53 protein-coding genes and 1 riboswitch (2 of these 54 cut by a window edge) are annotated in these 57,671 nt (G+C 43.7%); of the genes, 10 read left to right on the plus strand and 43 right to left on the minus strand.

The features are described 5' to 3' along the window. From A7K50_RS06610 to motA, 3 genes are all read right to left on the minus strand, one after another. Positions 1–417: the 5' end (the start) of a diguanylate cyclase gene (locus tag A7K50_RS06610; RefSeq protein WP_119775105.1), read on the minus strand. Its footprint begins 1,134 nt before the window's first position; only the first 417 of its 1,551 coding nucleotides appear in the window; its start codon is at positions 415–417; its stop codon lies off the left edge, out of view. A gap of 176 nt (positions 418–593) precedes the next feature. Continuing rightward, on the minus strand, positions 594–1,322 hold the full coding sequence (locus A7K50_RS06615) for a flagellar motor protein MotB (protein ID WP_119775106.1): 729 nt from the start codon (positions 1,320–1,322) through the stop codon (positions 594–596). 2 nt (positions 1,323–1,324) lie between these two features. After that, complete coding sequence (motA, locus tag A7K50_RS06620; protein ID WP_119775107.1) at positions 1,325–2,125, minus strand: flagellar motor stator protein MotA; 801 nt, start codon at positions 2,123–2,125, stop codon at positions 1,325–1,327. A 364-nt stretch (positions 2,126–2,489) separates the two neighbouring features. Here motA and A7K50_RS06625 point away from each other — a divergent pair, with 364 nt between their 5' ends. Next, positions 2,490–2,984, plus strand: coding sequence for a hypothetical protein (locus tag A7K50_RS06625; RefSeq protein ID WP_165904936.1), 495 nt, complete (start codon positions 2,490–2,492; stop codon positions 2,982–2,984). 63 nt (positions 2,985–3,047) lie between these two features. Here A7K50_RS06625 and cobT read toward each other — a convergent pair whose 3' ends face one another. Next, the gene (gene cobT / locus A7K50_RS06630) at positions 3,048–4,166 is read right to left on the minus strand and encodes a nicotinate-nucleotide--dimethylbenzimidazole phosphoribosyltransferase (RefSeq protein ID WP_119775108.1); all 1,119 of its coding nucleotides are present in this window, start codon (positions 4,164–4,166) and stop codon (positions 3,048–3,050) included. 128 nt (positions 4,167–4,294) lie between these two features. After that, positions 4,295–4,471: riboswitch (cobalamin riboswitch) on the minus strand. Between the two features lie 159 nt (positions 4,472–4,630). On the opposite strand from cobT, the gene A7K50_RS06635 reads away from it, so the two are divergent. The 3 genes from A7K50_RS06635 (at position 4,631) to A7K50_RS14165 (ending at position 6,912) form a co-directional block, all read left to right on the plus strand. Then, the gene (locus A7K50_RS06635) at positions 4,631–5,584 is read left to right on the plus strand and encodes a tetrahydromethanopterin S-methyltransferase subunit H (RefSeq protein WP_119775109.1); all 954 of its coding nucleotides are present in this window, start codon (positions 4,631–4,633) and stop codon (positions 5,582–5,584) included. A gap of 208 nt (positions 5,585–5,792) precedes the next feature. Continuing rightward, the gene (locus A7K50_RS06640; RefSeq protein ID WP_243103669.1) at positions 5,793–6,722 is read left to right on the plus strand and encodes a hypothetical protein; all 930 of its coding nucleotides are present in this window, start codon (positions 5,793–5,795) and stop codon (positions 6,720–6,722) included. Positions 6,723–6,738: 16 nt separating this feature from the next. After that, complete coding sequence (locus tag A7K50_RS14165) at positions 6,739–6,912, plus strand: hypothetical protein (RefSeq protein WP_165904935.1); 174 nt, start codon at positions 6,739–6,741, stop codon at positions 6,910–6,912. Positions 6,913–6,917: 5 nt separating this feature from the next. On the opposite strand, the gene A7K50_RS06645 is transcribed toward A7K50_RS14165, so the two are convergent. Then, a complete protein-coding gene (locus tag A7K50_RS06645) occupies positions 6,918–8,408 on the minus strand; it encodes an FMN-binding glutamate synthase family protein (RefSeq protein ID WP_119775110.1) in 1,491 nt (496 codons plus the stop codon). A 340-nt stretch (positions 8,409–8,748) separates the two neighbouring features. Next, the gene (locus A7K50_RS06650) at positions 8,749–9,717 is read right to left on the minus strand and encodes an arginine deiminase family protein (protein WP_119775111.1); all 969 of its coding nucleotides are present in this window, start codon (positions 9,715–9,717) and stop codon (positions 8,749–8,751) included. Positions 9,718–9,898: 181 nt separating this feature from the next. On the opposite strand from A7K50_RS06650, the gene A7K50_RS06655 reads away from it, so the two are divergent. The 3 genes from A7K50_RS06655 (at position 9,899) to A7K50_RS06665 (ending at position 12,544) form a co-directional block, all read left to right on the plus strand. Further along, positions 9,899–10,759: a DegV family protein gene (locus tag A7K50_RS06655; protein WP_119775112.1), complete on the plus strand. Its 861-nt coding sequence runs from the start codon at positions 9,899–9,901 to the stop codon at positions 10,757–10,759. 299 nt (positions 10,760–11,058) lie between these two features. Beyond that, positions 11,059–11,817: a hypothetical protein gene (locus tag A7K50_RS06660; protein WP_119775113.1), complete on the plus strand. Its 759-nt coding sequence runs from the start codon at positions 11,059–11,061 to the stop codon at positions 11,815–11,817. A 391-nt stretch (positions 11,818–12,208) separates the two neighbouring features. Further along, a complete protein-coding gene (locus tag A7K50_RS06665) occupies positions 12,209–12,544 on the plus strand; it encodes a hypothetical protein (protein WP_119775114.1) in 336 nt (111 codons plus the stop codon). Here the strand turns inward: A7K50_RS06665 and A7K50_RS14525 are convergent. The 3 genes from A7K50_RS14525 to A7K50_RS06680 form a co-directional block, all read right to left on the minus strand. Then, positions 12,506–12,730 (minus strand): transposase, encoded by a 225-nt coding sequence (locus A7K50_RS14525; protein ID WP_119775115.1) that lies wholly within the window; start codon positions 12,728–12,730, stop codon positions 12,506–12,508. The genes A7K50_RS06665 and A7K50_RS14525 overlap by 39 nt on opposite strands. An 883-nt stretch (positions 12,731–13,613) precedes the next feature. Then, entirely contained in the window at positions 13,614–14,453 is an 840-nt protein-coding gene (locus tag A7K50_RS06675) for a M23 family metallopeptidase (RefSeq protein ID WP_119775116.1), read from the minus strand. Between the two features lie 102 nt (positions 14,454–14,555). Further along, positions 14,556–14,873 (minus strand): LysM peptidoglycan-binding domain-containing protein, encoded by a 318-nt coding sequence (locus A7K50_RS06680; RefSeq protein ID WP_158582041.1) that lies wholly within the window; start codon positions 14,871–14,873, stop codon positions 14,556–14,558. A gap of 172 nt (positions 14,874–15,045) precedes the next feature. On the opposite strand from A7K50_RS06680, the gene lexA reads away from it, so the two are divergent. Next, positions 15,046–15,672, plus strand: a complete 627-nt coding sequence (gene lexA, locus A7K50_RS06685) for a transcriptional repressor LexA (protein WP_020492519.1) — start codon at positions 15,046–15,048, stop codon at positions 15,670–15,672. A 182-nt stretch (positions 15,673–15,854) separates the two neighbouring features. Here the strand turns inward: lexA and A7K50_RS06690 are convergent, their stop codons facing one another. The 31 genes from A7K50_RS06690 to trxB form a co-directional block, all read right to left on the minus strand. Further along, positions 15,855–16,949: a D-alanine--D-alanine ligase family protein gene (locus tag A7K50_RS06690; protein ID WP_119775118.1), complete on the minus strand. Its 1,095-nt coding sequence runs from the start codon at positions 16,947–16,949 to the stop codon at positions 15,855–15,857. Positions 16,950–17,118: 169 nt separating this feature from the next. Next, positions 17,119–17,652, minus strand: coding sequence for a signal peptidase I (gene lepB, locus A7K50_RS06695; protein WP_119775119.1), 534 nt, complete (start codon positions 17,650–17,652; stop codon positions 17,119–17,121). A gap of 41 nt (positions 17,653–17,693) precedes the next feature. After that, positions 17,694–18,968 (minus strand): methionine gamma-lyase family protein, encoded by a 1,275-nt coding sequence (locus tag A7K50_RS06700; protein ID WP_119775120.1) that lies wholly within the window; start codon positions 18,966–18,968, stop codon positions 17,694–17,696. A 139-nt stretch (positions 18,969–19,107) separates the two neighbouring features. After that, positions 19,108–20,157, minus strand: a complete 1,050-nt coding sequence (gene arsB / locus A7K50_RS06705) for an ACR3 family arsenite efflux transporter (RefSeq protein ID WP_119775121.1) — start codon at positions 20,155–20,157, stop codon at positions 19,108–19,110. Positions 20,158–20,237: 80 nt separating this feature from the next. Then, complete coding sequence (locus tag A7K50_RS06710; RefSeq protein WP_119775122.1) at positions 20,238–21,140, minus strand: AAA family ATPase; 903 nt, start codon at positions 21,138–21,140, stop codon at positions 20,238–20,240. A gap of 243 nt (positions 21,141–21,383) precedes the next feature. After that, complete coding sequence (gene hfq, locus A7K50_RS06715) at positions 21,384–21,629, minus strand: RNA chaperone Hfq (protein WP_119775123.1); 246 nt, start codon at positions 21,627–21,629, stop codon at positions 21,384–21,386. Positions 21,630–21,675: 46 nt separating this feature from the next. Next, the gene (miaA, locus tag A7K50_RS06720; RefSeq protein WP_119775124.1) at positions 21,676–22,617 is read right to left on the minus strand and encodes a tRNA (adenosine(37)-N6)-dimethylallyltransferase MiaA; all 942 of its coding nucleotides are present in this window, start codon (positions 22,615–22,617) and stop codon (positions 21,676–21,678) included. After that, the gene (locus A7K50_RS06725; protein WP_119775125.1) at positions 22,614–23,444 is read right to left on the minus strand and encodes a class I SAM-dependent methyltransferase; all 831 of its coding nucleotides are present in this window, start codon (positions 23,442–23,444) and stop codon (positions 22,614–22,616) included. The genes miaA and A7K50_RS06725 overlap by 4 nt, the downstream gene beginning before the upstream one ends. 93 nt (positions 23,445–23,537) lie before the next feature. Then, positions 23,538–25,583: a DNA mismatch repair endonuclease MutL gene (gene mutL, locus A7K50_RS06730; RefSeq protein WP_119775126.1), complete on the minus strand. Its 2,046-nt coding sequence runs from the start codon at positions 25,581–25,583 to the stop codon at positions 23,538–23,540. Next, a complete protein-coding gene (locus A7K50_RS06735) occupies positions 25,573–26,904 on the minus strand; it encodes a histone deacetylase (protein WP_119775127.1) in 1,332 nt (443 codons plus the stop codon). The genes mutL and A7K50_RS06735 overlap by 11 nt, the downstream gene beginning before the upstream one ends. After that, positions 26,901–28,571 (minus strand): hydantoinase/oxoprolinase family protein, encoded by a 1,671-nt coding sequence (locus tag A7K50_RS06740; protein ID WP_119775128.1) that lies wholly within the window; start codon positions 28,569–28,571, stop codon positions 26,901–26,903. Before A7K50_RS06740 ends, A7K50_RS06735 begins: the two co-directional genes overlap by 4 nt. Before the next feature lie 248 nt (positions 28,572–28,819). Further along, positions 28,820–29,110: a hypothetical protein gene (locus A7K50_RS06745; protein WP_132102130.1), complete on the minus strand. Its 291-nt coding sequence runs from the start codon at positions 29,108–29,110 to the stop codon at positions 28,820–28,822. A 376-nt stretch (positions 29,111–29,486) separates the two neighbouring features. Next, on the minus strand, positions 29,487–32,039 hold the full coding sequence (mutS, locus tag A7K50_RS06750) for a DNA mismatch repair protein MutS (RefSeq protein WP_119775130.1): 2,553 nt from the start codon (positions 32,037–32,039) through the stop codon (positions 29,487–29,489). After that, on the minus strand, positions 32,036–33,370 hold the full coding sequence (miaB, locus tag A7K50_RS06755; RefSeq protein ID WP_119775131.1) for a tRNA (N6-isopentenyl adenosine(37)-C2)-methylthiotransferase MiaB: 1,335 nt from the start codon (positions 33,368–33,370) through the stop codon (positions 32,036–32,038). Before miaB ends, mutS begins: the two co-directional genes overlap by 4 nt. 142 nt (positions 33,371–33,512) lie before the next feature. Next, positions 33,513–34,370, minus strand: a complete 858-nt coding sequence (locus tag A7K50_RS06760; protein WP_119775132.1) for a DegV family protein — start codon at positions 34,368–34,370, stop codon at positions 33,513–33,515. A gap of 185 nt (positions 34,371–34,555) precedes the next feature. Then, positions 34,556–36,091, minus strand: a complete 1,536-nt coding sequence (locus A7K50_RS06765) for a peptidoglycan DD-metalloendopeptidase family protein (protein ID WP_119775133.1) — start codon at positions 36,089–36,091, stop codon at positions 34,556–34,558. Positions 36,092–36,216: 125 nt separating this feature from the next. Beyond that, complete coding sequence (locus tag A7K50_RS06770; RefSeq protein WP_020492535.1) at positions 36,217–37,302, minus strand: MinD/ParA family protein; 1,086 nt, start codon at positions 37,300–37,302, stop codon at positions 36,217–36,219. Positions 37,303–37,514: 212 nt separating this feature from the next. Next, positions 37,515–38,276 carry a DeoR/GlpR family DNA-binding transcription regulator gene (locus A7K50_RS06775; RefSeq protein ID WP_119775135.1) on the minus strand — a complete coding sequence of 254 codons (762 nt, stop codon included), beginning with the start codon at positions 38,274–38,276 and terminating at the stop codon, positions 37,515–37,517. 99 nt (positions 38,277–38,375) lie between these two features. Beyond that, on the minus strand, positions 38,376–40,103 hold the full coding sequence (gene pyk / locus A7K50_RS06780) for a pyruvate kinase (protein ID WP_119775136.1): 1,728 nt from the start codon (positions 40,101–40,103) through the stop codon (positions 38,376–38,378). 261 nt (positions 40,104–40,364) lie between these two features. Further along, the gene (gap, locus tag A7K50_RS06785; RefSeq protein ID WP_119775138.1) at positions 40,365–41,375 is read right to left on the minus strand and encodes a type I glyceraldehyde-3-phosphate dehydrogenase; all 1,011 of its coding nucleotides are present in this window, start codon (positions 41,373–41,375) and stop codon (positions 40,365–40,367) included. A gap of 151 nt (positions 41,376–41,526) precedes the next feature. After that, entirely contained in the window at positions 41,527–42,060 is a 534-nt protein-coding gene (locus A7K50_RS06790; protein WP_119775140.1) for an HD domain-containing protein, read from the minus strand. Further along, positions 42,005–42,676, minus strand: coding sequence for a hypothetical protein (locus A7K50_RS06795; RefSeq protein WP_119775142.1), 672 nt, complete (start codon positions 42,674–42,676; stop codon positions 42,005–42,007). The genes A7K50_RS06790 and A7K50_RS06795 overlap by 56 nt, the downstream gene beginning before the upstream one ends. A 135-nt stretch (positions 42,677–42,811) precedes the next feature. Then, a complete protein-coding gene (gene larB, locus A7K50_RS06800) occupies positions 42,812–43,561 on the minus strand; it encodes a nickel pincer cofactor biosynthesis protein LarB (protein WP_119775144.1) in 750 nt (249 codons plus the stop codon). A gap of 17 nt (positions 43,562–43,578) precedes the next feature. Then, entirely contained in the window at positions 43,579–44,580 is a 1,002-nt protein-coding gene (locus A7K50_RS06805) for a M28 family peptidase (RefSeq protein ID WP_020492542.1), read from the minus strand. A gap of 173 nt (positions 44,581–44,753) precedes the next feature. After that, the gene (locus A7K50_RS06810; protein WP_020492543.1) at positions 44,754–45,809 is read right to left on the minus strand and encodes a M42 family peptidase; all 1,056 of its coding nucleotides are present in this window, start codon (positions 45,807–45,809) and stop codon (positions 44,754–44,756) included. Between the two features lies 1 nt (position 45,810). Then, the gene (locus A7K50_RS06815) at positions 45,811–46,863 is read right to left on the minus strand and encodes a M20/M25/M40 family metallo-hydrolase (RefSeq protein WP_026156528.1); all 1,053 of its coding nucleotides are present in this window, start codon (positions 46,861–46,863) and stop codon (positions 45,811–45,813) included. Positions 46,864–46,907: 44 nt separating this feature from the next. Next, positions 46,908–48,935 carry a penicillin-binding transpeptidase domain-containing protein gene (locus A7K50_RS06820; protein WP_020492545.1) on the minus strand — a complete coding sequence of 676 codons (2,028 nt, stop codon included), beginning with the start codon at positions 48,933–48,935 and terminating at the stop codon, positions 46,908–46,910. Next, positions 48,932–49,099 carry a hypothetical protein gene (locus A7K50_RS14025; protein ID WP_020492546.1) on the minus strand — a complete coding sequence of 56 codons (168 nt, stop codon included), beginning with the start codon at positions 49,097–49,099 and terminating at the stop codon, positions 48,932–48,934. The genes A7K50_RS06820 and A7K50_RS14025 overlap by 4 nt, the downstream gene beginning before the upstream one ends. Before the next feature lie 14 nt (positions 49,100–49,113). After that, the gene (locus A7K50_RS06825) at positions 49,114–49,713 is read right to left on the minus strand and encodes a rhomboid family intramembrane serine protease (RefSeq protein WP_020492547.1); all 600 of its coding nucleotides are present in this window, start codon (positions 49,711–49,713) and stop codon (positions 49,114–49,116) included. A gap of 163 nt (positions 49,714–49,876) precedes the next feature. Next, entirely contained in the window at positions 49,877–50,275 is a 399-nt protein-coding gene (locus tag A7K50_RS06830) for a LysM domain-containing protein (RefSeq protein ID WP_026156530.1), read from the minus strand. 90 nt (positions 50,276–50,365) lie between these two features. After that, the gene (trxB, locus tag A7K50_RS06835; RefSeq protein ID WP_119775145.1) at positions 50,366–51,280 is read right to left on the minus strand and encodes a thioredoxin-disulfide reductase; all 915 of its coding nucleotides are present in this window, start codon (positions 51,278–51,280) and stop codon (positions 50,366–50,368) included. Between the two features lie 196 nt (positions 51,281–51,476). On the opposite strand from trxB, the gene A7K50_RS06840 reads away from it, so the two are divergent. After that, positions 51,477–54,323: a UPF0182 family protein gene (locus tag A7K50_RS06840; protein ID WP_119775147.1), complete on the plus strand. Its 2,847-nt coding sequence runs from the start codon at positions 51,477–51,479 to the stop codon at positions 54,321–54,323. Between the two features lie 45 nt (positions 54,324–54,368). Next, positions 54,369–55,613 carry a mechanosensitive ion channel domain-containing protein gene (locus tag A7K50_RS06845; protein WP_119775148.1) on the plus strand — a complete coding sequence of 415 codons (1,245 nt, stop codon included), beginning with the start codon at positions 54,369–54,371 and terminating at the stop codon, positions 55,611–55,613. A gap of 12 nt (positions 55,614–55,625) precedes the next feature. Here the strand turns inward: A7K50_RS06845 and A7K50_RS06850 are convergent, their stop codons facing one another. The 3 genes from A7K50_RS06850 to A7K50_RS06860 all read right to left on the minus strand — a co-directional run. Further along, positions 55,626–56,030, minus strand: a complete 405-nt coding sequence (locus A7K50_RS06850) for a ferritin-like domain-containing protein (RefSeq protein WP_119775150.1) — start codon at positions 56,028–56,030, stop codon at positions 55,626–55,628. An 88-nt stretch (positions 56,031–56,118) separates the two neighbouring features. Next, entirely contained in the window at positions 56,119–57,189 is a 1,071-nt protein-coding gene (locus tag A7K50_RS06855; RefSeq protein WP_243103670.1) for a hypothetical protein, read from the minus strand. Next, positions 57,186–57,671, minus strand: partial view of a phosphodiester glycosidase family protein gene (locus A7K50_RS06860; protein WP_199698245.1) — the end only. 516 nt of this gene lie beyond the right edge of the window; only the last 486 of its 1,002 coding nucleotides appear in the window; its start codon lies off the right edge, out of view; its stop codon occupies positions 57,186–57,188. Before A7K50_RS06860 ends, A7K50_RS06855 begins: the two co-directional genes overlap by 4 nt.

Here is a 57,671-nt window from a genome sequence, read left to right on the forward strand (position 1 = left end):
ATTGGGTTCATACGTCCAACCCAGGCCGCTTGTACTCTGGACAAAGACTTTGGCGACCAATGATTCATTTGTCAACAGTGTTTTAAACAGTAAAATTGCCGGCAGGCCATACAAGGGGATATACCAATGGATACCCTGAATATTTTTTGTTTTTTCCGATAGAGCCAGAAAAAAGTGAGTGGCCAGCGGACAGAACATCACCCATCCAATCGCCGCGATCCGATGCCAGAATAAAGCATTCTCGGGACTTGGAGCGAGATAAAGGAATGAATAAATGAACGACCAGTATGCAAAACAGAAATTCAGAGAGGCTGATAATCTGTTTAAGGTTTCCTTATGATTCAATTTTAAAATATAGAAACCAAATAAGACAAAGGTATACGCCACAATCATCGATATATAAGACATGGCCAGCATAAATATCACCTGCGTTCTCACCTGAATGCAATAATTCGACTAATTCCAGGATATTTCAACATTATACTGCTGTCAAGTAGATTTCATTTTTCTGAATATATTAAAAAATACGATTGTCTGAATGCAATCGTATTTTTTCAATGATCATGTTTTCCAAGATCAATTCAATTTTCTTATTATTCTGCAACGGGATACTTACGAAGCAGGAAGATCTCAACGCGCCTGTTTTCTGCCCGGCCTTCCTCAACCGTATTATCGGAAATAGGGGAGTACTGCCCGTAGCCCTGAACTGAAAATCTTTCAGGATTCAGTCCGCCCTGATTAACCAGAAAATTCATGACGTTAATTGCACGAATCACGCTTAATTCCCAGTTGGAACGAAACTTCTCAGTATGGATGGGACGGTCGTCCGTGTGGCCTACGACTTTTATATCGTTATCCATATCATTTAGCATTTTCCCGATCTGCAGAAGGAGAGGGGAGAACGCATCGAGGATTTCCGCATCACCCGACGCAAAAAGCATCACATCCTGAATAACGATCTGCAAACCTTCCTTATCCAGATTTACTTTGACGTTATTATAATAACCGCTTTCATAGATTTCCTTTTCAAGTTGTTTTTTTATATCTGCCATCTTATCTTGTTCAAGCTCAGAAGCAAAAACATCCTCAGAACTGGATGGCTCAAGTTCTACCACTTGGTCGCTTTCCTTTTCTAAAAAGCTGGCACCACCTGCAAAAATTTCCTTAAAAGACTCGCTCAACTGCTGCAGTTTTACTTTATCGACTTGACTTATGGCAAACATAACGATAAAAAGTGCAAGCAGAAGCGTCAGCAGGTCGGAATACGGCAGCAGCCAGGATTCATCAACATGTTCTTCATGGTGTTGCTTTTTCTTCGACATCCTTATTCACCGCTGCCTTGTTTATTTTTTTCCTTTTCCTCTAGGATTTTTCTTTCTTTTGGATCGAGCATGCCAGTCAATCTTACTTTAATGCTGCTAGGGTTCTCTCCGGCCTGAAGGGCCAGAACTCCTTCGACAATAATGCGCATATTCTTAGTTTCGGCAGCAGATTTTCTTTTTAAGCGGGAAGCGATTGGGTGACAGACAACATAGCCGAGAAAAATACCAAACAATGTCGCGACGAATGCAGCGGCAATCATATGGCCAAGTTTTTCCGTATCATTTAAATTACCGAGCGCTCCGATTAGTCCTACGACCGCACCTAATACTCCCAGCGTCGGAGCATAGCTGCCTGCCGCGGAAAATATCGAGGCATTGGCACGGTGACGGTCCTCCATATTATCAATTTCCATTTCCATAATTTCTTGAATATAGTCATGCTCCAATCCGTCAACTACCAGGCTTAGCCCTTTTTGCAAATAACGGTCTTCAATTTCCATAATCGTCTGTTCAAGGGACAATAAGCCGTCTTTACGGGCTGTCATCGCCATATCGGTGATAAGTTCAATCAACGACACCGCATCATACGGTTGTTTTTCTCGAAAAAGGGCAGCTAATACTTTCGGAATGTTCAAGAATTCTTTTCTTGGGAATGAGTTCATCACGGCTGCAGTTGTCCCGATCAGAATAATAATGGCCGCAGCTGGATTCAACAGCACAGCTACATTGGCTCCTTTGACAATCATGCCTACGACTACGGCAAGAGCGCCTACAACGATTCCAATAATTAAAAAAATGTCCATTCTTACACCCTTTATTAAATTTTTATCTACAGATAGTCTGCGAATTATAAAAATATTGTATCATTATGCAGATTTTTTAACCAGCTCATTAATAGAAAATATTAGAGAATACTGTCATTTTTAGAAAATATTTATTAGTTTTTAACAGACAGCATATATTATCAAAAAGAAACATATAGCTATAAAATAAATATTGATCCTAAGATAATGATATATATCGGACAAAATATTTATGATATAATAATATCAGAATATTAAGAATATTGTCTAATACACACTAATTTATATTTTAAGGTCTTGATTCTTGAAAGGGGCTTTAGTATTCTGAATAACTAGAAAATTTAATAAGCAAGGGGTGGGCATCATGTTTGTTAGAAAAGGTTTTAGTCGTAGCTTATTCGTTATCATTCCTATTGTTATCCTTGTATATGTTTGCTCTCACTCCGTTCAACAAGCAGAAGGAATGTCTGCTACTGCGCAGGAGATTTCCGTGATTTATGTCATTTTGCCGAATGACCCCCAGGGCATTATCTTTAATCTTTGTAAAGAAAATGATTTGTCGTATGAATTGGTTTTGGCAGTTTATCGAGCCGAAGGAATTAATAATATCCAAATCACTACTGCAAAGTCAGACATAGAGAAGTTGGCATATTACAGAAATTACTGGGTTGATCAAGGCTATGCCGATGAGTTTGTCTTTGATCTGATGCTGTTATCTAATCACTACGGCCTTGAAGACATTCTTAAGATGGTAGAAGACGGCGGCTTATATGATCCTGATGGTTATGTCCAGCGTGTCGCAGATTTAAAATATAATCTTGAACAAAAGAAAAATGAAAGGCTTATTGAATATCGATGAATATGCAAAAAAGACATGAACGGATTATGCCCTACATGTCTTTTTTATCTTTCTTTGCAGATTTTAGAAGTCTCCAGTGGTAACTGCAGCTTGTTCAAATGTGGCCATTTCATCAGCGACTTTAAGGGCTGCCTCGACCATCGGGAACATCAAGGCGGCACCTGTGCCTTCTCCAAGTCTCATATGGAAGTCAAGTCTAGGTTTGAGCCCAAGCTGATGAAGAGCTAGATGCTGTCCAAGCTCTTCTGAACTATGAGAAGCAATCATATAGGAAGTGGATAGGGGTGCCAGTTTTGCTGCGGTTATTGCTGCAGCAGATGAAATGATGCCATCGAGGATAATCGGTACATGTTGATAGGAAGCTTCGAGGATTGCTCCAACGAGCGCAGCAATTTCGAGTCCACCAATTTTAGCCAGGGTATCAATCGGCGAGGCAGGGTCACACTGATTAATTTCGATTGCGCATTTAATCACGTTTTGCTTATTAATCAGGGCATCATCTTTTAAGCCCGTTCCGCGGCCAGTAACATCCTCAACAGAGTGACCGGTAAACACAGAGATTAAGGCAGCGCTCGGTGTTGTATTGCCAATACCGACTTCACCTGTTGCTAACAGATTAACACCAGAGTCAATCGCATTGGCGGCAATCCTTGCACCAGTCAGTATTGCAAGTATGGCCTCTTGACGGGTCATTGCCGGTCCTTTCGCCATATTGTCTGTTCCGTTTTTAACCCGGTAGGCCATAAGTTCAGGAGCGTCGAATGGGGTGGCAATGCCGATATCCGTACAAATAACATCTGCTCCGGCGTTCCGGGCGAGGACATTGATGCCTGCACCGCCATTTAGGTAACTATAGAACATTTGTTTCGTGATTTCCTGAGGTGCAGCACTGACGCCTTCGACGACAACACCATGATCTCCGGCCATAAGCAGGACTGCTTTTTTATTGATTTGGGGGTGTGTAGTGCCAAATATGCCTGCGAGCTGTTGTGCAATATCCTCTAAGACACCTAAGCTTCCGAGGGGCTTAATTTTCGCATCTACACGGCTTTTCATACCTGCCAAAGCTTCCTGATCGAGCGCTTTGATTCCGCCCATCAGTTCTTGTAACGCAGTTTCAAGTTCCTGCCCAGTCGCATTTTTCAGATTTTCCAAACCATGAAATTTTGTAAGGCTGCTCATTTAAAAAACCTCCAATTAAATAAAATTATTTGTTAGGCCATCCGTAGCCGATAAAAAATAAAACCCCACCACAAATTTTCTTGTGGTCGGGATTTTGCCGTCATCACCGCCGCTTTCCATTACCCAGGAAAGACTTTTACCTCTTAGGCAGGCCTCCTGACTCAGACTCAAACGTCCTGAACGCACCTTCCCAGCATACGCCAGTGGATCAGCGGGGACTCGTCTATACAGTGGTGGGTCCGTATCGGATTAGACCGATTTTCCTATTCTCCCCTTAGTGGGGCACCTAAGATTGTATACATATATTCAACTTCTATTAAGATAACGAAAATCATAAATAAAGTCAAGTCAAATTAATTTTTAATAATCGCTCAATCTGGCAATTGCTGTTAAATAATGGTTATTTACAATAATATATGGTATAATACGATTGCTAAATCATCCAAAGAGATATTGGAGAAAAAATGTTTAAATATGACTTAACACCAAAAGTTTGCCGTATCTGTGACATGATTATCGGTGGCCAACCTGGAGATAATCCGCCTCTGCTTATATCCTCAATATTTCATAACGGAGACCGTATTCTAGAAAGCCGCCGTGACAGGAAATTTGATCGTGAAAAAGCCCGTTTATACATTCTCAGGCAGGAAGAGCTGTCCGATCAGACAGGGATACCTGCCATAGTCGCTATGACAGCGGTTTCCGCAGATGAGATGAAGGAATATATTGATTTTTACCTTACAATCAGCAACCGCCCTTTTGCTATTGACATTTGGGGCGAAAAAGCGCGTCTTGATACGGCAGAATATGCTGCCAGCCTTGGTATTCAGGACAAAATTTTATATAACAGCATTACACCTTGGGATAAAGACATGATCGGCCAGGCAGCGGTATTAAAAGAATTGGGAATCAAACACGTGGTCCTGCAGGTCTTCGATGAAACGAACCAGACTCCTTCCGGCAGGGTACAGGCATGCCGTGAAATGCTGACAGCCATTGGAGCAAAAGATTTTTCCTCAGTCTTAATCGATACGACCGTAATGAATCTTCCGTCTATTTCTTTTTCAGCCCTGGCAGGTAAACAAATCAAAGCGGAAACCGGCTGGCCGGTTGGATCAGCCCCTGCTAATGGGACGTATATGTGGAAAGAAAGCCGGGAAATGTGGGGTGGGGAAGGCTTTTCCGCCATAAATGCTGCAGTGCATGCAGTATCGGCCGTCCTGTGGAGCGATTTCCTATTTTATGGGCCGATCAAAGGGGCGCCAAGCGTACTGCCTGCTGTAGCTGCAGCTTCGCTGATGGTTTCTACCTTAGCATATGATGAAAGCGGGGAGCTGCCGGCTAGTCCAACACATCCGCTGTATAGATTTTATGGTGATTTTGCTCAGAAACTGACAGAATTTGATAAAACCAAATAAAACACAGTTATTGTACATTTTGTAAGTGAATGTATAGGACAACAGCTCCTTTCTGAAGTGATCCTGTTAAGGATACTGCCTGGAAGGAGCTGTTTATATATTTGTATATTAGAAATTATTTCCAATATTCCACAAGGAGTAATTTTTGACTATACATTTCCATATATTGGTACTGGTGTTGTAATCGGATAAAAGTGAGGGCAATAATATGATTGCAAAATACGGAATCTTAATAGGGATAGCTTGTGGTACTGCTTTAGGAACCATTTTAGGAGCAGTGATCATAATATGCTTCGGCACATTTGAAACGTTTTTGTCTAAAACACTTTATCAGGTAAAACAGTTAAATGCCAGACAAATATGGGGAATATTTATCGCACTTATCGCAATATTTATTGGCTTTTATTTCTGTGAGGAGTTATTTCTAGGCAATCTTGTAGGGATAAATACAGATCATTTAGGTGTCTTTGCTCAAATTCTTCAAGCACCCGTATTTCAAGGGATGAGAATCGTCCTATATATTTTATTATGGTTGTTAATGATTAAGCTGCCGTTTCTAAGTTTTAAAACAATTGGCGTTAAAACACCTTACGGTGAGCTTAGTATGGAGGCTATATTGTCTGAGTCTTCCGTTATAAAAAATGCCATGTTGAATGAAATCAGTGTCGCCTTGATGGGGATATTAAGAATCTTAAACAACGCATCGGTCATTGAAATGATTAAAGATATCAAAAACATTGGCAAAGAAATTAATGATCCCTATTTTATTAAAAGTATCACAAAGGTAATCAATATCCAATTTAAACTATATAATATTAGAAAGACGCATTCCGATTATCTGATTGTCTCTGAAGAGATTGCCTCATATAAAAAAGTACCGATTGTGAATAGAGCCACATTAAAGGAGCTGGCTCAGGAATCAATTATTAATAAAGACTTTAGGATCAGCGACGATGCATCAATTATGGTTGTTCCTTTATTCTTTAAAAGTGAAGTATGCGCCATCATCTATGTTCAAAGCGAAAAATATCTGTTTCAGCAGATTGATGCTATGATCATCGATAGTATTTGGAACAACATTTGTCATAACAACGAAGCTCTCAAGGAATTGATCATTAATCGTGAACTAAATCTTTAAGAGGGAGAGGGGATTGATGAATATGCGAAAATCTTATAAGGTAAAGGAAATGATCGAAACAGTTGAAAAAGAAGACTACGGGTTCCTCAAGATTCTGCCTCAATTGCGCGAAAATAAGGTAACCGTAAAGCCGAATCTACAGTTTAAGAAACAGTTAAAAGAAGAATTCAAGCAAATTCTAGGTTTATAATTAAACTAATAGGCTCTTTTTACCCCAGTTAATTCAGCAGAAAACGTATCAAGCGCCACTAAGTCGCTAGGGCTTAGTTCTTTGATAGAAGTTTTCCCCAAACCACGAATGGCTTGTTCCATTTCAACCGTCATAGAACGTAAGACATTCGATACCCTTTCAGCGCTTAAGTTTATGTTCAGCTTTTTGTTATATTTTGATGCATAGCTAACAAGGACTGTAGGAGGCTCCCAGGGGATTACTTTTTTGTGCTGCTTGTTGGCTAAGGCATATAAGGGGACGGTACCCAGATAAATAGCATCAGCGCCAAGCGCAAGTGCTTTTAAACAGCTTCCAGGATTAAAATAGCCGCCAGATACAATCAGACTTATCTGTTCTCGAATTCCGCGTTTTTGTAAGTAACGGACCGCGCGAACTAACGCATGGAGACTGGGAATTCCAAAGTCATCCTGCATGGTGGGGTTGGAAACAAGAGATCCACCTTGCGTTCCGTCGACTGCAATGACATCAAACCCTGCATCCACAGCTAAACCTAAATCTTCTTCAATTTTGTCCGTGGCCATCAATTTCAGAGCAATGGGTATTCCATTCGCCTTATTACGCAGGTTATTGACCAATATGGGCCAATCTGCGGCACTTTGTACACCGGGAGGAGCAGGTAGACCCGATATACCTTGATTGCGGGATAAACCCATAAGTTTACGTGCTTTGCCTTTAATTTCATCCGGAGCTATATAGAAGACGCCTTTCTGCCCTCCTTGCGAAATATGTACTTCCAGCATGTCCGCAGAAGCAATTTCTTGGTCCGTGCGTAGCCCCCACGGCCAATTGGCAATTTGCAGAATATATTTATCCGCTTCGTCGCGTTCTTCTTTCAGATAGGGGCCTTCACCGGAGTTTGTAGCTGTCCCCGCTAGTTTTGCTCCCCTAGCTAAAGCTATTTTTGCGGGCTCACTTAGAGCAATTCCATAAGCCATTCCAGAAATAAGGAGAGGTATATTGACTGTAAGAGGTTTGGCTGCCTTGGGGCCAAGTGTCACTTTCATGTCAACTGCGGTCTCGCCCGATTTAGAGACCATCGTCATTTGGGGTGGAACAAACATAAGGTTATCGAACCCGTCAAACCTTTTTGAACTGCCAATCGGCCTATTAATCGTTGTCCCTTGTGTTGCCCTTAAATTGTTTTCAACAATATTTTGAACACCGGCCCGATGAATGGCAGTCCATAGCTCTATGACATTTTTACCGTATTCATCTGTTGTTAAAATGGTAATTGCTTTTGTTACATTTTTTTGAACGATTTTACGCGCTAATGGCCCGGTAGTTAATAAAGCTAACGGCAAAGATGCCAGCATTATTCTTCGATTTCTTGCGCGACGGATTATTAGGGACTTTTGTTCTTTGTGATGTCCTATGGCGTAACCAGCTGTTAAAATGGCTGCAATGGAGCCGAGAGTCTTAAAAGAAAAACTAAAATCTCGCGAATCTTTATTCATATAATGTCACCTCACATGTAATGCTTAGTTCAAAGAATTCGAATGACTTTTTATGATTTTTGATGAACAGTATTATTCTTATCCTAAATTTTAAAAAAATACCTTTTATTATTTGTCACTTCTAGATATCAATACGAAGAGGTTCGATTCCGAACCTTTATTTAACGATGTGAATCATGTAATGTGCCGATATTTCGTGACGCATGCAGTGATGAAAGAATTAATTGAATATTCCTTTTCGGAGTTAAACCACTTAACAGTGCCATACATGGAACACATCTCCAAATTGTTTTTGTTTCATTATTACCCGGTAGGGTTTTGCGTTGTCGTCGCCATCATCTTAAATTTGATTGACGCGCTGAGAAGTCTTTAACTGAAGATTAGAGTCCCGCCAAACCCGTAAAGTCAGGCAGCGGAGACTTCCGCCCCCAGCCAATAAGGCCTCAGGATGGAACGGAATGATTTCTACGCCTCTGCGGCTAAGTTCATTTTGGGTCTGAAGACTTAAGGCAATATCATAATGAATGAGAATATTGGCATCGACCGAAACAAAACTGCAGCCCCAGGACTGCTGTTCTTGGTCGGATAGTTCGATAATCTCCATTTCCCTGCACGCAAGATATTCTTGGACGTTGATTTCTGTGCGTTGCTTTGCCGTAATCAGATAAGTCTTCAGAAAAGCCGGCAAATAGGCCAAAGCTAGGCTTTCACTGATTCTGCCAAAAATCATATCCGGATGCATATACCGTCTTTCCTGGGGAATCTCCGCATAAATGATTTGCGGAAAGAGATGAAGTACCTTGCTGAAAAATTCTTCGAGCGTTCTTCTGGTATGCCGCTGTGTATCGGCAAGAAAAAGAATTTCAGGCGAAATTGCTAGACACCCTTCAAACTGATCCTGACCCTGAAAGGCATGAAAGAGGGGAATGCCGAGATTATCAAGAGCTTCTCCGACAACTGTTTCTTCTCCTGCCCGGCTGCCAGGACACATCTTGGAAAGAATAGCTCCTTGGCTCGTTATCAGGCAAGTATCGTTCAGATAGGGTAGATTGGGTAAGGAATGTAGGAGAGCTTTATTCTTCTGTACAACATCCTGGAGTTCCAGCACCTCAATTCCTTGAGCGCGCAGAAGGTCCGCATACCGTTGATGTTCCGACTGATACCGAGGAATATCCGGGACAAAATTGAATAAACATTCCTGATAGTTTGTCAGATTGACTAAATTCAGAGACTGCTGGGGTTTATGGAGAATGACTTTCCGTAAACGGCCCAATTTTTCCGTGCCAAATAATTCAGGATGGTTTAACATTGGATACCCCCTTGATAAGAAAAATTATCTGGATGTAGTATTCACAATTTGAGAACGGCTATGTTACATAATGAAAGTTTTAGGGCAAGAATAATAGACAAGAAGTATTTAACACGATATGATAAAATGAAAATAATTGTCGAAATAGAAAATAGGCCAATAAAGAAAGTGAGATTAACAAATGGCTGTACAGGTTTTAACTGATAGCACAAGTTATATAAGTGAGGAAATTAAAGAAGAACTCAATATTAGAACGGTATCTTTAAACCTTTCATTTGGGAGTGACAGTCTACGAGAAGTAGATATTGATAAGGATCTGTTTTATCAAAAAATGGCTTCTTATGGAATTCCGACATCTTCGCAGCCCTCTTTGGGAGAGATATATAATGAAATGCTTACGGTAATAGAGGAGGGAGATAGCCTCTGCTGTATTTTTTTATCTTCAGAAATGAGTGGTACATGTTCAACAGGTCAATTAGCGAAAGAGATGGTATTAGAGAAGCATAAAAATGCTAGGATAGAAATCATTGATTCTAGGTCAAATTGCATGCAGCTAGGGTTAGCGGTCATTATGGCTGCAAGAGAAGCAAAAGCGAATAAGACGTTAGCGGAGGTTAAAGAAGCAGCGTTAGAAAATATCCAAAGGAGTAGGTTTTTATTCATTCCAGATAATCTCAAATACCTCAAGAAAGGCGGCAGGATTGGTGGGGCCAGTGCTTTAATTGGTGATTTATTTGGAATTATTCCGATTCTGACTGTGGAAAACGGCATAACAACAGTTGTGACAAAAGTAAGAACGAAGAAAAAGGCAGTTTTAACTATGATTAATATATTGCTGGACAATATAAGCAAATATGGTTTAGGAGAAATCATTATTCATCATATCGATTGTCTGGATGAAGCAAAGGATCTTGCACAACTGGTTAAAGATAAGTTGAAAGCTAACGTAGATATCATGGCTATCGGACCGGTTATCGGCATGCATGTTGGTCCGGGTAGCATTGGCATTGTTTATTGCACGCAAAAAGCATTAAGAAAATGAAAGGTATGTTACGGAGAATATATCGAGTTGGTTCATTATTACTGAAAGCCCCATATCCCCTTAGCTTGATATTTTACCAAGGGATATGGGGCTTTTATACTTTGTTTTTCAATTGTAAAAGTCATTAAATATTACACGAGTTATCTTTGTCCCAAACATGGAATTTTTACATATTCTATAGTAAACGTAAAGGAGGGATGGTTTAAAACTTGTAAAAGTTACGTTCCAATTATCAAAAGTCTGCAACGGGAAATTCAAGTCAGGTTTAAAGTTCTTTAAAATAAGAAAGGAAGAATTATATGGCAAATCCTTGTGGTTGTGAAGACTCAAACACTAAACAAGCATCCTTAGCAGATATAAGTTCAGATCAAGTTGATCAAGTCGCTCAATGTCCAGTAACTGTTCATGAGACAGTGTGTATTGACGCCGATGTAACGATTACGCCAAGTGTTCAAGTTGGAGATGTTCGTTCTTTCTGTGTTGGTAACCCATTTATTGGATCATGTACCGGGACTCCATCACCAACAAGAACTTGTACTTTCACAGTTGGTCAGAGGATTTGTGTCCAAATTCCTTTAACGTTTAGTGCGACAGCTAGTGCAGTAGAAAGATCAATTATTTGCGGTACACCAATAACAGGGCCATGTGTAGGGACAGCTGGTTGCACTTTTACACGTGGCTTCTTCCTCAATCATCCAGACTTCACTAACGAATTGATCGGGGACGCAGGTGGCTCAATCATTCTAGGAATTGATCAACAGGGCTTTAGCTTTACTGTTACACCACAAAATGCAAGCACAGTTCTGTCAGGAAACACGCCGTTACAACCCGGCCTTCCACCTATTTATGAAAATCTCTATGCTCAGCTCCTTACAGCTGACCTTAACGTGCAAAATGGGGCAACTTGCGACTTTGCAACTACGATAATCGCAGCCGCAAATACCTTCCTAGCAACCTCCTCTCCGGACCAAGTGGTAGCCAGCAATCTAGTAAACGAGCTGACGTTATTCAACGAAGGGTTTGCTCCGGATTGTCCAGGGCATTGTTCCGAAGGGTAAATTTATTTCAGTCAAGGCTTTATTATCTCAAGATTCATTATTGTTAAATTGTTAAAAACAATTAAAAGTAATTTACAAGGGATTGCAACCATAGGTGGTAACCCCTTGTAATTTTATTTTTAAGCAATGGATGTTTTGGCTGGTGATTATAAAGGCAAGGCGATCAACAAAATAGACTATCATCAGCCTCAAGGGAGCAGTTTAACAATAAATAACATATAAACACGAGGGGCAATTTAAATGCCTTGACTTTTTGTTTTTTTCGGGGGGTATTTTAGAGGAAATACAGAAAATGCATGGAAATTATAGAATATTAAGAATTCTAACACATAGTAAGTATTCAATGGAGAGATTGTCTGGACATATTTCTTTTTGAAAGAAGGTGTATCTCATGAAAATGGTACTTTTGCCCGAAACTCGTGCTGGGAAATGGTCAGTAGGATTATTTATTGCTTTTATTGCTTTAGCAGTAGCAGGGGGTATAATTTCTTCAATACAAGGGGACACGATCGAATATCCGAATCCTATTAATAGTCCATTTCTTGGAACGGTCATTTATCTTATGTTTTCAGCAATAATCATTGCTTCTGCCATTGGACTAATAGCTGTCAAAAAACATAATGAACACTCTTTATTGGTCTATCTATCAATACCTCTTGGCATTGTACTTCTTTTTGGTGTTTTAATGTTATTGATTGGCAATATAATAGGACCACCAAGCCAGTAAATATAATTTTTGACGTGAATTCATATTTTTCGAGTAGAACTCATAAAGGATCTTATTGTGAGGACCGCCTGGCAGGTTATTGATTCCGGCTACTGTTGCTTGGTATAAAGCCTTACGTAAATAACTAGAACCACGTTTAGATATCTTGTTCTTACTTGCCACGAAGATGAGCAAACACAGTTTCATAAAGAGGAAAGCATCGATCTAGGACAGATCTGCCAATTTTGAGTTTCAATATACAAATCATGAAAAGGAGATATTATAAAATAAAAATTGTGAAATATATCACATGAGTAAAAAGGGAATTCTTAATAAAAATGTATATGTTCTTTTATAATTATAAAATATTATATTTTGATTGACCTTTAAACGATGAAATAATTAATCTTATTGACTGAGTGTCTAATTAAAAATCCTATAACTCATTTTTCATTTATATAATTGACTGCATCTCAATAAATATGAGGATTAAAATTACTTTAGGTTAATCTAACATAAATTCGTTGTCAAACTATATACTAAAGTCTAAGCTTTGCAATTAAATCAGAATCTTGTTACAAATCGTAACAAAACTAAAATTGCCTCGGAATTGACTAACTCAAATAAGCGTACAAATATTTCAAGGTACGAATACCTTACCCAATATATTTTAACGTCTTACAGGGCAAATATGAGGCTGTTTTTCAGAAGCATCTTTGGACAAATACAATAAGAAAACAGAACAATAATTATAAAGAGTAAAACAGGCCAGCAGACAAGCAGAGACAAATATAAAAAATACAAGAGCTATGAAGAAAATATGCGAGCGACAATATAGAAGTTATATAATTAAGCAAGCCATAAATCAAAAACACTGGAACAGTGCAATCACAATAGATTTATTGCTGAACACAAACTCCAATGAATGACCCCTATTCCTAAATTAATTTTACTTAACATAATATTTATTATCGGACCCAAATAGTTTTTAATAACACTTACACCATTAATAAACCTTTTTTGGTGAATTATAAAAATCTTAAAATACAGGTAGCAATAATCTTAGATTGGCTGTATACCGATCTATCTCCTATCTGTTTAAACGACTGTTAAATTCCCAAACTTTTAACCAAGAGTATGGATTGATCCATTTACCATTCGGCAGTTCAATTCCGAAATGTAAATGGTCAGGTGTTGTGATTGCATCACCTGTATTCCCCATTGTTCCGATTAGTTCTCCTTTGGAAATGCTGTTCCCGACAAGCAATGCCTCATTGACTTTTTCTAGATGGGCATAGTAATAATAGTTTCCGTCCTGGCCTCTTATGCCGACCCTTTCTCCACCAAGCCTGTTCCATCCAATCCTTTCCAATGTACCATTACATACACTGAATATCGGTGTACCTTTTTGATTAAAAATGTCAGTACCTTCATGCTTTCGCTGCCCCCCCTCCCTGTCGGCACCAAAGGTATCTGTATAATGCGAAGGTTCTTGAAGTGGGAACTGATATTCTCCTGGCGTAAAGAATAGATATTGATCAAGTAAATGGCGACAGTATTTTGCTTGTTTGATTGCTTCAATGTTCAATCCGGACCAGTCAAGATTATTGAAGTTAATTCCATTATCTAACTGCTGAACGAGGTGATTTGTTGTTGGATCAATACTCTCCTTATATGACTGGTCATTGTCCGTCATATTCCAAACTTGAATAACAGCCACATAGTCCTTCCATGAATCCAGTCTTACTTCTTGATAATGGATAACAACTTCAGGAGCTAGGAGTGACAGATCGTTATAAGCGTCTGATTTAGATTCATTATAGACGATTGCTCGCGTGATGATGATGGTAGGGATGGTAATCATCACAATAATGATCAATACGACAGCACCACGCCATATTTTCTTTCGGAATTGTTGAATATGTTTCATAGAGCAATAACCTCCATAGTTGTATATATGGAGGTTATATTAAAATATAGACTAAAATATAGAAATATAGAGACATAATTAAAGTTCGTAAGAATTACTTGATTATGACCGAACCGGAATATAGATCACCTGTCCTGGTTCAATATACGTACTGCGTAGGTTATTATAGCGCATAGTTTTATCCACCAGTGCACTGATATCACTACTGTAGTTGGATTCTGCAGCAAGTTCCCACAACGTATCCCCCTGTTGTATTGTGATCGCTTTATATGATGTAGGTTTGGAATTTTCAGCAATTAGGTAATTTACCACCAGAGACATTAAAAGCGCAGCAATAATTATCAGGCACAGCCCCAATACAAATACAATTTTAATTGAATTTCTTCTATAACGCATATAGGATCTAGATACTGCAATCATGATCATCAACCTCCGTTAGATCAAACATATGTTCTCTTATGTTTTGATTATAGTACGAACGGATGTTCGTGTCAAGAAAAATTACGAACATTTGTTTGCTTTTTTCCAATTTTTATGTTACGATCTAGTTAGACCAAATAATGACCTAAAATAAATAATCAGGAGGGATGTCATGACTTCGGATCTATCCTCACGTCAGATGCAGATTTTGGATAATATCAAGAAGGAGATTGCCTTAAAAGGCTATCCCCCTTCGGTCCGTGAAATAGGCGAAGCTGTTGGGCTCACGTCAAGTTCGACTGTGCATAATCATCTGAACATCCTTGAAGAAAAAGGATATATCAGACGGGACCCTACGAAGCCCAGGGCCATCGAAGTCCTCGATTCCTTTAATGAATACAGTACCAGAAAGACCGTTCACGTTCCGGTAGTCGGACATGTTGCCGCTGGTGAGCCGATCCTGGCCATTGAGAACATTGAGGATTCCTTCCCTGTTCCGTATGATATGGTAAAATCAGATACGGTCTTTATGCTGAAGGTTCAGGGTGAAAGCATGATTGATGCAGGTATTTTTGACGATGATTTAATTCTGGTCAGACAACAGCAGAATGCCAACAATGGAGATATTGTTGTTGCTTTAGTCGCAGACGGCCCGGAAGATGGCGCCACAGTCAAGCGTTTTTACAAAGAAAAGAACCAGATCCGGCTCCAGCCGGAAAACCAATATATGGAGCCGATTTATTCCGATCACGTAACCATTCTCGGCAAAGTGATCGGTCTGTTCCGAGATATCCACTGATATAATAGCGGGAAAAAGCAAGGGCGCAGCGGAAATATTTATCTGCTGCGCCCTTGTTGGCGGGTAAGACTTGAAGTATTACCTGTATATCATTTTATATGATCATCTTCATTTCAGATAAGAAGAATTCTGTTTGAGGATCACCTGATTGATTAAGGATAGACTCCCTTTAAGAGATGTGCTCAGGAAAGTCTTCTGTCGGCATCATCCCTGAATTTTTCGAATCCAAGTCTGATCAGTTCATCAAGAAGCAGGCTGTAACTTAAGCCGCTGGCTTCCCACAGTTTTGGGTACATTGAAATTTGTGTAAAGCCGGGCATCGTATTGATTTCATTAATAAAGATTTGCTCGTCTTCAGTAACGAAGAAATCAACTCTGCTTAGCCCCGAAGCGCCGACGGCCTCAAAGGCAGTCACTGCATAGGACTGAAGCTGTTCGATCAATTTCTGGCTCAATATGGCTGGAATGATCAGTTCTGAGCTATTATCTAGGTATTTAGCCTCATAATCATAAAAATCTTTGGCCGGTTTGATTTCACCGGGAATGGAGGCTTTGGCACTTTCATTGCCAAGGACGCTCAGTTCAACTTCCCTCGCCTTCACACCTTTTTCAATCACAATCTTTCGGTCAAATTTTGCTGCGTAGATTAACGCCTCCAACAGTTGCTTATCGTCTTCAGCTTTGGAAATACCAACACTGGAACCAAGATTGGCTGGTTTGATAAAACATGGGAAACCAATGCTGTCTGAGATGCGCTTTACCGCTACTTCGGGTGCAGCATTGATTTCACTTCGAAGCAAAGTAAGGTGCGGCACAATCGGCAGCCCGGCTTCTTTGAAAACAGCCTTCATTCGGTCTTTATCCATTCCGAGAGAAGAACCCAGCACACCCGAACCTACATAGGGGAACCCCGCCATTTCGAAAAGTCCCTGAATCGCACCGTCTTCCCCTTTAGGGCCATGCATGACCGGAAAAATAATATCACATCTGCCCTGATCCGGCAGTTTGCTTCCGTCTATAGCCTGAAAGTAAGGTTTTTGCGGGTTTAAAACGACTGCGACCTGTTTGGCGCCGTCCGTGATATCGGCTTTAGCTTCCTTCCACGCTTCCGGTCTTGCCCCCCAATACCAGCTTCCCTCCTTGGTGATCCCGATGGTCTGAATCTCATACCGGTCAACATGCAGCGCTTTGATGACTGAAGCTGCAGAAATGACTGAAACTTCATGTTCTCCCGATTGACCGCCAAAGATAACAAGCACTTTCGTTTTGTTGTTCATTTTGATTGTACTCCCTTCAAGTCATACCGTGTCTAAATCCCCGGTTATTTTTTACGATAGATTCCAGGTAAAATTACCTTTAATCATTCTTATTCATATGTTTCGTTCCTCACATCTTGTTAAGTAAAAATAGTACCTTGTCAATCTAAAATGATGGATCGACATGGCCCTACAGGATTTGAACACTGCTCAGTGGCCAGTAGCAGAACAGGGCTTTGCCTTCTATGCTCTGAATCGGGACACTGCCGAAGGAACGGGAATCATTCTTGCTCGCCCGATTGTCATTCAACGTAAAAACATGGTCTTCCGGCACAACAACCGTTGAAAATGTATAGGTTTTTGGTGTATTGGCATAAGGCTCGTAAATTGGTTTGTTATTAATATACGTATAACCGTTTTTAATTTCTACTTTCTCGCCTGGTAAGCCGATTACTCGTTTGATGCTTTCTACACCGTTATCTGAATAGAGAATGACATCTCCCCTGTCCAAGGTGTCAATGCTGCGGTGAAAATATTTTTCAACCAGCACCTGGCTGTCCAGCGAAAGCGTTGGCATCATTTCCGCTCCTTTAAGATGGGCAAACCCGATCAGATAAGTTTTTAGCAGCCAGGACAAGGCAAAAACGATCAGGATAATCTCAATGATTTCCTGAAGAAATTGGCTATATGGATTTTTTATCATATTGCGTCTTATTCTTACCATATTGACGATCCCTGCTTCCGGCGCGTTATTGGCTTAGACCGTTATAACAGCTGATTTTGTTCAAGCATTTGTGCAGCTGAAATATTAGCGTTCTTCACATAGATATGAGAAATCGCGCCCTGCATATAGACGGCATAAGGGGCTCTGATCGGACCATCGGCAGAAAATTCGCTCGTGGCTCCCTGAATGAAAGTTCCTCCTGCCATGATTACTTCGTCCGTATAGCCTGGCATCTCCGAAGGCAGCGGCAGAACATGCGAATCGATCGGCGAACCTTTCTGGAGACCCTGGCAAAAGGCCAGCAGTTTTTCTTTGGAATTCAGTTTTATCGCCTGAATAATATCCGTCCGCAGATCTTCCGGACCCGGATGGACTTCAAATCCCAGTCTCGACCAAAAGGCCGAAGAAAAAACGGCGGCTTTGATCGCTTCACTGACCGTCAGCGGGCTGAAGTACAATCCCTGGTACATGAGTCGAAGATTATCGAGGGTTGCTCCCACATCGGCATTGATGCCAGGTGCGGTAAACCTGGCCGCGGCTTTCGTGACCAAATCTTCTCTGCCGGCAATGTAGCCGCCTGTCGGGGCCAGCGTGCCTCCGAGATTCTTGATTAGTGATCCTGCCAGCAGGTCTACCCCCACATGTCCGGGTTCCTGATCCTCAACAAGCTCGCCGTAGCAATTATCGACGAAGATATCGATTTCCGGAAAATGCGTTTTGGCATAGCCAACAAATTCACTGATCTGGGCAATGGAAACAGAGTTTCTCCATTCATAACCCTTGGAACGCTGGATGATAAACAGCTTCGTTTGCGGAGTTACCATCGCAGCCAGTTTTTTCATTTGAATCTGACTATCAGCATCCAAAGGCAGGATATCAAAGGACACACCCCAATCAGCCAGGCTGCCGGAAATGTTGTTTTTAATTCCGATCACCTGCTGAAGCGTATCATACGGCATCCCGGTAACAGAAATAAAATGATCTCCGGGCCGGAGAACACCAAAGAGCGCTGAGGCAATCGCATGGGTACCTGATACAAACTGGTGCCTGATGATAGCTTTTTCGGTGCCCATAATGGATGCAGTGACCATGTCAAGTTTTTCTCTCCCGGAATCGCCTAGTCCGTAGCCGGTTGTTCCGTTCAGATTATAAGCTGAGACTCTGGCATCCTGGAAAGCTTTGAGCACACGTCGATGGTTCTTCTCAATGATTGGATTTATGATACAGGTTTGTTTTGTCAAAGCCTGTTCAGCATAGCACAGCGCGTCTGTAATTTTTGCGGATAAATTCAAATCGGACAAAAAACAATCCTCCATTAAGTAAAGTTCTTCTAAAATACTACATTGGATTGGCTTACTTTTCAATATACGAAAAAAATAACTTGACGATTAAGGCATAGACACATTAGACTTCATTTGGTTAAATCTCTCCTTTATACCTACGTGGCCAACCCTTCTAGTCATAATATTTGCGCTTTAAGGCGAGTGCTGAATTCACCAGGCCAATCATGACCGGCACCTCCACCAATGGTCCAATAACGGCTGTAAAAGCTACGTCGGAGGCGATGCCGAACACCGCTACAGCTACCGCAATCGCCAGTTCAAAGTTATTGCTTGCTGCTGTAAAAGCCAGTGTTACCGTCTGGTCATATTGAAAGCCGCTTTTGTAAGACATAAAGAAGCTGACAAAAAACATAACCGCAAAATAGATCAATAAGGGAATGGCTATTCTTACGACTCCCATTGGATTGGTGACAATCTCCTGCCCTTTGGTCATAAACATAATAATGATTGTATAGAGCAGGGCAATCAGAGCTAACGGTGAAATTTTAGGGATAAATACATTCTCGTACCATTCTCTTGTCTTAACTCGAATCAGTGTAAAACGAGTAATAAAACCCGCTGCAAAAGGAATCCCCAAATAAATCAGAACACTTTTAGCAACATCCCATATCGAAACATCTACGATTTGCCCGCCCCAGGAAAGGCCAAGCCATTTCGGAATTAAAGTAACAAAAAGATAGATATAGACCGAATACAAGAGTATTTGGAATATGGAGTTCAGGGCCACGAGTGCGGCACAATACTCGTTATCACCCTTCGCGAGCGTATTCCAGACAATGACCATGGCAATACATCGGGCTAAACCGATGATGATCAAACCAATAGCATAACCTGGCATATCTCTCAAAAACACGATAGCCAGCACAAACATCAAAACAGGTCCGATAATCCAGTTCTGAAGCAGTGAAAAGCTGAAGACCTTTTTATTTTGTACGACTTTGCCGATCTCTTCATATTTTACCTTGGCCAGCGGAGGGTACATCATTACGATCAGCCCGATGGCAATCGGCCAGGAAATCGTACCCGTGCTGAACTCACCCAACGATACGGCAAGGTTGGGGAACAGATAACCTCCGAAGACACCAATAGCCATTGCAATAAAGATCCAAAGCGTCAAAAATCGGTCTAAAAATAATAATCTTAATTGATTTTCATTTTCCATTTTATTCCTCCGGATTTATGTGGTTATAGGCATATTGTATCTTGTTCTCATTGATATGTAAAAGGGCAAATGTCCCCCGATCAAGAAAGATCCACTTCTTTGATACACATTAAATCCTCCCTGGACAGATTCGCCTGCCTGTAGAGCCTGACGGCCTGCCTGCGAATCGCTTTTTCGACGAAATTGCGCACCATCCGGGCATTACCGGAATAAGGCTGCATGTCATTCATATCCTGCAGGTTTCTTCGGAACACAATTTTTGCCTGCGGAGAAAATGTATATTGCCTGTCTGTCAACATCTGCTCACCAATAGACATCAGTTCATCCAGAGAGTAGTCCGGAAAATCGATATGTAGTGGAAAGCGCGACCGCAAACCGGGGTTTGTCTTTATAAACGCATCCATTTCAACCTTATATCCGGCAAGGATAAGGATAAGATTATCCTTATGGTCTTCCATCGCTTTGACTAAGGCATCAATTGCTTCCTTGCCAAAATCTTTTTCCCCACCCCTTGCCAGGGAATAGGCTTCATCAATAAACAGGATTCCGCCGAGCGCCTTTTTAACCAATTCTCTGGTCTTATTGGCTGTATGTCCGACATACTCCCCGACAAGATCTGCTCTTTCACATTCGATAATATGTCCTTTCGGCAAGACGCCCATTTCCTTAAACAATCTTCCGATCAGCCTTGCCACTGTGGTTTTTCCTGTACCCGGATTCCCGCTGAAAACCGTATGTAAGACTAAAGGCTCGGTATTCAGTTTCTCTTTTTCCCTTCGTTTACAGATTTCTACAAAAGCATACAGCTCATGAATCAGTTTTTTTACTGACTCTAAGCCAATTAAACTATCGAGTTCCGTGATGATTTCTTCAGTCTTTTTGTTACTGCTGCCGGCATAGTCCGGCAACTCAGGCTCTGATGTCAGTGGCTGGGTTTGGAGCACCGGCGGAAGATTTGATCTGAAGGTTATCTTAATGGACACAAAAGAAGCACCCCCTATAAGAACGTCATTATATATATATAACGCAGCGCAAAAAAGGTGAATCATTAATCTGGAAAAAATATAAATAATAAGAAAAATAAACATCGTGCTATGTAGGGTACATAACACGACGTTCTTTTCATTCATTTCTGTTCATTTTTTTCAGTTCTATGTCTCAGTGATATCTATCCGCTATATCTATCAGCTATATGTCCCAGTCCAATGATGGCCCCAGCAGGAAATTTACTCAGTCACTTCCCCGACTAAGGCATTTAAATTGACTTGTCTCATTGGCATTATGGTAGAAATGGCATGTTTATATACCATTTGTTGTTTGCCTTCGTAGTCCAGAACAACCGTAAAATTATCAAAACCTTTGACTAATCCTTTAAGCTGGAATCCATTGACCAAATAGATCGTAACAGGTATGTTATCCTTGCGGATTTGGTTCAAGAAAACATCCTGCAAGTTTATCGGTGATTTATTCATTTATTTCTTACCTCCATCACCATTTTTCTTATTGTCTAATTTTACCTTAGTTTCCATCACTGTGCAAGTCAAGAGAATCGCAAATTTCGTCAAGAATTTGCTGAGCCGAACATTCTGTGACGTCATACCATTTGATTCGAGGATCCCTCCTAAACCAGGTTAATTGTCTTTTGGCAAAGTGTCTGGTATCTCTCTGAAGCAGACGCAGCATTTCTTTTTGGGTGACCAAACCTCTCAAAAAATAAACGACATGACGGTAGCCGATGGTTTGAAGAGATTTTAGCCTTGGTGAATAGCCCTCCTGGAGTAAACGTAAAGTTTCTCCGATTATACCACAATCTACCATTTTCTGGCAACGTTCATTAATTCGTTCATAAATCACATCTCTTGGAGCCGTCAGCCCTAAATAAATGACTGATTCATCCAATTCAGCGTACATTTTTTCCATGTATGACCTTTGTTCAGATAATGGTTTACCGGTTAATTCAAAGATCTCTAGGGCCCTGACGATTCTTGCCGTATCGTTCACATGAAGTTTTTCGGCAGAAGCCCGATCACATTTCGCGAGTCTTTGATGCAGCTCCTTATTGCCATGCTGATTGGTATAAGCCAGCCATTTTTGCTTGATTGGGTCCGATCCTTCTTCTGGAAATTCAAATTCATCTAAAATTGAACGAATGTAAAGTCCCGTTCCACCAACGACAATCGGGATTTTCCCTTTGGCTTGAATATTCTCAATCCACTTTCTGGCCTGAGACTGGAATCCTGCCACTGTAAACGGTTCAGCCGGATCAAGCAGATCGATCAGATGATGCGGCACACCCTTCTGTTCAACCTTCGATGGTTTTGCTGATCCGATATCAAGCTTCCGGTAAACCTGAACGGAATCTCCGGAAATGATTTCTCCGTTCAGCCTGAGTGCCAGTTCGACGCCAAGAGCACTCTTGCCAACTGCTGTCGGTCCGATAATAACGATCAGGGGCTTCATTGGAAACCCTCCCCCACCCTGGCTAAATCAATGATACCAAAATCCACAGGGCTGTATTTATTCTTCTCTTCAACATAAAAACCTAGCCGGGCAAATTCACTGCTGCCTTTTCGCTCTTTCAACACAACCCTTTTTCTGGCCACGCGGCATGCTTCCCAGATTGTGCCTTTGTCCAAAGGATTCGGGTCGGACCATTTCTTCAACGGCCGGATCGAGGAAGATTCTTTAACCGTAACACGGAACATTGGATCAAAATAGACGACATCCACAGATGCATCCGGCAGCCCTTCCAATATCCTGGTATGATCTGCCCAGACCGTTTCAATTCGGGAAGCGGCCCGGCTCAATTCTGTCCAGGCCTGAGTTTTTTCCTGAGACATTTTCTTGGCAGGTTTAAAGTGGTTGACCTGATCTAGACCATCCTGAACCAAAAAATGGATCAGCGGTGAGCTTTCCACAGCAATCACGCTGCCTTTGCCGCCTGCCGCATACGCAGCAATTAGTGTATCCGATGCAAGGCCCATGGTCGCATCAAGAAAAATATCCCCGGCCTCAAGATTTACGGCCTGAAGAAAACGATCCGGCACGCCGCGTAAGATATTGATCATCCTTAACAACGCCATACTTGGATGGAAAAAGAGCCTTTCTCCATCATCTTCAAGACAGAGCTTCTGTTTAACGTAACGAAGCATCGGAAGATCATCAGCTTCTGATAAGGTATCTATCGAAACAATTTTTATTCCGGATTGCATACTGAGTTTTTCAAGCCGCAGTTTAAGTTTTTCATCTGACCGTTTATAGGCGATCACATTATCCGTTTGATCCATTCTATTATCCTATCAATCTATTTTCCTGTCTGCCTCATTGATCTTATTTATTTGATCACTTTAATTGATCATTATTTGGAAATTAAATTCTTTTTATTCCCTCTCAAACTTATGATTGAGTTCTTTCTCAGATATCTGAATGATCGTAGGGCGGCCGTGGGGACAGGAGTAAGGATTATCTGCTCTGCCCAATTTCTGTATGATTTCATCCATTTCCTGAACCATTAGGCGCTCTTTGCCTTTGACAGCCGACCTGCAGGCCAGCATCATGATCCACTCTTCCAGAAGTTTCTCCAAGGATGGAGAAAAAGATGTGTTCAGGATTTCATCAATAAAGGCCTTGAACATCTTCCCCGGTGATTCCAGGTTTTCCAACAGCGGGACCCCTCGCAGAAAGTACGTCCTGTCTCCGAAGTGTTCAAAAATGAAGCCCATTCCGTGCAGTTCGTCAAAATGCGCAAGCAGGATCTGCTCCTCCTGAACTGTAAGCTCTACCGTTTCCGGAATCAAAAGGAGCTGGCTTGCCGCTTCGCTTCGTTTGGCAAGCCGGAGCAGGCTTTCGTATCTGATACGTTCATGGGCTGCGTGCTGGTCTATAATATACAGATTCTTGTCGTCTGCAGCAAGAATATACAGATGAAAGACTTGACCGACAGCCTTCAGTTCCAGGAATTTCGGGACGGTTTCCTTATCCTGATGCGAAGTGTGAGATACTTCAGTCATTTCGTCCGGGAAGATCTTTGAAATACTGTCGGTGATGCGCTCAAGATCGCGGTTCGTAGCAATCCCCGGATTACGATCAGAAATTGTATCAGAAATACGCTCTGGAACCTGATTAGGTGCACTTTCTAGTATACCCCCGGATAATCTGTCAGAAATGTAGTCTGTCTGGTCTGACTGTGGTTCAGACAGTTGTTCTTTAAGGTATGGGTAATGATGTTCTTTTATCTTCTCTACATCTCTGAAAGACTGAGCTTTTGGGATGACTGGTATATCAGGATCGCACACCGGAGAGCTTTGATCTGACCTATTCGGTTCCAGCGGTCGGTATAATATCTTGAGTTGTTCCCAGTGAGATGGACTGGATTCAGCCGGAGTGGATTCCGATGTCCTTGTTTTTCCCGTAAAGGAATATTTCCGCATTGGAAAACTGTCCAGAAGGTTTTTCCGGATAACCTCCGCAATCTTTCTGCTTAAGTTTTTTTCTTCTTTAAATTTGATTTCCAGTTTGGCGGGATGGACATTCACGTCATAATCCGAAGGAGGCAGGTTCAGCGAAATAACGCATACCGGATAGGTATTGGCGGGAATCAGCGTATGATAACCGTCTTTAATGGCCTGATTCATTAACTGGGAACGGATCACCCTGCCGTTAACAAAAAAGGTAAGACCGCTGCGTGACGACCTGACATGCTCCGGCATGCTGACATAACCGAAAATCTCAAGGCTTTCATCCTGGTAGGATATCGGCAGCATTTTACGGGCAGCATCATTGCCACTGACGGCTGCTATGGCCTCGAGAAGACTGCCGTTTCCAGGCGTATGCAGTAAGATACTATTCGGGTGACGCAGGGAAAAAGCAACATCAGGTCTAGCTAAGGAAAGCCTGCCAACCATGTCGGAAATCCAGCCAAACTCCGTAACGGCTGAACGCAGGAACTTGTGTCTGGCCGGTGTATTATAAAACAAGTCTTTGACAGTTACGACTGTACCCGACGGGCATCCGATTTCCGTCATGGAAAGAAACGTGCCGCCCTCAACTTTTAATTCCTGTCCTGCAACATCATCCGGTGTCCGCGTCATAATACTCAATTTGGATACCGAAGCGATGCTCGGCAGTGCTTCTCCGCGAAAGCCTAATGTTCTGAGGTCATCGAGGTCTGTAATTGCCGATATTTTACTGGTAGCATGCGGAAGAACTGCTAGACGCAAATCTTCAGCTAGAATTCCAGCGCCGTCGTCTTTCACTCTGATTAGCGCCGTACCTCCGCCCTCTACACTGATATCTATTTTTCGGGCACCGGCATCCAGGGCATTTTCGACCAGTTCTTTGACTACGGAAAGAGGCCTTTCCACAACCTCGCCGGCTGCAATCTGGTTAATGCAATGCTCATCAAGGAGCTTAATTCTAGCCGCCAAATGGATTCACTTCCCTGCCGTCTGTCCATAAATGGACTTGATTTCTTAGTTGATTTTGCAGTAAAACAGTTTTTTCTGATTTCTGAAAAGTTTCTGCCAGGTCGTATCCAGCTTGTTCGCAATCGGGACATGCTTCAAACGGAATTCTGACAAGTACCGCTTTCTGAAAAACCGACGGTTTTTGGGATATCATCAGCACCGTCCCCCCGCAATGACTGCATTTGCGGATGTATTCCCTGCGGTTCTCTTTAAATCCGTCCGTATCATAATAAATACTTTTCTCGGAATATACCCAGTCACCTGCCGGCAAAAACGGTTCTTTACGGAAAGCCCAGGAAGGCCGGACAGCCTCATTCGTTCTTTTCAGATCGGTCAGAAAAGAGCGGATCGTATCACCGCCAATTTCAGTATTCTGAGGCTTCTGCGACTCCACCACCCCGGAATAATCTTCTCCGGCCAGCGCCAGGAAAATAGCCATGTTGATATAAGGCAGTGCGCCTTCAATCGCGTATCCGCCTTCCAGTACTGCAAGATCAGGCTTGATCATTTCAGTGATTTTGCCATAACCTCTGGCCGTCACATTCATCGAAGCCAACGGATCCGTGAAATGGTTGTCCTGTCCGGCGGAATTGATGATCAGATCCGGTTTAAAGACTTCCACTGCAGGCATAATCCAGTTTTCCAGCGCATAGAGAAAACCTTCATCGCCGACTCCCGGCAGAAGCGGGATATTCAGCACGGATCCCCAGGCATTCGGCCCGCCTTTTTCTTCCGTAAATCCGGTTCCGGGAAATATGGTTCTGCCGTCCTGATGGATCGATATATATAAAACATTCGGATCATGATAAAAAATATCCTGCGTCCCGTCACCGTGATGAACATCCGTGTCAATGACGGCAATTTTTTTGATGCCGTATTTGGCTCGGAGGACATTAATTAGAATAGCCTCATTATTTAGGGTGCAAAATCCTCTGTTTCCCCAAACTGTCGCTCCAGAATGATGGCCTGGCGGGCGTACCAGCGCAAAGCCGTTCGTGATTTCTTTTTTCATCAGCGCGTTGCCCAGAACCAGCGAACTGCCAACAGCTATCAGATGGGCATCGAGATTATGCTGTTGGAAATCCGGAAAAATCGCCTGGGTTCGTAAAACATCAAAGAGATCCGCCACCCCGGGAGAGTATTGTCTGACCTGGGGAAGATCCATGATCCCTTCTTCAAAGATCTGTTCCTGGGTGTAAAGCAAGCGTTCTTCCCGTTCAGGATGGAATTCCCCAAGAGACCAGTCAAAAGCCGGAAAAAAGATAATTCCTGTCTTGTTCATGACTGTATCCTCCCAATGACTCCCGGCGGAACATGCATCGCACCTTTGACAATCTGACCAACCGTATGATAATTCTCAACCAGCGGGAAATAATCAAAGATCTCTTTCTCCAAGTCGTCTGTTTCTATTCCAAGACCGGCTGCCTGTTTTTGCGCTAATTCTTTTAAAAAATTTTCTACTTCCCGATGGGGTTTTTTTGGTCCGGTCCAAATACCTTGCTCCCCGGTTTCCTCTATCCTGTAAATGGAGAACTTCGTATCCAGGTGGAGCGTCCAGGAAAAGGTTGGTTTAGCCATCGCTGCTCCGATCGCATTGGAGACTTCCGAGAATTTAGTCAAAACCGTTCTCATCTTCATCCTGTTCTCGAGTGCTGCCTCAAGCCCCGGTGCTCCTCCTCCGCTGAGTTGGATATAGAATTTAAAATCATCATGATGATGGAGGACTTCCCAGACCTTATAGGCCGGCTCGGTTTTCCATTCTTCTAGCAGCTGCTGAATGGCCCGGGCAATTTTTTCAACCATTTTCTCAACGATGATTTCTGCTGTCCGGCGCAGATCAGATGCTGTTCTTTGGTTCTCGGGCAGGAGCATGCCAAGTGCTTCTTCAGCCCGCTGCAGATCACCGTAATCCGTCAGATTCAGGTAGCGCAGCGCATCCGTAGGTGTCGGGCTGATTCCTCCTATGCAGTAGGCAGGACCTAAGCGGTAGTCGGCCAGCATAATCTCTCCCTGATCCAGACAGACAGCTGAATCCCCTCCAATAGAGGCTGAACGTACAGCCAGGGAACGGACATTTGTCAGGAAGGGTCCGATCTGCGCACCGTGGGTGCTGATTAACGGAGATCCGGATAGTACGAGCCCTATATCGGTCGTGGTTCCGCCGATATCAACAACGACATAGGATTCCTCCGGATTGCTCTGGGCGAGCGTTCCAAGTACACTTGCCGCTGGTCCGGAGTAAATCGACTCAACCGGTCTGATCTTTGCCAGCGGCAAGACCCCACCATCCGCCTTTAGTACCCGAATCGGCGCCCGGCATCCCCTTGCCTCAACCGCCATTTTCAACTGATAAGCAAAGTTCTGAAACAATTCTGTTGCGGCCAGGTTGAGATAGGTCGTCAGCGTTCTACGGTAGAAATTGGATTTTCCGGACTGGTTTCCCAGAGCTGTCGTAATTCCGGGTACCTCTCTATGCAAATAGGCTGCCAGCTGCTCCTCAAAGACATTGTTGCGATGGGAGAATTTGCTGACAATGGCCGTAAGCGGCTTAACGGATTGTTGATTCAATTTTTCAGCAAGCGTCTGCCACTCTGATTGATCCGCTGGCACAACGACCCTTCCCCGATAATCCAAAACACCGGTTAAGACACTGTAGTCCACCGGCCAAGGCAATGAGGAGAGCTTCATCCCGGTCCCCGGGAAAAGGATCAGTTCAACCTCAGGAAGGTGTTTTTGCATAATCGCATTTGTTACAAGCGTCGTACTGACGGTAATGGTTTCGATGTTCTTAGCCTTGGAAATTTGGAGATAATCCAGGGCGCTGATAAGTGTATTCAGAATGTCATCCTGATTGGTCGGAATTTTACCCTTACGCTCGATCACGCCATTCGTGATCATGACAGCATCGGTAAACGTTCCGCCCACATCGATGCCAATAAGGCTGGCCATGTTATCTCCTCCTTTTTTTAAATGTAGTTTGTTCATATCAAATTAAATCATTGTTTGGGTCATGTTTGTGTAAGCAGTTTTGTTATTGCTCAAATCATTTTTGTATGGGGTTGGTCTGCGCAATCAGTAACGTTTTCGGCTATTGCGCCCTCCGTGGCGCAAAAAGCCGCGCTCCGCATCGTGCTCCGCTAACACTATTACTGATTACGCAGACAATATTATTATCAAGTTACGTATCATTTTAAGCTTTATATGCCAGGATCAAGTCCTGCTTGTAAGCACATATACCATATTTTCTGTCTTCCTTCTTCTCCAACCCAACGCCTCACTTCATGTGGAATATGAGAAAGCAACTGAGCTGCGGTAAGTAATAAATCTTCTTTAGAGTACAGGCTTCCATCTAAATAGATTGGATATCGAGAGTCTTCAGCATGAATTAAAAACTCCCATAATGTTGTTGCAGGGCCATTATGCCCAATAGTTATCTCTCCTCTACCTTGCAAAAATCTAAATTTTGGTGATTCGTAACCAGGAATCACTCCTAAGGTTGGAGCAAAATTAGCAAGAACCTTGGTTAACTTTGATACCAGTTCAGGTAATCCAATAAAGGTTTATAGGAGCATACCATATTCTAAAACCTCTAGCCTTCAAAGCTCCGACTAATCGAGACACATTTTGGCAAGTAAAACTACCCGAACAGCCTTATGATCAGTCTGGGTGCCACAGTTCCGCGACAAGCGGAGCATGGAGTGCGCAGCGCGGCTTTTTGCGCCACGGAGGGCGCAATAGCCGAAAGCGGTATTGTGGCACCCAGACTGGCCACATACAAAGGTTTTTCGTTTTCGAAAAGACCACAACATAAGAATGCAGAAAGGCCTCATTAAGATATCACACAATAACACACAAGAAATGCCATTAAATAATCTTCGTCGCCTTAACACGGCTAATAAGATCATACAAGTAGTCCATCGCCTGACGCGGCGCAAGATTGTCCAGATCGAGTTCTTCAAGCTCCTTGAATATCGGATGCGTGATCTGGTTATCGAACAGTGACGGCTGCAGCATATTGGCATCAACAGCTTTTACTATCTTGCGCTGGGTCGGGGAATTTTCGAGTTCACCGAGAATGATGGCCGCCCTTTTTAAGAGATGAGGCGGAAGGCCGGCAATCTTCGCCACATGAAGGCCATAACTCCGGTCAGCTTTGCCGGGAAGTATTTTATGCAGGAAAATAACGTCGTCCCCTTGTTCCCTAACAGCTACATGCAGATTAAAAACTTCAGGATAACGTTCTTCCAATTCGGTTAGCTCGTGGTAATGCGTCGCAAATAACGTTTTGGCTTTAATGTCAGGGTTTTCAACCAGGTACTCGGCAATGGCCCAGGCTAGACTGAGACCGTCAAACGTGGCTGTTCCCCTGCCGACTTCGTCCAGAATGATCAGACTGTCCGCCGTGGCATTTTTGAGGATATGGGCAACTTCGTTCATTTCGACCATAAATGTGCTTTGCCCTGCCGCCAGATTATCGGCGGCTCCTACCCGGGTAAAAATACAGTCGGCAATCGAAATGGCGGCCTTCTGGGCAGGCACGAAGCTACCGATCTGGGCCATTAAAACGATCAGGGCTACCTGGCGCATATAGGTCGATTTCCCGGCCATATTGGGGCCGGTAATCAGAGCAAGGTGCTTATTACGGGTAAGATAAGTATCATTCGGAACAAACGTATCACAGATTCTTTCCACAACCGGATGCCGTCCCTCAACAATATGAATGATCCCATCGGAGCGTATTTCCGGTTTGACATAGTTGTTCTGAATGGCTGTTCCGGCCAACGAGACAAAAACATCGATTTCAGCCAGCGACTGGGCAGCGTTAATGATCAGCAGCGAACAAGCCAGAACCTTGTCCCGAAGTATAGAAAACAGCTGATATTCGAGATCACTGAGTTTGTCCTGCGCAGTCAGAACGCGCTGCTCGTATTCCTTTAATTCCGGGGTGATGAATCGCTCGGCATTAACCAGCGTCTGTTTTCGCTGATAATCATCCGGAATCAAATGAGCATTCGCATTGGTAATTTCGATAAAGTACCCAAAGTTCTTATTGAAGCCGATCTTCAACGAACGGATTTTGGTACGTTCTCTTTCCTGGTTTTCGAGGCGGGCAATCCATTCTTTGCCGCCGGAAGATATCGCCCTTAAACTGTCAATTTCTGCTGAATAGCCGTTCTGAATAATATTCCCGTCCTTCGGAGAGTATGGTGCTTCAGGATTTATGGCCGCAAGCAGTTCCTGTGCAAGGTCATCAAGTCCTGCCAAGGACGGCAGGTATTTAGCCAATTTTTGAGAACCGTTGTCAGTGATGCAATCCCTGACCTTAGGCAGGCAGGATAACGTGCTGCCCAACGCCAGCAGATCCCGGGGACTTGCTTTGCCTAGGGACAGTTTTCCAAGCAGTCTTTCCAGGTCATACACTGTTGTCAAAGCTTTTTGTATATCTTGGCGTAAAAAAGTATTCAGCGTTAACTCTTCGACGGAAGCCAGTCGTTCATTAATGCTTTCAGGATCGCGTAAGGGTTGCTGCACCCAGTTTCTGAGCAGTCTGGCTCCAAAGGCCGTTTTGGTTAAATTCAAGGTAGAAAATAAAGTCCCTTTCTCATCGCTGGTTCGCAGTGATTCGACAAGTTCAAGATTCCTTCTGGTCCATTTATCGAGAACCATTGTCGTGCTGCTTTGGCTCACCGAAATGCGCAGAATATGTTCCTGTCCCGAGTTAGGAATATTTTGACTGATATACTGCCAGAGTCCGGCGGCAGCTTTGCAGGCAACCGGCATTTGCTGCAAAAGCTCTGCCTGCTTCTTAAATCTTTCACTAAGTTCAGCCGTCCTCTGGAACAAATTTTTTTCGATCGCTGTCAGATAATAATCCGTAAATAGTTTGGGCAGCATCGCAATGTCCTTGGACAGGATAAGTTCGGAAGGTGCAATACGGTTTAATTCCGCCTGCAGTATCTGAATGGAAGGCGTCTCCATGATCCGAAAATCACCGGTTGTGATGTCGAGATAAGCGAGCGCCCACGTTTTCTCCTTATATACACACGCCAGAAAGTTATTCTTTGTTTCCGAGCTGATACTGTCCAGCGTACCCGGCGTCACAATCCGGACAATGTCTCTTTTGACAATTCCTTTACTGGCTTGAGGATCTTCCATTTGTTCACAAATGGCAACTTTAAATCCGGCAGTGACCAATTTCAGAAGATAACCATCCACGGCATGATGCGGAACTCCGCACATGGGTATTTTCTGGCCCTTGCCTGCGTCTCGCGCCGTTAGCACGATTTCCAGAACCGGAGCAGCGGTCTCGGCATCCTGGCCAAACATTTCATAAAAATCGCCAAGCCTGAAAAACAGGATTGTATCCGGTACCCTGTTCTTTATCTCTTGATATTGCTGCAGCATGGGTGTATTCATGGCTCACTTAGCTCCCCAAAAAGCGTCCAGGAATTTGCAGATCTGATTATAACCGAAACGAGCGAACCAACCAAGTCCTCCCTGCCTTCAAATACAACGATCTCATTTCCTCTGGTACGGCCTGTTAAATATTTAGGATCCGACTTACTGGGTCCTTCCACTAGAATTCCATAGCGGTTGCCAATCATTTTCTGGCGCCAGTTCAGACTCTGAGAATTTTGAAGCGACATCAGTCTCTGCAGACGGTTTTTCTTGATATCGAGCGGAACCTGATCCGGAAGCAACGCCCCCGCCGTCCCGGATCGTTTGGAAAACATAAAGGTAAAAGCCTGGTTGAAAGGCATTGTATTGACAAGATCAAGCGTCAGTTCGAAATCTTCTTCCGTTTCTCCGGGAAACCCAACAATAATATCGGTTGTCAATCGGGCCTCGGGTACAATTTCCAGAATACGCGCAATTCTTTCCAGGTAATATTCCCTGGTATACCCTCTGTTCATTGCCGTCAGCACTTGATTGCTTCCGGCTTGGAACGGCAGATGGAAGTGCTCACAGATATGCTCACCGCGGGCTACCGTCTCAATCAACTTATCACTGAAATCTTTCGGATGAGAGGTCATAAACCGGATTCGGTAAAGCCCTTCAATTTGATCAATTTCAGTCAGTAAATCGGAAAAATCATACGCAAAACCGTCTTTTTTCCCGTAGGAATTGACATTCTGACCGAGCAAGGTCACATCACGGCAGCCATTCTCGACAAGTGCCCTGATTTCGTCCAGAATGACGTCCATCGGCCGGCTGCGTTCTCTTCCCCTGACATAAGGAACAATGCAATAGGCACAATAATTGTCACAGCCATACATAATGTTGACATTGGTCCGAAGCTTTCCTTTTTCAGCCAAAGGAACAACCTCAGTAGTTTCACAGGCCGCCTCGGAAACAAGCGAGGCTCTTCCGCCCCGATCCGCTGTTTTCAGCAAACCTTCAAATTGATGATGATCAAAGGTCCCTGTCCAGATATCGACATGAGGGGCTCTTTTTTGGAGTTTTTCCAGCAGGCCGGGCTGTTGAATCATGCATCCGGCAACCGCAATCTTGAGCTGCGGTTTTTTTTCTTTCAGTTTTTTCAATTGACCGATTTTGCCAATAATTTTATTTTCGGCGCTTTCTCTGACACAGCAGGTATTAATGATAACCAAATCGGCCTGTTCAGGGTTCTTTGTACGCTCGTACCCGTTTTTTTCCGAAATGGCCGTCAAGGTCTCGGCATCCCGCTCGGACATTTGACAGCCATACGAAATCGTACACACTTTCTTATTCATTTTGTTCGACATGTATTCAATCAATCCTCTGCTTGAAAGCTATAATATTTATGCAGATAAAAACTGTTGCTATGAAGACTTACTTAAAAACTTATGATCAGTCTGAAGGCCACAGTTCCGCTGTGTATTGTGGCCTTCAGACCTACCCGGTTTATTACATTTTCGAAACGGACTGGTAGTAAAGTGCCAGCGTTCCCGGTCCGACATGACTGCCTACAACACAACCAATATCACTAATAATCACGTCTTTGACAGGCAGTGCATTTTTAATTTCTTCAGCCAGGGCTTCGGCTTCTTCCATACACGCCGAATGAGAAATCCCGATTACTTGCTTTTCTGCTTCGACGATTTCATTTTTCATGATTTCGATGAGCTTGCGGATCGCAGCTTTTCTGGATCTGACTTTGTTGAATACATCAATTTTCCCTTCCACATTCATGTGCAAAATTGGTTTAACATCCAGAAGTCCGGCAACAAATCCGGCTGTTTTGCTTAATCTTCCGCCTTTGACAAGGTATTCCAGCGTATCAATGGTAAAAATGTACCGCATTTTATTTCTAATCTCCATGATTTGGGGTTCAATCTCCTGCCAGATATCGGTATGCAACAGTATTTCTGACGTAAGTATGGCCTGCAGCCCGAATCCCAAAGATGCACCAAGACTGTCGATGATATGTATTTTTTCCGGAGCGCTGCACATTTCCCGCACCATCACTGCCGTTTGACAAGTTGAACTTAAGCCGGAAGACAGGTGTATGGCAATGACTTCTTTACCTTCAGCTAATACTTTTTCGTAGGCATCTTTTAAGAGATTCAAATTAGGCTGCGAAGTCTTCGGGAGTTCTTTATAGTTTTTGAAGTCAGCATAGAATTTGTCCGGAAAAATATCGATTCCTTCTGCATAGGTAACCCCATCAATATTTACCGGCATTGGGACAACAACAATCCCAATTTTTTCAGCTAAATCTCTTGGGATATCTGAAGCGCTGTCTACTACGATCTGAAATGGCATGCTATCACTCCATCCAAAAAATGATACTATAAATAATCCTACCAATTACATCCTGTTTGTCAAGTTTTTTGGGAAACTTAGGTTACACTTAGATCTATCGGAAAGATGTACTGTACATCTTTCCGATAGACTTAGACAGTTTAAAAAAAAATAGCGCTTGTCCAAGCGCTATTCCATTCCTGTTTTTAGAGATAGTTCAAAGGATTTACAGTACTGCCGTTAATGATTACTTCAAAATGCAGGTGTGATCCTGTCGAATTACCGGTTGAGCCTACATTGCCAATATGTTGGCCCTTGGAAACAGTTTCTCCGACACCCACAAGTAGTTTGGAAGAATGACCATACCGTGTGGAAACACCATTACCATGGTCGATAACGATACAGTATCCATACCCGCCATCCCAGCGGGCTTCAACCACTGTACCGGAAGCAGCTGCATAATAGGGCTGGCCGGTAACTCCATCAATGTCGATTCCAGTATGGAAGCTTCCATGACGAGAACCATAATAGGAGGTAATGCCTCCACTGATGGGCCAGCTTAAACCGGAAATACTGCCGGATCCGCGGGATGTCCCCACATAGACAATTGAGCGGCCAGGTCCTTTGGCAACAATCTGATTTACAGGTTTACTGAGGACTTCTTCCTTAATAACCTGTTTTTCGATCATTTTACCATTTTCCTCAACATACGAATATGTAACGGCCTTTTCACCATCTTTACCCGCCTGCTTAATGATACTCTTGCCATAGCTGAGACTTCTGTCCGTCTTGGAAACCACATCAAACGGAACAACCTCACTGACTACTTTCGTACCTTCACTTCGTACTGTAAGGTAAGGCTTTGTTTGAACAAGCTTGATTTTCTGTCCTGGCTGAATGATTGAGTCTTCAGTAAATCCCGGGTTAGCAGCAATTACTTCATCCGTCAGCATATTGTTCTTACGGGCAATCAGCCATAAAGAATCATCTTCTTGAATGGTATAAATGGTTTCTGCTACATCGCCTTTAACCAAGATTTCCAAAGCAGCATCAATTGTCTTGACTTCACCCGGGTGAACCTTTGATGCAATTTTGGAGACCGGTTCAACAATTTTGACTGAAGAAACAGTATTATTTTTCGAAGGCTTCGTCTGATAATCCTCATACTTTTTCAACAAAGTATTGATGTCTTGTTCACTGGCTAAAACAACCACGACTTTGCCATTCACCTGTAACCCATAGCCATTGACATACGGCTTAATGGCACTTGCCAAAACATCTTTAGACACCGGCCCGGTATAATCTTCATTCTTTAATCTTAGACTTTTATATTCTATGGTATCGCTGGTCTGAGCAACGGTTCCAGCTGTACTCCCCTGCTGGGTAAGAACCTCTTGAACCAGTTGTTTAGCCTCAGATTTACTTGCTGCATAACCAATGTTTTTGCCGTTTACAACAATACCTACTGCCGGAGTTGTCGAGCTAAAATAAAAACAACTACTGAAAATCACTGCCAAAGCCAGCACGGTGATCCCGATCGTTTTTGGAGATTTCCAGGAAATATTTTTAATCTTTGCTGCTGTCTTCGAAAAAATTTCTTTATATTCGATTTTATTTGCTAAGTTTACGACGCCAAATTTTATTCTTTTCGCTTGCTTAGCCAAAGCCTCTGCAGTATTCGCTTTTTTTAATTTTTGTCTGACTTTGTCCAGATAATTTTTATTTATCTTTCTACTAATCATTCTCGCCCCCCTTGGCTTGTCATTCGTACTCTGCTATATGATACCATTAATTAAGCCTTAAGAAAATACAGAAATTTTCCAATTCGTTGACCTACGCATTCATTCCTTGAAAATTTCCTTATTTTCTAGGCAAAATTTCTTTTAATTTTATTGATAAAGGATAGGATTCCGGTGGACCGTTCATGGGTTACTCTTTTCCCAAGAAGGGTTTTGGCAATGCTGAGGACCTGACCTGCATATTCAGAATTAGGCTGAGATAAAAATAAGGGGTTTTGACTCTTTAAGGATTTTGTGACTTTTTTATCATCGTAAATCCAGCCAATCAGTTCCGGCTGCAGCTTGAGATACTTGGACGAAGCTTTCTTAAATGTTTCACAGCATTTTATCGCTTCGGCTTCATCTTCACAGCGATTAATCACCAGATAAGGACGGATATTCGAATTGCGGTACGCCAGCGCTTTGGTCAGTCCATATGTATCCATCATCGCGTGCGGTTCTGTGGTTGTAATCAGCACTAGGTCATCCGCCGCCTCCAAAAATTTAAGTACGACTTCCGAAATACCTGCTCCGGTGTCGATCAGAAAGATATCACATTCACCTTCCAAATCTGCAAATCCAGATATGATGCGGTTAAACTGAATAGGGCTTAGATTTGTTAAGGACGAAATGCCGCTTGAACCCGGCAGAAGCTTAATTCCTCCTGGGCCGGGAGTCAGAGTGTCCTTTAAGGTACACTCACCTTTCAGGACATGAGTAAGGTTCAGCGGATTGTTCAATTTCAGCAGTAATTCGACATTGGCCATCCCAATATCGGCATCAAGGATAATGACTTTTTTACCAAGTTGGCTTAAAGCCATACTCAAATTGATGGTGAGTGAAGTTTTGCCAACTCCGCCCTTACCACTGCCGATTGCAATAACTCTGGACTTTTTTTGCTGTCTCTGGATAGTTGGAATCGTAACGCACCAGCTCTGCTGAGCTGGCTGCCGGGAAATCACTTCGGATGCAAGGACGATTCTCGGATCGGGAACCAGCCAGCGTATCACGGTACCAATCGGGATTAGCAGCAGATAACCTTTATGCAATGTGATTGCCAATTCCAAGCGGTCAGGGAATACATTTTTTATTTCTGCGGTATAGATATCGTGATACAATTCGGAGTTTGTCGTAAAATTAAGTTTTTGACCTGCAAAGAATTGTGGCTGATTCATTAATTTCCTCCCGAATTCTGAACTTGCTATATATTTTTCTACAACGAAGGACAAGTTCCCTTCTGCGCTTATAAAAAAATGACTGTGATGGGCAATCATTTTTATATTACTGTTTTTAAAATTTTTCTGATAGGATATGTAATGAGTAAGATTAACCAGATCATACGGGAGGATCATCCATGAGTACATATGGCATAATATGAGAACAATACTCAAGGGGAAGTAATCATGACTTTTACACCATATTGTTCAATTTTTTTAATTTGCTCCGGGGAAGCTCCGGCATCGGTGATAAATTTATTTACTTTTTCCCATTTGGCAAACGTATGGTAGAGAATATGACCAAGTTTCGCGCTGTGAGCAACAAGAATAATTTCTCTGGCCGAAGTGATCATGGCCTGTTTAACTTCGGATTCAATCATGCTTGATGTTGAAAGGCCTTTTTCCGTGCTGATGCCGGTTGCCGATAGAAAAAGTTTGTCCGCGTAGAAACCATCCAGGTTCTCCCTGGTCATCGGACCCAGCAGCGAGTAGGTCGTGCTTTGCACTTCCCCGCCTGTTAAGACGGTCGTGATATCTTCACGCATACCGAGAATTTCGGCAACGGCAAGGGAATTCGTTACAACCGTGCATTTTATATCAAGGGCAAGCGCAATCGCAAGCGTCGTTGTTCCGGAATCCAGAATCACGGATTCTCCTTCATTAATCAGATCAGCGGCTGCACGGCCAATGTTAAGCTTTTCACTTTGGGCTTCGCCGAGCCGAGTAGCAAAAACGGTATTCTTAATTTGAGGGTTTTGAGGATAAATGGCTTTGCCGTGTTCCCGCTGAATCAAGCCCATCAAAGCGAGTTGTTTAAGATCACGGCGTATGGTCATTTCGGAAACGTTAAACTCAACAGCCAGTTCCGCTACCGTTAAATGTCCGTGTTTTTGGAGCAAATATCTGATTTTTTCCTGTCTGCCTGCTGTCAACTACCCACCTCCAGCTTTACATATGGATTTTATGCTATTGCCACGTTAACGTTAATTTAAGTTTAACAGATACTAGATCTGTCAGGTCAATTCTTTTCTTTACAGTATTGCAACAGAACCCTCATAGATAACACCAGACAAGGCGTCTACTGTAATTAAAACACCTTCCTGGATCTTCTGTACAGCATCATCCGCTCCGACGATTGCCGGAATCCCATACTCCAAAGCGACGATGGCAGTATGTGAGGTCAGTCCTCCGTGTTCAACCACAAGTGCACCGGCTTTCACTATAACCGGAAGCTGCTCTACATCTGTAAAAGGTGCTATAAAAATATCTCCTTGGCTGAATTTTTCCGGATCGCTAACTTTGCTTGCTTTCCCCGAATACGCTCTTCGTCCAATCCCGGTTCCTCTTGTCAGCACATTTCCGACGACCTGGACCTTGATTAGATTGGTCGTGCCAACTTTGCCGACCGGGACACCCGCAGTCAGCACAACAACATCGCCGGTTTGAATTAATTTCTGATCCAATGATCTTGTGACGGCAACCGATAGCAGTTGATCCGTTCCTGTACTTTCCGGGACAATGATGGTATGAACACCCCAGCTGAGGGCCAAGCTTCTCGCTACTTCGGAATAAGGCGTTGTCGCGATGATCAGTGACTTGGGCCGGTAACGGGAAATCATCCTGGCTGTTTTCCCGGACTGGGTCGGGGTAATGATCGCGGCCGCATTCAGATCCGTTGCTATCGTATAGCTGGCATGACCGATCGCTTCCACAATATTGCGACCTTTTTCCAACGGGGAACTGGTCTTAAAGAATATCCCTTCGGCCTTGCGCGCTATTTTATCCATCGTCTGCACTGCTTCGACCGGAAATTCGCCGGCTGCAGTCTCACCAGAGAGCATGATCGCATCTGTACCGTCTAAAATTGCATTCGCAACATCACTTGCTTCTGCTCTGGTCGGACGCGGCTGATGCGTCATCGATTCCAGCATCTGCGTCGCTACGATGACTGTTTTGCCCAAGGCATTGCATTTGCAAATAATCTCTTTTTGATAAATTGGAACTTCTTCCACCGGGATTTCCACACCAAGGTCTCCCCGGGCTACCATAATGCCATCGGCAACTTCCAAAATACTATCGATGTTACTGATACCTTCGTGACTTTCGATCTTAGCGATAATCTTTACTGCAGCATTCGCTTCCTCGACGATTTTCCGCACTTCCAGGATATCCGAAGCCTTGCGGGCAAAGGAAGCTGCGATAAAATCAATCCCGTTACGCAAACCGAACTGAATATCGTTGATATCTTTTGACGTGAGCGCAGGCAGACAAATACTGACACCAGGAACATTGACTCCTTTTTGGGATTTCAGCAGGCCCCCGTTCCTGACGACCGTCGTGATTTGTCCATTTGCAGCTGAGGTGACTTCCAGGTCAAGCAGCCCGTCACTCAGCAGAATATGATTTCCGGGCACAACCTGGGTCCAGAGATCCGGATAGCTCACAAAGACCCTTGCTGTAGAACCAAGGCTTTCATCCTGATCAAGAATAAATACGTTCCCTTTTTCCAGCTGAATCCCCTGCTCAGAAACCAAACCCGTACGAATTTCCGGACCTTTGGTATCCAGCAAGATTCCAAGATTAACACCGGCTTGCTCTGCAGCAGCCCTGAGGTTCGCAATGGTTTTCCCATGTTCCTCATGGCTGCCGTGAGAAAAATTCAGTCTGGCAACATTCATGCCGGACTGAATCAGCTGCCTGATCTTATCCGGATGCTCACTGGCGGGACCGATCGTACAAATGATCTTGGTTCTTCGCATATTTTTGCCCTCTCTCGCTGAATTTGGCTAGCACGATGTTTCCAAACTAACTACTTGAACTCCTTTACTTAAACTTCAAAGAAAACATTCAAAAACTCCAGACTAGGTCTCCGTAATGGATGGCCGGTGCCAAGCGGAGCATGGATGCGAAGCGCGGCTATTTGTGCCATGGAAGGCACAATAGCCGAAAGCGGCTATCCATTATGGAGACTAGCTCAAGATATGGCTACTTATCTAGCGAATCAATCAAGAATATAAATATTAGAAGCCGCGAGCAGCCATCATCTTGATCACATCGATAACCCTGTTGGAATAGCCGGATTCATTGTCATACCAGGCCAGGACTTTGACCATCTTATCCCCGATAACCATTGTAGACAGTCCGTCAACAATTGAACTGGCGTTATTACCGTTATAATCGCTCGAAACAAGGGGCAATTCGTTATAGGAAAGAATTCCTTTAAGTTCACCTTCTGCAGCTTGTTTAAGTTTGGCATTAACTTCTTCCTTCGTCGTTGTTTTGCTGACATTCACAACAAAATCGACCAAAGACACATTCGGTGTCGGGACTCTTACTGCTAGACCGTTCAGCTTTCCTTTGAGTTCTGGCAAAACAAGGGCCACGGCTTTGGCCGCTCCTGTAGTTGTCGGGATCATTGACTGGAATGCAGCTCTGGCTCTGCGCCAGTCGGAATGCTCAAAGTCTAAAATTCTCTGGTCATTGGTCACGGAGTGCGTTGTTGTCATCATTCCCTGCTCGATGCCAAATTCTTTCATAATCACTTTTGCAACAGGAGCCAGACAATTGGTGGTACAGGAAGCATTGGAAATAATATGATGTTTGGCAGGATCATATTGATCATCATTGACACCCATCACAATCGTGATATCTTCATCTTTACCGGGTGCAGAAATTACAACCTTTTTAGCCCCTGCTTTCAGGTGTTTACCAGCGCCTTCCCTGTCCACAAATCTTCCGGTTGATTCAATCACGACATCGACGCCAAGTTCTTTCCAGGGCAGCTCTTCCGGGTTCTTTTCAGCCAAAAGTTTGATGGTGCTTCCTTTGACCTTCATCACACCATCTTCGACGATAACATCGTAAGGCAGTGTACCGTGGGTAGAATCGTATTTCAGCAAATGCGCCAGCATATCTGCTTTGCCAAGATCATTCACTGCAACGACTTCCAAATCCCCTGAAGATTCAAGAAAAGCTCTCATACAAAGCCTTCCGATTCTACCAAAACCATTGATTGCTACTTTTACCGCCATAGTTCTCATCCTCCAAATGTTTATTTAAACATATATATTCCGTGTGAATGAACATATTCCTGCTTTAAAATGTTAATTCGCACATTTTTGTTTGGGTATTTGCATATGAATATAGCATCCCCAGAAAAAAATAAATCTTTCATTTTTCTCTCTAATTATGGTTGTTAATCATCAGCGTTTTTAAACGACCCTTACTTGTTATCGCTGATTTTGGAACAACAATTTCATACAGTGTACAGTATTTATCTGCGAAGGCGACGATAAACGATTCTATGTAGCGCGGCGTTTTCACAGTTAAGGGCCACATATGTTTGATAATAATGTCCTTTTCCACATCATTCAAAATAAAATACCTTCCGGCATTCTCCAGGGCAGCTGAAGGATGGGTAAATCCATGCAACCCCTTTTCCGGTTTCGTCGTATGCCAGTCATACAGAAAAAAGTCGTGCAGGAGTCCACCCCGCGCCGCAGACCGAAAGTCGAGCCCGAGTGTACGACAAAGAATAAAACTAGTGTAGGACACGGAAAAGCTGTGTTCTAGACAGGTACTTTGATTATGATGAATATACTTCTCCATGACATACAGTTTTTCATTAATAATCAATTCCTGAATACAGTCCCGGTATTCTTCAAAACCACTGGAACTTGTTTTTAAGTTCGATCTTAATTTTGTTAAGCCTTTCATTCAGAATGCTCCTTACATCGCGGTTAATAATACCCGCATTCAAAACCATCAAGCGTGGAAAAGCCAGGAAAAACCGTTTGTATTTCAATACATTTTCTCGATACTTGATTACCGGGATGTTGGCATAATTCAAAATGACTTCCCTGAGGTTCAGCGCATCAACGATAGATTTTGCCGTATCCGTAAAGAAGTAGATAACAAGTGCAATGACCAGACACGCCTTGACTTCTGCCGGTATCAAGAGTACCCATGCAGAAATGACCGGATGAACATACCGGAGCAGCACAAAAGCCAGCAAACCCCAGAGTACAGAATATTCGAGACAAATATACCCCTTTAAATTGGCAGTTTTGTTGCTGTAGTCCCACCATTTGCAGTGAAATATTTTTTCCAGAAGAAACCCTGTCAGATATTCCAATTCGGTAACGAGCAGGACAGCCATCAAAATACTGATCAGTACTGCGGATGGTGAGTTTTCAAAGACAAAATTCGCCCATTCAGAAGAAAGAAGAACTAAAACAGCGCTGAAACCATAAAGCGGGCAAAAGAATCCGGCTAAAAAGCCTCTATTGATAAATTTTCTATGGACGATCCAGGCAAATCCCGATTCCAGCATCCAGCCCAAAAAGAATAGATTGTAAAGAACAAGAGCATATTTATTTCACTGCTTCCCACGATCCCCCTCCTTTCCTCCTTTAAGGGCTAAGATTAATCACAATTATTTTAACAAATTTTCTAATATAAGGCCTTGTTATATTCCCGTGTGATTAATAAGCGAGGCCAGATAACCAGCCCCAAAGCCATTGTCAATATTGACAACGCCAATTCCTTCTGAGCAGCTGTTCAGCATGGTAAGCAAAGCGGCAAGTCCGCCGAAATTTGCGCCATAACCAACACTTGTTGGGAGCGCGATGACCGGACTGGCTGCCAGTCCACCTACAACACTTGGCAGCACACCGTCCATTCCGGCGGCAACAATCAGCACCTTTGCCTGCTGTAGCCGCTCCGACTGGGACAATAGTCGGTGAAGACCCGCTACACCTGTATCATACATTCGTTCGACCTTATTGCCCATGGCTTCCGCTGTTACAGCTGCCTCTTCGGCAACCGGCAGATCTGAAGTACCTGCACTTACAACTAAGATATTACCAACAGACCTTTGAACCCCTTTTCTAATCACAATCGTACGGGAGGTTTCATTGAACTCAGCCGATGGGATTTCCAGGCAGACGGCCTTATAAACTTCCCTGCTGGCTCTTGTCGCGAGTACATTCTGATCGGAAACCTCATGCAGTTTCTTGGCAATCTGAACAATCTGATCCGTCGTTTTACCCGGACAAAAGATTGCTTCCGGAAAACCTTTACGATACGCTCGATACGTATCCAAACGCGCATAGCCCATGTCACAACTGTACATCTGCTCTAGCTGCTGCAAACCTTCATCAATTGAAATCTGACTGTCCTGAACCTGATTCAGGATTTGTTTGATTTTATCTTTCATTTTATTCCTACTCTCTCTTATTCAAGTAAGGCAAGCAACAGCGATATGGCGGATCTAATATCGTTTTTGGACGCAATTTCCCCTGGCGTATGTAGATGCCGGACTGGAATAGCCAGTCCGCCGGTAGGAATTCCGCCTTTAGTCAGGTGGACCGGACCGGAATCGGTACCTCCGTTCGTAATGATTTCCCATTGATAGGGTATCTCATGCTGTTCGGCGATTTCAGCCATCCAGTTTTTAATTTGGGGAGATACGACGATCGATCTGTCCATCACTTTAATTGCAATACCTTTATTCAGAGAAGTCCGTGGAACCTCGTATTCCCTGGGCATATCAAAACTAAACGTAGTATCGATATTCAAAGCGAGATCGGGTTCCAGTGCGTAGGCAGCTGTTTTTGCTCCGCGTGCACCGACTTCTTCCTGGGCAGTAAACACAAAGTACAAGTCATCCCGGCTGCTGACTCTTTTCAGTACTTCCAAGGCAATAAAACAGCCTGCTCGGTTATCTAGCGCTTTGGAGATCACACAGTCTTTGGTCTCCTGATAAGTTCCGGAAAATACGGCCATATCGCCTTCCTGAACCATCGTTCTGGCCTCTTGCTCGCTGGTTACTCCAATATCAAGAAACAGCCGTTCCGGTGAATTTTCATATGACTTCTTTTTCTCTTCACGACTGACGACACCTACTGCGCCGTTTGCAAAAACAAAGCGTTGAGCGAGCAGAACATGGTCCCTTAAGCCGCCAATCGGTGCAAAGTACAGATAGCCCTGCTTATTGATATGGGTCACCATGATGCCGACTTCATCCATATGGCAGGCAATCATAATCTTCTTCCCGTGTCCTTTTTTTCTGACAATCAGATTACCCAGCGCATCCGTATAGCCGGTATCGGCATCATTTTTTGTTTGATCTAAGATCAGCGCAGCAACGTTGTGTTCTTGGCCTGAGGGACCAAAAGTTTGGGTAAGCTGCTGAAGCAAGGTGAAATCGTAAGAATCTAAATTCGTATCTGTCATAAAGAGCCTCCTACTTCTTATCAGGGATTCCGTTAGACGTATTTTAGACGTATTTTCTCGGGTAAGTCTGAGGTCCACAATACCGCTTTTCGGCTCTTGTGCCATCCTTGGCACAAAGAGCCGCGCTCCGCATCCGGCTTCGCTTTTCGCGGAACTGTGGACCTCAGACTATGTTAAGAAATATTAAGATTCAAGAAATAGTGAATGTCATTTAAAATGCATTGAAGAAGCTGCACGCAGTGCTGATAGTCATTCTTTGAAATAATGGAGCTCATCGTATGGATATTCCGGCACGGTACACTAAGTGTAATCGTGGGTATGCCAATGCCTGCCTGATGGATGTTTCCTGCATCATTGGCCGCGGCAGCCCCTTGTCTGAACTGGAGCGGAATACTATTTTTTTCAGCTGCAGTGATCACTTTTTTGACGAGTCCAGGTTGATAGATTGTCGCAGAATCTATCAACGAACAGGCCGGACCGTTTCCTAGCGTGACGATCCAGTTTTCCCGTTCGGATTCAGTAAAATCTGCAGCGCGTGTCGCCTCAACAACCAGGGCCAGATCAGCCTGAAGATAATTGCTTACCACTTTCGATCCGCGCAGGCCAACCTCCTCCTGTACTGTAAATACGGCTGTCAGATCACAGGGATAGTCCTGTTCTAAGAGCTCCATGATTATGGCACAGCCCACCCTGTCATCAAGGGCCTTGCCTTTGTACAGTCCTGAACCAATCTCTTCGAATATCGTAGGGAATGTGACGTAATCGCCCAGCTTCACAACGTTTTCTGCTTCTGCCTTCGAGGATGCCCCGATATCGATGTAGAGATCGTCAATATCCGGAATTTTTTTTCGTTCCTCTGTTTTCTGTAAATGAACAGCTTTTAAACCAATGACGCCCTTCAGACCGCTGTTGAAGATGACGGTCTTTGCAATCAAAATCCCCGGTTCAATGCCTCCGACGGTCTGAAACTTCAGATAGCCCTCGGCAGTGATTTCCGTCACCATCAGGCCGATTTCATCCATGTGGGCGCAGACCAGGATTTTTGGCATTTTTACATCGGAACCTTTTTCAATCCCTTTTTTCTCGATCAGTAGATTTCCGATTTGATCTATTCTGCAGGAATTTAACTTTCCCTGAAGTCTGTATTTAAGATGCTCCAGGATAAAATCTCTTACGATCTTTTCATCACCGGATACGCCGTTAAGTTCAGATAATTCTTTTAACAGCATGTTAAAGGTCCTCCAATTCTTCCGGCAACGACGCAATAAAATACGCCAGCAGCTTGCCACATTCAACAATATCCTTCAGCGAGGCCGTCTCGACGGATGTATGCATATACCGGAGGGGTATGGACACCAATCCGGTCGGTATGCCGTAACCGGCTAGCTGAATTACTCTGGCATCGGTGCCCGTCGCCCCGGGAACCGCCTGCTGCTGACAGGCAATCCTGTTCTGCTGTGCACTGTCAGATAGCCTGGCGTAGACCCAGGGATGAATATTCGGGCCGAGACTAATCACCGGTCCTTTCGCCAGTTCGACAGTAACCTGACTTTTGGTATCCAGTGTTTGGGCATGCGTCACATCAACAGCAACTGCCAGTGACGGAAGAAGTCTCTCCGAGCTGGTAAGCCCGCCTCTTAAACCCACTTCTTCCTGAACCGTAGCAACAGCTATCACATCATGCTGATGTTTCATACCCATCAGTTCGTTCAGACATACCGCCAGTACCGCGACTCCAGCTCTGTCGTCAAGCGCTTTACCTGATATTCTGTCGTTGAGCAGATGCAGTGGGTACCTTTTGATGCTAGCGATATCTCCCGGTTTAACCATTGATACCGCCGTTGCATAATTAAAACCGATATCGATTACCAGGTCTTCTATATCGAGGGTCTGTTGCTTTTTACTGTCCTTGTGGGAAGATCCAAGGCAAACCACACCGCAGAGGTCTTCCTTTCCGTGTACGAGGACTTCTTGGTAAAGCAAGGTCCTCTGGTCAATTCCGCCGAGCGTGGCAAAATGTAAAAATCCTCTTACATCAATATGGGTGATCATCAACCCAATCTCGTCGATATGCGCAGCGAGCATTACGGAATGCTTTCCGCCGTGTTCGCCTTTTTTAACCGCATAAAAATTGCCGATAAAATCTGAGAAAGTGTCCATATACCATGGCGCAAAAATATCCTGAAGTGTGGTCTTTAAGCCCTGTTCATATCCAGAAACACCTGTCATTTCTGTCAACGAACAGGTTAGTTCCCGTGCGAGCTCGAAGGAATTCCTTAACACGTACATCTTCCTTTCCTTAGTACCCAGTTATCCCTCAATCTAAGCTACTCATCTGTCCCAAACAGAACTTCGATCGTATCTCCCCGATTGACAATTTTGCCGGCTTCCGGTGACTGCTTATAGGCGAGGCCGCTACCGCTGAATTCATAGCGCAAATCCATTTTTCCGAGTAATTCGCCAGCTTGTCTGATGGTGAGTCCTTTTAGATCAGGTACAAGGACTTCGCCTTCCCCGGCCTGTCTGGCAGGGGTATTGTTCTTTTCTACTGCCGTATTACCGTTTTTAGCGGCTGCTTGCTCCGCCAGAGCGTCAGGGTCAACCTTGGTAAGATCACTCGGGGTCTCAGCAGAAACCGGCACACCATAATATTGCAAAGTGCCTTCAATTATATTTTTAACGCGCGGTCCACCGAGTGTTCCCCCCTGGATGACCGGAGCATGCGGCGTATCAATAACGACCAGTACAGCAATCTTTGGATCGTTAGCCGGCGCATAGCCTACAAAAGAGACGATATAATCCGTATCTGAATACATTCCGGTTTTAGGGTCAATTTTCTGGGCCGTTCCGGTTTTGCCTGCAACTTTAATACCGGGGATTTTGGCCCGGCTTCCGGTACCGCTGTCGACGACACTTACGAGAATATCGCTCACGGTCTTGCTGGTTGTCTCGGAAATAACCTGCCGGACAACCTTCGGCTGGGTTTTACTGATGATCTCTCCGTCTTTATTCTTGATATTTTCCACAATATACGGCTGCATCAGGTGGCCCCCGTTGGCCACCGCACAAATCGCCGTTAAAAGCTGAACTGGGGTGACAAGGTTAGCCTGACCGAACGACATCGTCGCCAGTTCAATGCTTTTGATCTTGCTCTTGTCAATTAAAAGGCCCCTTTCTTCACCGGAAATGTCAACATCTGTCAAACTGCCGAAGCCAAAAGACTTCAAGTATGTATAGAATAGGTCTTTGCCGAGCTTTTGACCGACTTGGGCCAGGACGACGTTGGAAGACAGTTTCATACCATCCACAAAGGTAATATTGCCATGCGCCTTTCTATCCGAATCCCAGTTTGTGATCCGGCGGCCGCCGACAACCAGATAACCTGGATCACTAAAGAGCTGGGTTGTATTAATAGTGTTTTCCTCAAGCGCCGCCGCTCCGGTAATAATTTTAAATGTAGATCCAGGTTCATAGATCATGCTGATGGCTAGATTCTTTCTTTGGTCCGGTTTGGTGGAGGCATAGTTATTCGGATCGTAAGACGGTCTGGAGCCCATACCAAGTATTTTGCCGGTCTTGGGGTCCATGGCCAGGATGACCGCTCTTTGTGGCTTGGTTTCTGCGACAATATCATCCAGTTCGTGTTCAATGAGATGCTGAATAGTGGAATCGAGGGTCAGGGTTAAATTGTCACCTGAGTGTACATTATTCTGAATCTCATTATTTTGATCTGTTTCTTCCGGATTCTCTAAATTTGCTTCCCCTTTAAGTTCGGCGTTGTAGGAATACTCCAGGCCCTCAACCCCCTCTCCGGCCATATTGACGATACCAAGTATCGCTGCTCCCATCTCCCCGGCCGGATAGGTTCTTTTATAATTATCCGTAAAGCCGATCCCTTTTATGTTAAGTTTTTTAAGTTTTTCCACAGTACTGATATCTACCTGCCGTTTCAGGCTGACCCATGCCAAGTCTTTTCGCAGCAGGGTAAGAATATCATTTTTATCTTCCCCCAAAATGGCCGCAATATTTTGAGCGATTTTCTCTTTTTTTTGTAATATTTGCTCGCTTGTCAGCGTTTTATCCTTAGCGATGGATTCATCCAGCATTCGCGGATCGGCATAGACATCCTTCACCGGCACACTTTTCGCCAGCACATTGCCCTGTGCATCCGTAATGGTTCCCCGCTCATAAAGCATGGTCTGGCTTGTCGCCTGGAAAGCTGCACCTCTGGCCTTTAACGCTGCGGAATTGATAACCTGAAGGTAAAACAGTCTGCCTAATATTAAGACGCTCAACCCGATGAGCAGGCCATAGACAAGCCACTCTCGGTAAAAATACTGCTTCGTTTTTTTCACGCTGCTGTTCCTTTCCTGTCATGATACTCTGCTTCTATTTTACCATATGTTTTCAAGATGATAAGATCCAAAACATCAAAAGCCCACATAATCTTAACTATCGATGGCAATTGAATAAAAACCACCTTGCTAAGATCTGTGAGCTTGATTTTATTCTCTCCCAATTAAACGAAAGCATTCAATGTAAATTTTGTCTTTGGCGCTGCAAAAAAAGCAGAAGCGCACTACTGACAGCGCCGCCGAAAAGTCCACCTAAATGAGCAAAATTATCAATGCCTGAAAAAACAACACCAAAGACTAAGTTAATGCCGAGAACGATTGCAAGATTGGTAATCAGACCCGTCCTCCAAAACGCTGGCTTTCTGCAGCCATAAATAATGATTGCCCCTAGCAGACCGAATATCGCTCCAGAGGCACCTGCCGACAATTCGGGCCCCCAGAGATAACTGATGAGTGACCCGGCCAGACCGCTGAACAGGTAAATCAGCAAAAAGCGGCCATGGCCAAACAATCTCTCGGCTAATTTTCCCAGAGCAATCAGTGCGTACACGTTAAACAATAGGTGGGTAAAACCGATATGTATGAACATACTGGTCAAGAGACGCCAGTATTGCCCTGCATCAATCAATGTATTCATTTTGGCCCCAAAAAAAATCAGGACGTATGGGTTTTGCGTCCCCCCGGCTAGCTCCATGACAAGAAAAACAACTGCATTGATCAAGACAAGCAAATAGGTTACATAAAAAACTTTCAATTCTTCCTTATATGTAGTATTCATTTCATCCACCAATTCATAAAAAATAAATCAGAATGTACTTAGCGTCTTTCTGATAAACTGAGAGAGACAGCAGCCGGAATGTGTGCACCTCAAGAACCATGACTGTGTATCCGGCTGCCGGTTTTGTCCTCCGCACCTGACGTTGGAAGTATTGATTCACTTACTATCTGGGAGGAATAAATAGTCTTTCACCGGGATAGATAAGATCGGGATTGCCTAGATGGTTATACCCAGCAAGTTCACGCCAATCCAGTCCATACCTCTGCGCAATTTTGTAAACGGTGTCCCCTTTTTGAACGACATAAACTTCCGGCAGCGGCTTATGAACCTCCATGTGCTCATAATAAGGTGTACAACCGCATGGATCGCAGGTATACCCTGCCTGCGTCTGCTCCGCATACATGCCTTCAGGACCCATCTGTTCATACTGAGACATCATTTCCGGCTGATTCATCATGCCCATCATATCTGGCTGGTTCATCATACCGGTCATATCAGGCTGATTCATCATATTTACAGCCGGCGGCTGATTCATATAGCCGGATTTTCTTCCGAAGTACATCTCCATACCTCCTTTTTGTTATAGGATATGGAGAAACACTGCTAAAGTGTCTGTACATGGTAATAATTGTCTGATTATTTTTCCGTGGTACTAATCCATTTCCGCCAGATACTTTTCAACCTGAACGGCCGCAAGCGCTCCGTCCCCGACTGCGGTTGCAACTTGCCTCAAAGGGGTATTGCGGATATCTCCAGCCGCATAGACCCCTTGCTTATTTGTTTTCAGCAAAGCATCTGTGATAATATACCCATATTGATCGACTTCGAAGTATTCTGATGTAAACTTGGTATTTGGTTCAGTGCCGATGTAAATGAATACACCGTCAACCTCAATTTCTTCCACAGCGTCTGAACCGACATCTTTAAGAATGATTTTCTGTACTTTATCATTCCCAGCGATCTCCTGAACAACACTGTCCAGGACAAACTTAACTTTCGGGTTTTCTTCCGCCCTCTGGACTGCGATCTGCGAAGCTCTGAATTCTTTCCGGCGATGAACGATATAGACTTCCGAAGCAAACTTTGTCAGGTAGGCGCCTTCCTCAAGCGCGGCATTTCCACCACCGATGACGGCGACTTTCTTTCCCTTATAGAACGCCCCGTCGCAAGTGGCGCAATACGATACGCCGCGTCCGTGAAAACTGTCTTCTCCTGCTACACCTAAAGAACGCGGCTTGGATCCGGCAGCAATGATCACCGCTTTTGCTTCCAGGGTCCGCTGTCCGGTCACAACCGTTTTCACTTCTTTCTGAAGATCCAAATGCAAAACCGGTTCGAAAATGAATTCAGCGCCCTGATTCAAGGCCTGTTTATAAAATGCATTCATCAAATCGAAGCCGGTAATCCCTTCTGGAAATCCCGGATAATTTTCAATTTTTTCTGTCGCCGCTGCCTGCCCGCCCGGCATCATAGATTCGACAACGACTGTTTTTAATCCGCCCCTTGCCGCATAAATGGCCGCCGTAAGCCCTGCAGGGCCTCCTCCGACAATAATCAGATCATACATTACTACACCAATCCTTTGTTTTATTCTCAGGCTCATTTCTACTTTATAAAAAGTATAGCTCAGAAATTTATTTTCAGGAAGCCAATAAGATGAATTTTATGATAAACTATGAATATATTGCCAACAATAAAAAATAAATACCCAGAAGTTTACATATATTTCAGTGATTTGAACAATTTAATTCATGGAGGGAAATATGCGCGGGAAATCTATTTTTAAACCTGTTCTCAAGATTCTTGTTTTACTCATCATTATTCTTGCTGTTCTTTCAGCCTTGAGCGGATTCTACGAAGACTGGCTGTGGTTTACCGACTTAGGGTACGCAAGTCTTTTCTGGACGCCGTTCTTCAGCAAAGTACTTATTCAGGCCATCAACGGAACGATGTTGTTTTTAGTGATTTTCGCAACACTGATGTCGGGTAGACATGCGTTTACTACGTTTTACAACGAAAGATTCCGCAAAAGGATCAGACTGGTCGAAGAAGTCAATCTTCCGCCTGCTGTCAGTCCGCGCAGGGTTACCATTTCCCTGCTTGTCTTATCTGCCGTGGTCAGTATTGTTGTGAGTTTCATCGTCGGTTTTACCGGCTGGCTTGATTTTCTGTCCTTTGTGAATGCCTCTTCCTTTCATTATTCCGATCCGCTGTTTAATCAAGATCTTGGTTTCTTTGTGTTTAAACTTCCTTTCTTTGAGACCATTTATAACGCATTTTTCTCCCCAATCCTTATTTTAACCCTGTTTACTGCGCTTTTTTATATTATGACCGGGGTCGTCCGCTTCCATTCCATCCGGTTTTGGAAGAAAGATGCTGTTGTGATCAGTCCTACGGCCAGAAGACACCTCGGAGTTCTTTTAACCATTCTTTTTGCGCTGAAAGGCTTTGGCTACTATATCAGCGCCTATGAAATCGTTTACTCGCATAGAGGCCACGTCGTCGGCGCCGGATACAGCGACATTTACGCTTCGCTTCCGGTCTTTAAAATCCTAGTCGTTGTGAGCCTGGTCTGTTTCGTGTTCTCCTTTATCGCTTTTTTCCGAAAAGATTCCCGTTTGTTGACCGTGCCGGTCTCGTTTTTGATTGTCTTTTCGTTTTTCACTTCCGGTATCTTTCCTACCATGCTCCAGTCCCTGGTTGTCGTTCCGAACGAGCTGCAAAAAGAAGCACCGTATATTGCCAGCGAAATCCAAATGACCCGCTACGCCTACGGTCTGGATAAAATCAAGGAACAGGATTACACCGGGGTTGAGACGGTTACTGCACAAGACTTAAAAAACGAAGTCGGAACGCTGAATAATATCCGCCTGAATGATCCCCGCCCCATGCAGCAGATCTACACGCAAAAACAAGGGATACGCCAATACTACAAATTTAATGATATTGATGTTGACCGCTATAAGATTGGTGATACGTATCGCCAGGTTATGCTCTCGGCGAGGGAAATTTCGCTTCAGGACCTTGATCCGAAAGCCTTAACCTTTGTTAACACCCGGTTTAAATACACGCATGGTTTCGGCTTAACTGCTTCGTTCGCTAATACTGTCACCACCAAAGGGCTTCCTGCTTTTGCCGTAAGCAATGTGCCGCCGCAAACAGACTATGCAGAATTGAAGATTACCGAACCGCGAATCTACTTTGGCGAACTGACGAATGACTGGGTCGTCGTCAACACCAATTCCAAAGAATTTGATTATCCCCTAGGCAATGACTTTGCGAAGAACAGCTATGCCGGCAAGACAGGTATCCCGTTTACTGCCTTTAATAAACTGATGCTGTCTCTTCATCAGATGACCCCGCGTTTTTATCTAGCCGGAGAAGTAACTTCGGAAAGCAAGCTTCTTCTGTACCGGAATGTTCTGGAGCGGGCCAAGAAATTGGCGCCGTTTCTGACCTATGACGATGATCCTTATGCTGTGATTGACAACGGCAAGATCAAATGGATCATTGACGCCTATACGACAACGAACAGCATTCCTTACTCCAGCAAATACTCCACCCAGGATTTTAATTATATCCGCAATTCCGTTAAAGTCGTTGTCGATGCTTACGACGGGACCGTTGATTTCTACGCGGTCGACAAAGAAGATCCTATTCTTCAGACTTATCAAAGGATTTTCCCGGGTGTATTTAAAAGCATTTCGGAAATGCCCTATTCCATAAAATCGCACCTGCGCTATCCGGAAACAATGTTCAAAATCCAGTGTGACATGCTGAACACGTTTCATATGACCAACACCACTGTATTTTATAATAAAGAAGATGCCTGGAACGTTGCCAAGGAAATTTACGGTTCATCAGAACAAAATGTGGAGCCCTATTACGTAATCATGAAACTATATGGGGAAACAAATGAAGAATTTGTGCTGATGCAGCCCTTTACCCCGGCCTCAAGTTCTACGAACAGCCGGAATAATCTTGTCGCTTGGCTCGCCGCCAGGATGGACGGCGAGAATTACGGCAAACTCGTCTTATATAAAATGCCCAAAAATATGGAAATCGACGGTCCGTTCCAGGTTGAATCCAGAATCGATCAGGATCCCGAAATTTCCCAAGAGTTTGCGTTATGGAACCAAAAAGGATCGAGCGTTCTCAAAGGAAATCTCCTGGTATTGCCGATTGGCGGTAATTTCCTGTTTGTAAAACCGATTTATCTGCAATCCACAACCAGCGGCAGTATTCCTGAGTTGAAACGTGTAGTTATCGTCTATGAAGATAAGATCGCGATGACCGAAACGCTCGAAGAAGGACTGAAAGAAATCTTTGGCCGTTATATCCCGTCTTTGGATACACTGCAGGATACACCTGTTGATAATGCAGAAAATCCTGATCAGACAAATGCAACAGGTGCCACGGAAACAGAGATGCAAAGTGTACTGGATCAGATTAAGCAGATTAGGGAAATGCTCGATGCCCTGGAAAATCAGCTCACAACCATTAATACCAATGGCCTTACTGTGGACAGCGGGTTGGATACCAGTCAGGAGCTTTCGACGGATGACAATGCCTCCGCCAGCTCTACTAAAGATACAGTTAAGGCACCGTGAACACCGACCAATCATTCGGTACATCCACTTTGAAAGGTAGTGTGCATGATATTCAATCTGAACCAATGGCTAATTTTCAAAGGAATTGAAAAAACAGCTGCAATCCTGATCGCGAATGCCGTAACGGTGGTTATAATTCTGCTGATCAGTATTTTGGCTTTTATCGTCACAAAGCAAGTGCTCTTGCGAATCCTTGCTTTCTACATCCATCGAAACAAAATAAGCTGGGATGACAAGCTTCTTGATCGAAAAGTCTTCAGACGCCTGGCGCATATGATCCCGGCAATTGTGATCTACGCCGCAGCCGGACTGTTCCCGGAATATTCCGTTGCCATCCAAAAAATAGCCATTATTTACATTATTGTGGTCGGCACATTGGTCATGCTTGCTTTGCTTGACGCGATTGACGATATTTATCATACTTTTGAAGCTTCCAGGTTTAAACCAATCCGTAGCATCATCCAGGCCCTGAAAATAGTCATCTGGATCATCGGCGGTATCTGGATGATTGCTACGATGATTGACCGTTCCCCTCTCCTTCTATTAAGCGGAATTGGAGCAGTAACGGCAATCATCCTGTTGATCTTCAAGGATTCTCTTCTGGGTCTGGTGGCCGGGATCCAGCTGTCTTCCAATGATATGCTCAGGATCGGCGACTGGATAGAAATGCCCAAGTACGGTGCTGACGGCGACGTTACGGACATTTCCCTGCACACCGTTAAAGTCAGAAACTTTGATAATACGATTACGACGGTTCCGACGTATGTCCTGATCTCCGATTCCTTTAAGAACTGGCGAGGTATGCAGGAATCCGGCGGCAGAAGAATTAAGAGGTCCATTTTTATTGACAGTTCGAGTATCCGTTTCTGCAGCGAAGAAATGTTGGAAAAGTTCAGCAAGTTCCGCAATATTTCCGATTATATTGATAAAAAAAGAGAAGAACTTGCCAAACATAACCTGGACTATGACCTGGATCCTATTATGGATTCTGCTCAATCCGTAAATGCCAGAAGGCTGACGAATATTGGAACATTCCGTGCTTATCTGCAGGCCTACCTTAAAAACCATCCTGAAATACACCCTGAAATGGCCAGGATAGCGCGCCAGCTGCCATTGACCGAACATGGTATTCCGATTGAAATTTATGCGTATACCAAGGATACTTCCTGGGAAAGCTATGAAGCTGTCCAGGCCGATATTTTTGACCATATCCTGGCTATTGTCCCGGAATTTGAGCTGCGGGTTTATCAAAGCCCCACCGGATACGATCTGCGGCATATGGGGCTGTGATCTTTCTGCAATTTATTTGTTCAATAACCATAAGAACCATACGGCATGGTTTTGCTCGTCGGAGGCTGCTCTTTTGAATTGTTCCTTAATAAATAAGTCTCGAGTCTTTTCAGCCACATCCAAATAAAAATCAACCGTCTCCTGCTCATCCTTAAAAGAGGACTTCAAACCTTCCCTGTAAGTGGCAGGACATTTCTCCGTAATCTGAGGGTTTGGGTTTACCCCTGTGATTTCAGTAAATATCTGCGAGAATATGTGATAATGGCGCACTTCATCCTGGCGGATCTCCATGATCCGCTTTTTTTCTTCGTGATTCGGCGCTTTTTCAGCCAGCTTTGCATAACAGGCGATCGCACTATACTCTCCGTTGATTGCCCTAACTAAGTCCTGAGTTAATGAGCTTGTACCCGGAACCATATAAGATACCTCCCCAACATTAATTGTTGGTTTATTCTATCTTATTAATTCACGGATTGTGCCTGGCTATTTAAAATTAACATGGTTCTCATACCTTCCTCCAGTAATAAACAGACTTTTCGTTTCCCGGCAAAAGTTCCAGGTACAAATCACCCATTGGGGCCAAGACGATAACTGCATTGGATCTTGTAGCAGAACCATCCGGTAATTTTAGCGATTGATGTTTGCCGTTCGCTGAAATGACGTCCAGGCGTCCCTTGCTTTTGATCATGATCTGATTCGTACTACTGATCTTTGTTTCTATCTCTGTATACGGAATCTCCCCTTGCCAGATCACAGTTCCCGTCATCGCCGGGCCGGATGTCTGTTCTTGATAAACGGTCACCTCGCGAAGGATGTTCCCGCTGATTTTGCCAATATAGATTTTGTCGTCACGGCAGCCAAGTAGTATATCTTCAGGATCAACAGAAATACGATTCTTACTGCCGGCCTGATAAATATCAATCGCTTTGTTCGTCTCCATTCTGCTCTCTACATAGATGCTGCCGAATTTATTGGAAACCGCGATGTATAGGATTTCCTCTCCCTGCTGATTCACTCTGTTCAAGGTCTTCATGATATCCATTGTAATCAGCTGACGGGTTTGATTGTCATCCTGAAACAAGATCAATAGATTATTCGTATAGGTCGACATTTCAATTTGCAGCACCTGATTGACCGCAAGGCTTAATTCTCTGTCCATCATCGGTTCAAAGCTGTTCAATTCAGAAGAGCCAGTGCTGAAATCCACTGAATACAAGCTTGTTATGGCGTTCTTGTTCTGCTCCCTGATCAGATAAACCATACTGTTCCGGTCCGGAAGCCAAGCGAAGCCGACAATCTTTGCTGCGTCCTTTTCCGGGCACTTTGAGAAGATCTTCTTATTCGTCGTCAAATCAATAACTTCAAGATAACGTCCCGATCGATAGGCCAATAACTTTTTATTGTAAGACAACACAAAACCATCAGCCTGACTGAGATCCGTTTTCAGAACATAAGCCTGATTGATATGCAAAGAAGGGTTTAACAGCTGTTCTGCTTGCCAATTCAGCAGGGCATAAACTGCAAGTTGTAATACCAGGGAAAGCAATAACAACCAGATCATCCATCGTCTTTTCAATTTTGCCCCACCCCACTAAGGTTCTTTCCTGGCATCACAACAAAAGCCGTAGGCATATAGCGTTCTCCGTAGATGTTCCACAGTTTATTGATAATCCGACCTTGATAGAACAATTCTGTTGAAGAACCGCCGTCAAGATTTGCTGCATTTTCGGCTCCATATTCAATAAATATATTCATTAGATCCCGCAGCGTTGCCCCCATACTCCAGTCAGGCTGTCTGCCGTCGATCACAACGAAAATAACCGTACCATCAGCTTTTTGCCCAATTCCCGTCCTGGGAGCGAATCCCCAACCTCCGTCGCCTTTAATCTGTGGTTCTCCATTCAGGATAAGGTTTGGCTCAAAGCTGACCGCATGCTGGATCCCAAGGTCCCTAATAAGCCCGGCGGAGAGTTCCCTTGCAGAGACTGTCCTGAGCATCAGTTTTCCTTCCTTGTTAAAACCGATCAGATTCGTACTTTTAGCCGCGTCCAGGTTTTC

Source organism: Dehalobacter sp. MCB1, from assembly GCF_003590275.1.
Lineage (GTDB): Bacteria > Bacillota > Desulfitobacteriia > Desulfitobacteriales > Syntrophobotulaceae > Dehalobacter.

Excerpts from the sequence above, each read along its gene's own strand:
- A7K50_RS06615 (WP_119775106.1), bottom strand. The coding sequence starts at position 1,322 with ATGTCGAAGAAAAAGCAACACCATGAAGAACATGTTGATGAATCCTGG.
- motA (WP_119775107.1), bottom strand. The coding sequence starts at position 2,125 with ATGGACATTTTTTTAATTATTGGAATCGTTGTAGGCGCTCTTGCCGTA.
- A7K50_RS06625 (WP_165904936.1), top strand. The coding sequence starts at position 2,490 with ATGTTTGTTAGAAAAGGTTTTAGTCGTAGCTTATTCGTTATCATTCCT.
- cobT (WP_119775108.1), bottom strand. The coding sequence starts at position 4,166 with ATGAGCAGCCTTACAAAATTTCATGGTTTGGAAAATCTGAAAAATGCG.
- A7K50_RS06635 (WP_119775109.1), top strand. The coding sequence starts at position 4,631 with ATGTTTAAATATGACTTAACACCAAAAGTTTGCCGTATCTGTGACATG.
- A7K50_RS06640 (WP_243103669.1), top strand. The coding sequence starts at position 5,793 with ATGATTGCAAAATACGGAATCTTAATAGGGATAGCTTGTGGTACTGCT.
- A7K50_RS14165 (WP_165904935.1), top strand. The coding sequence starts at position 6,739 with ATGAATATGCGAAAATCTTATAAGGTAAAGGAAATGATCGAAACAGTT.
- A7K50_RS06645 (WP_119775110.1), bottom strand. The coding sequence starts at position 8,408 with ATGAATAAAGATTCGCGAGATTTTAGTTTTTCTTTTAAGACTCTCGGC.
- A7K50_RS06650 (WP_119775111.1), bottom strand. The coding sequence starts at position 9,717 with ATGTTAAACCATCCTGAATTATTTGGCACGGAAAAATTGGGCCGTTTA.
- A7K50_RS06655 (WP_119775112.1), top strand. The coding sequence starts at position 9,899 with ATGGCTGTACAGGTTTTAACTGATAGCACAAGTTATATAAGTGAGGAA.
- A7K50_RS06660 (WP_119775113.1), top strand. The coding sequence starts at position 11,059 with ATGGCAAATCCTTGTGGTTGTGAAGACTCAAACACTAAACAAGCATCC.
- A7K50_RS06665 (WP_119775114.1), top strand. The coding sequence starts at position 12,209 with ATGAAAATGGTACTTTTGCCCGAAACTCGTGCTGGGAAATGGTCAGTA.
- A7K50_RS14525 (WP_119775115.1), bottom strand. The coding sequence starts at position 12,730 with ATGAAACTGTGTTTGCTCATCTTCGTGGCAAGTAAGAACAAGATATCT.
- A7K50_RS06675 (WP_119775116.1), bottom strand. The coding sequence starts at position 14,453 with ATGAAACATATTCAACAATTCCGAAAGAAAATATGGCGTGGTGCTGTC.
- A7K50_RS06680 (WP_158582041.1), bottom strand. The coding sequence starts at position 14,873 with ATGATTGCAGTATCTAGATCCTATATGCGTTATAGAAGAAATTCAATT.
- lexA (WP_020492519.1), top strand. The coding sequence starts at position 15,046 with ATGACTTCGGATCTATCCTCACGTCAGATGCAGATTTTGGATAATATC.
- A7K50_RS06690 (WP_119775118.1), bottom strand. The coding sequence starts at position 16,949 with ATGAACAACAAAACGAAAGTGCTTGTTATCTTTGGCGGTCAATCGGGA.
- lepB (WP_119775119.1), bottom strand. The coding sequence starts at position 17,652 with ATGGTAAGAATAAGACGCAATATGATAAAAAATCCATATAGCCAATTT.
- A7K50_RS06700 (WP_119775120.1), bottom strand. The coding sequence starts at position 18,968 with ATGGAGGATTGTTTTTTGTCCGATTTGAATTTATCCGCAAAAATTACA.
- arsB (WP_119775121.1), bottom strand. The coding sequence starts at position 20,157 with ATGGAAAATGAAAATCAATTAAGATTATTATTTTTAGACCGATTTTTG.
- hfq (WP_119775123.1), bottom strand. The coding sequence starts at position 21,629 with ATGAATAAATCACCGATAAACTTGCAGGATGTTTTCTTGAACCAAATC.
- miaA (WP_119775124.1), bottom strand. The coding sequence starts at position 22,617 with ATGAAGCCCCTGATCGTTATTATCGGACCGACAGCAGTTGGCAAGAGT.
- A7K50_RS06725 (WP_119775125.1), bottom strand. The coding sequence starts at position 23,444 with ATGGATCAAACGGATAATGTGATCGCCTATAAACGGTCAGATGAAAAA.
- A7K50_RS06735 (WP_119775127.1), bottom strand. The coding sequence starts at position 26,904 with ATGAACAAGACAGGAATTATCTTTTTTCCGGCTTTTGACTGGTCTCTT.
- A7K50_RS06740 (WP_119775128.1), bottom strand. The coding sequence starts at position 28,571 with ATGGCCAGCCTTATTGGCATCGATGTGGGCGGAACGTTTACCGATGCT.
- mutS (WP_119775130.1), bottom strand. The coding sequence starts at position 32,039 with ATGAATACACCCATGCTGCAGCAATATCAAGAGATAAAGAACAGGGTA.
- miaB (WP_119775131.1), bottom strand. The coding sequence starts at position 33,370 with ATGTCGAACAAAATGAATAAGAAAGTGTGTACGATTTCGTATGGCTGT.
- A7K50_RS06760 (WP_119775132.1), bottom strand. The coding sequence starts at position 34,370 with ATGCCATTTCAGATCGTAGTAGACAGCGCTTCAGATATCCCAAGAGAT.
- A7K50_RS06765 (WP_119775133.1), bottom strand. The coding sequence starts at position 36,091 with ATGATTAGTAGAAAGATAAATAAAAATTATCTGGACAAAGTCAGACAA.
- A7K50_RS06770 (WP_020492535.1), bottom strand. The coding sequence starts at position 37,302 with ATGAATCAGCCACAATTCTTTGCAGGTCAAAAACTTAATTTTACGACA.
- pyk (WP_119775136.1), bottom strand. The coding sequence starts at position 40,103 with ATGCGAAGAACCAAGATCATTTGTACGATCGGTCCCGCCAGTGAGCAT.
- gap (WP_119775138.1), bottom strand. The coding sequence starts at position 41,375 with ATGGCGGTAAAAGTAGCAATCAATGGTTTTGGTAGAATCGGAAGGCTT.
- A7K50_RS06790 (WP_119775140.1), bottom strand. The coding sequence starts at position 42,060 with ATGAAAGGCTTAACAAAATTAAGATCGAACTTAAAAACAAGTTCCAGT.
- A7K50_RS06795 (WP_119775142.1), bottom strand. The coding sequence starts at position 42,676 with ATGCTGGAATCGGGATTTGCCTGGATCGTCCATAGAAAATTTATCAAT.
- larB (WP_119775144.1), bottom strand. The coding sequence starts at position 43,561 with ATGAAAGATAAAATCAAACAAATCCTGAATCAGGTTCAGGACAGTCAG.
- A7K50_RS06805 (WP_020492542.1), bottom strand. The coding sequence starts at position 44,580 with ATGACAGATACGAATTTAGATTCTTACGATTTCACCTTGCTTCAGCAG.
- A7K50_RS06810 (WP_020492543.1), bottom strand. The coding sequence starts at position 45,809 with ATGCTGTTAAAAGAATTATCTGAACTTAACGGCGTATCCGGTGATGAA.
- A7K50_RS06825 (WP_020492547.1), bottom strand. The coding sequence starts at position 49,713 with ATGAATACTACATATAAGGAAGAATTGAAAGTTTTTTATGTAACCTAT.
- A7K50_RS06830 (WP_026156530.1), bottom strand. The coding sequence starts at position 50,275 with ATGTACTTCGGAAGAAAATCCGGCTATATGAATCAGCCGCCGGCTGTA.
- trxB (WP_119775145.1), bottom strand. The coding sequence starts at position 51,280 with ATGTATGATCTGATTATTGTCGGAGGAGGCCCTGCAGGGCTTACGGCG.
- A7K50_RS06840 (WP_119775147.1), top strand. The coding sequence starts at position 51,477 with ATGCGCGGGAAATCTATTTTTAAACCTGTTCTCAAGATTCTTGTTTTA.
- A7K50_RS06845 (WP_119775148.1), top strand. The coding sequence starts at position 54,369 with ATGATATTCAATCTGAACCAATGGCTAATTTTCAAAGGAATTGAAAAA.
- A7K50_RS06850 (WP_119775150.1), bottom strand. The coding sequence starts at position 56,030 with ATGGTTCCGGGTACAAGCTCATTAACTCAGGACTTAGTTAGGGCAATC.